Raw genomic sequence first — 57,671 nt, 5'->3', positions numbered from 1 at the left:
CAATCCTTCACGCATGATGGTGTGGTCGTCGGCAATCACAATACGTATCATAGGCGGGCAATCTGGTGGCGTGTAATCTGCTCTGTCCGTCACCGGACAATCAAATGTTGAGAAACGAGAAACGTTGTCATTTTAACCGAAGCTGCCGCACTGTGCCTTTTCTTGCGATGTGCCGGTGCGACGGCCCCCGTGGCCATGTGACCCCTTATTTTGTCGGGGGTTCCTTGATCAGCCTGTGCACCAGCACGGGCAATTTCGAGTGCGACAGCACCTTGTTGGTGACGCTGCCCAGCAGCAACTGACCCCAGCCGCTGCGGCCATGCGAACCCATGAAAATCAGGTCGCATTGCTGCAATTGCGCCACTTCCACGATTTTCAGGGCGGGGCTGTCGGAAAAGGCCGTTAATCCCGTCGCTTGCAAGCCCCGCTTGGCAGCCGCGTCGAGCACGGGTTGCCAGTGGTCGGCGCCCGCCTTGCGCATGGCGACGCGGTATTCCTCTTCGCTGGGATAGCTCGGCGGAATGATTTCGATGTACACCGGGTACTGGTACTCGGGCGCCACGTACACGGCAAGGATGTCGGCGTGCATTTGTTCGGCAAAGGCAACGCCGGCACAGGCCGTCAAGTTGGAGACGGTGGAGCCGTCCGTGGCGATCAGAATTTTCTTATACATGGCAGGTCCTTTGGCAGTGACTCAGCGCGCGCAACGCCTCTCATTGTAGACGTGGCGGCAGCATTGTATTCATGTAAAGACTTGATAATTATCAATACTACTGCACCTTCAGTATAGACAACATTGGCAGAAAGATCGTGTTTAGCTGCGGCAGGGTCTGCCTGGCGCCGTTGCGCAGGCGCTTGAGAGCAGGATTTCTTGTGTCGCGCGTGGTCTTGCACGCACGCCAATGGTAGTATTTCAAAATACAACAGCAGGAACACTTATTTCCTGGCGGAAAAGCTCTTGCGGACCCGCTTTGCACCAGGAAGCGCGTTTTGAGATTTACCAACAGGGCGGCGCCCTGCTACACTCGCACCATCGCAGCGGTATTGCCTCAAATCATCTTAATCGAGAAATTGTGGGTATCAGTCTGTAAAACGCACAGTTCAGGCGGAATTTTGACAAATTATGGAGAAGCAGGGATATGACCAACGCCGCTGATGATTTCGATGCATTATTCGATGAAGTATCCGCGCAAAGCGCGGCCGCAGCCACGCCGGCGCCTGCCGCCGCGCCCGCTCCCGCCGTGATCGCGGATGACGATTTTGATGCGCTGTTCGACTCCGTGTCGGCCAGCGCCGCCGTACCGGCAGCCGCAGCGGCGCCGGTGGCTGCCGCGCCAGCCGCAGCGGAAGCGGCCCCCGTGGCCGGCGCCGACGCGCCTGGCGAAACAGCCGACCCGGTCGACCAGTCCGACAAGCCGATGTTCGAGCGCCTGGGCGGCATCGTGCGCCTGCTGCACGATTCGCTGCGCGAACTGGGCTACGACAAGGCGTTGACGGAAGCGTCGTCGCAGATCGTCGACGCCCAGGACCGCCTGGAATATGTCGCCACCCTGACGGAACAGGCCGCCAACAAGGTCTTGAACACGCTCGACGAAGGCATGCCGGCGCAGGACGTGCTGTCGAAGAAAGCCAAGGACATGGACGGCCGCTGGACGGCGCTGTTCGACGGCAAGCTGAGCCTGGAAGAATTCAAGGCCCTGGCCGGCGATTCGCGCCAGTTCGCGCAAGCCGTTGCCGAAGCGACGGAAGCGGAAAAAGCCCGCTTGCTGGAAATCATGATGGCCCAGGACTTCCAGGACATCACGGGCCAGCTGATCAAAAAAGTGGTCAACATCACCAAGACGGTGGAAAACGAGCTGGCTCAGCTGCTGCGCGACAACGCGCCGGCCGAGGTGCGCGAAAAACTGGCGCAAAAGCCGGTGCCGCTGATGCAGGGCCCGTCCGTGCCGTCGGTGGCGCTGGACCAGGATAATGTAGACGACCTTCTTGCGGATTTGGGATTCTAATGGACGATATGCTCAAGGATTTCGTCGTTGAGGCGATGGATCTTGCGGTTAATGTTGAAGAGCACTTATTGCGCCTCGAGCGTGATCCTGACAACAAGGAAACACTGAATGCCGTGTTTCGTTCCTTCCACACCATCAAGGGTGGCGCCGGTTTCATGGGCCTGCCTGCGCTGGTGGCGGCCTGCCACCTGACGGAAAATCTGTTCGACGCCTTGCGAACGGGCGCCGCGCCCGTGACGCCGATCGCCATCGAGGCGGCGCTGCAAGCGTCCGGTTTCGTGGCCGACCAGCTGACGGAGCTGGCAAATGGCGCCGCGCCGGAAAGCTTGCCGGCCATGCCGGAAGAGCTGGAACACATCCTGACGAACGCCATCGAAGGCAAGGGCATGGACGCGCCTGCGCCTGCCGCCGCCGTGGTGGCGGAAGCGGCCGCGCCTGTTGCCGAGGTCGCTGAAGTGCTTGCGGCCGCGCCTGCCGCTGTCGCGGCCACTGCCAGCGCCGATGGCCTGGACTGGGAAGGCATGTATAACGCCGTCGTGCCCGAGTCCAGCCGCGTCGCTGCCGCACCGGTGTCCGCCGTCGCCGCTGCGCCTGCCGTCGTGGCCGCCGCGCCTGCCGCTGTTGCCGCCGCCAAACCGGCCGCCAAGGCCTGGGATGGCGCCGAACGCCGCGAAGAGCGTCCGGAAGTGCGCCATGCTGCGCCCGTCAAGGAAGACAGCATCCGCGTCGACGCCGTCAAGCTCGACGCCTTGCTGGAAGTGGCCGGCGAATCCGTGCAGGCCGCCAACCAGGCTGCCGTGCTGCTCGAGCGCTTGCTGCAATTCAAATTCGAAGGCCAGGCCGCTACCTTGATGGCGACCCTGGCGGAAACCCTGGAACGCGCTTCGCGTTACTCGACGGAACTGCAGCGGGCCACCCTGGCCACGCGCATGCAGCCCGTCGGCCGCCTGTTCCAGAAATTCCCGCGCCTGGTGCGCGAACTGGCCAAGGATCTGGGCAAGGATGTCGAACTGACCATCGAAGGCGCGGAGACGGAAGTCGACCGCGTGGTGGTCGACAGCCTGTACGATCCGCTCGTGCACATGCTGCGCAACTCGCTCGACCATGGCGTCGAATCGCCGGAAGCGCGCCTGGCTGCCGGCAAGCCCGCCAAATCGTATATTTCACTGAAGGCATGGCAGGAAGCCAACAGTGTCATGATCGTGCTGCAGGATGACGGCAAGGGCATGGACCCGGCCTTCCTGCGCAGCAAGGCCCAGCAAAAGGGCTTGATCAGCGAAAACGCGCAGTTGAGCAACGACGAATGCTTCCAGCTGGTGTTCCTGCCGGGCTTCTCGACCAAGGAAGTCGCGTCCAGCGTCTCCGGGCGCGGCGTCGGCATGGACGTGGTGAAAACGGCCGTGGAGAAAAACCGCGGCGCCATCCACATCGAATCGGCGCTGGGCAAGGGCACCAAATTTGCCATCCGCCTGCCGATCGAACTGTCGATCGTGCCGACCATGCTCGTGTCGACCTCGGGCGCCGCGCTGGCGCTGCCGATGGCCGTGGTGCAGCGCGTCGTCGAATTGCCGGAAACCTTCATGGAAGTGGGCGGCGCGCCCGTGCTGAAAGACCAGGGCCGTCCATTGCCCGTGCGGTCGCTGGCCGGTTCGCTGGGCTACGAATCGTGCAGCGAGCGCGTCGGCATTGTTGTCGCTGCGCCACAGCCGTACATTCTCGCCGTGGAAGCCGTCGATGGCACGGCCGACCTCGTGATCAAGCCGATGACGGCCATCACCGTGGAAGGCATCACGGGCACGGCCCGCTCGGCCGAGGGCGAGCTGGTGCTAGTCGTGGGCCTATCTTTCCTGATGGATGGTTGCAGGGGAAGTGTGCGCATGGCTGCCTAACAACACAGGCCAGTTCACATCCAGCCCGCTGCAGACCTCTGCAGCGGGCTTTTTTTTCGGCTTTTTTCGATTTTTATTCGCCCCGCCGGCATTTTGGCGGATTTTCGTATCAGCAATTTTTTCGCCATATCCGCAAAGCGCGCCAAATTTTGTATCGCCCATCCCACGCTGGGGCGGCTTTTGGTTCTGCATTGCACAATATATGGCATAATCATTGCCGATCCCTCCGATCAGTAGACAGATCACTTAAACACAGGCTGTGGCAACGCTGCATAAATCATGATGAAGACGCTTTACGACAAACTTTGGGAATCCCACGTTGTTCGGGCCGAAGATGATGGCACGACAATTCTGTACATCGACCGGCACCTGCTGCACGAAGTCACCAGCCCGCAAGCCTTCGATGGCCTCAGCGTGGCGGGCCGCCAGCCGTGGCGCATTTCCGCCAACCTGGCCGTGGCCGACCATAACGTGCCCACCACCAGCCGGGTCGACGGCATTGCCGACCCGGTCTCGCGCCTGCAGGTGGAAACCCTGGACAAGAACGCCCGGCACTATGGCTTGACCTACTTCAACATGAACGACAAGCGTCAGGGTATCGTGCATGTGATCGGCCCCGAGCAGGGCGCGACCCTGCCCGGCATGACGGTCGTCTGCGGCGATTCGCACACGTCCACGCACGGCGCGTTCGGCGCGCTGGCGCACGGCATCGGCACGTCCGAAGTGGAACATGTGCTGGCCACGCAAACCTTGCTGCAAAAGAAATCCAAATCCATGCTGGTGCAGGTCGACGGCGCCTTGCCTGCCGGCGTGACGGCGAAAGATATCGTGCTGGCCATCATCGGCAAGATCGGCACGGCCGGCGGCACGGGCTACTGCATCGAGTTCGGCGGCTCGGCCATCCGCGCCCTGTCGATGGAAGGCCGCATGACGGTGTGCAACATGGCCATCGAGGCGGGCGCGCGCGCCGGCATTATCGGCGTGGACGACACCACCATCAATTACGTCAAGGGCCGCCCGTTTTCGCCGGCCGGTCCCCACTGGGAACGCGCCGTGGCCTATTGGCGCACCCTGCATTCGGACCCGGGCGCCCGCTTCGACCTCGTCGTCACCCTGAACGCGCAAGACATCGTGCCGCAAGTGACCTGGGGCACGTCGCCCGAGATGGTGATCGGCGTCAATGGCCGCGTGCCGGACCCCGATTTGGAAAAAGACAGCGTCAAGCGCGATGCGATGGAAAAGGCGCTCGTCTACATGGCCTTGAAACCGAACACGGCCATCGAAGACATCCGCATCGACAAGGTCTTCATCGGTTCCTGCACCAATTCGCGCATCGAGGATTTGCGCGCGGCAGCGGCCGTGGTGCGCGGCAAGTACCGCGCCTCGAACGTCTCGCTGGCGCTGGTGGTGCCCGGTTCCGGCCTGGTCAAGGATCAGGCCGAGCGCGAGGGACTCGACCGCATCTTCAAGGATGCCGGTTTCGAGTGGCGCGAGCCGGGCTGCTCCATGTGTCTGGCCATGAATGCGGACCGCCTGGAGCCGGGCGAACGTTGCGCGTCTACGTCGAACCGCAACTTCGAAGGCCGGCAAGGGCAGGGCGGGCGTACCCACCTGGTGTCGCCCGCGATGGCGGCCGCGGCAGGTATCGCCGGCCACTTTGTCGACGTGCGGGGCTTGCGATGAATTAGGGGAACTGCGTGGTAACGCAGCCAAATTCCGGGGTCAGACCCGCCGGGTCTGACCCCAGCTTTCAGCTGCTGGTTTACACTAGCGCCATTCATTTCCCTGAAACAAACGAGATCATCATGAAAAAACTCTTCGCCCTCCTCATCGCCACCGTCATCCTGTCTGGCTGCAACACCGTTTCCGGCATCGGCCGCGATGTGCAGAAAGTCGGCCAGGTTGTCACTGGCGCCGGCGGAAAATAAACCGCGACGTGCCGGCGCCCTGCGCCGCGCGTCTTACCGAGTAGAAACAGCATGGATAAATTTACGATTTACGAAGGCCTGGTCGCCCCGCTGGACCGTGCCAACGTCGACACCGACGCGATTATCCCGAAGCAATTCCTGAAATCGATCCACCGCAGCGGCTTCGGCCCCAACCTGTTCGACGAATGGCGCTACCTCGACCATGGCGAACCGGGCCAGGACAATAGCCGCCGCCCGCTGAACCCGGAGTTCGTGCTCAACGAGCCGCGCTACCAGGGTGCCTCGATCTTGCTCACGCGCAAGAATTTCGGCTGCGGTTCCTCGCGCGAACACGCGCCGTGGGCCCTCGATCAATATGGTTTCCGCGCCATTATCGCGCCCTCGTTCGCCGACATTTTCTTCAATAATTGCTACAAGAACGGCTTGCTGCCCATCGTGCTGTCGGAAAGCCAGGTCGAGCACCTGTTCAATGAAGTCAAGGCTTTCCCCGGCTTCAAGCTGGTGGTGGACCTGGAGCAGCAATGCGTGCGCACCAGCAATGGTTCCGTGTCCTACCCGTTCGAGATCGACGCCTTCCGCAAATATTGCCTGATGAATGGGCTCGACGATATCGGCCTGACCCTGCGCCACGCGGACGATATCCGCGCCTTCGAAGAGCGTCATTTGAACAATCAGCCTTGGCTCGCCAACGTCATCTAATCGATAAAATATGAAAATTGCAATCTTACCCGGCGACGGCATCGGTCCTGAAATCGTCGCGCAAGCCGTCAAGGTCTTGAATGTGCTGGGCGAATCGTTCGAGCTGGAAAGCGCGCCCGTGGGCGGCGCCGGCTATGCGGCCCATGGCCACCCCTTGCCGGAAGGCACGCTGGCGCTGGCCAAGGCGGCCGATGCCGTGCTGTTCGGCGCCGTGGGCGACTACCAGTACGACAATCTGGAGCGCCAGTTCCGTCCCGAGCAGGCGATTTTGGGCTTGCGCAAGAACCTGGGCCTGTTCGCCAACCTGCGTCCGGCCATTCTGTATCCGGAACTGGCGGGCGCCTCGACCCTGAAACCGGAAGTGGTGTCCGGCCTGGACATTTTGATCATCCGCGAATTGACGGGCGACATTTATTTCGGCCAGCCCCGCGGCGTGCGCGAGTGCCCGGACGGTCCGTTCAAGGGCCAGCGCGAAGGATTCGACACGATGCGCTATGCGGAAGGCGAAATCCGCCGCATCGCCCACGTGGCCTTCCAGGCCGCGCAAAAGCGCGACAAGCGCCTCACCAGCGTGGACAAGGCGAACGTGCTGGAAACGTTCCAGTTCTGGAAAGACATCGTCATCGACGTGCACAAGGAATACCCGGATGTTGCGCTCGATCATATGTATGTCGATAACGCGGCCATGCAGCTGGTGCGGGCGCCGAAGAAATTCGACGTCATGGTGACCGGCAACATGTTCGGCGACATCTTGTCGGACGCGGCCGCCATGCTGACGGGTTCGATCGGCATGCTGCCGTCGGCCTCGCTGGACGCCAACAACAAGGGCCTGTACGAGCCATCGCACGGTTCGGCGCCCGATATCGCGGGCAAGGGCATCGCCAATCCGCTGGCGACGATCTTGTCGGCCGCCATGATGTTGCGTTATTCGCTGAATCGTGAAGAGCAGGCAAACCGCATCGAAACGGCCGTGAAGCAGGTGCTGGCGCAGGGCTTGCGCACGGCCGATATCCATGAAGCGGGCACGACTTTGGTCGGTACCGAGGCCATGGGCGATGCAGTTGTAAAAGCACTGGGATAAAATAGTCTAATGACGGCAGTCGCCGTCTCATCTTGAGGAATGGTAATGAAATTAGTTGGCTTGGTAGGTTGGCGCGGTATGGTCGGTTCGGTCCTGATGCAGCGCATGCAGGAAGAGGGCGATTTCGCCCACATCGAACCGGTGTTTTTCACCACCTCGAACACGGGCGGCGCGGCGCCGGCCATGGCGAAGAATGAAACCATCCTCAAGGATGCCAACAACATCGCCGAACTGTCCAAGTGCGACATCATCATTTCCTGCCAGGGCGGCGACTACACGAGCGCCGTCTTCCCGCAGCTGCGCGCAGCGGGCTGGAATGGCTACTGGATCGATGCGGCCTCGACCTTGCGCATGGAAAAAGACGCCGTCATCGTGCTCGACCCCGTCAACCTGCACGTCATCAAGGATGCGCTGGGCAAGGGCGTCAAGAACTACATCGGCGGCAATTGCACCGTGTCGTGCATGATGATGGGCCTGGGCGGCCTGTTCCAGCACGACCTGATCGACTGGATGACGTCGATGACGTACCAGGCGGCATCGGGCGGCGGCGCGCAGCACATGCGCGAACTGCTGACGCAATTCGGCACCATCAACGGTTCCGTCAAGGCGCTGCTGGACAACCCCGCTTCCGCCATCCTGGAAATCGACCGCCAGGTGCTGGCCACCCAGCACGGCTATTCCCCGGATGAAATCAAGCAATTCGGCGCGCCGCTGGCCGGCAACCTGATCCCGTGGATCGACAAGGACCTGGGCAACGGCCAGTCGAAGGAAGAGTGGAAGGCCGGTGCGGAAACCAACAAGATCCTGGGCCGCGGCATCGATTTCGGCACGAAGGAAATCCCGGTCGACGGCCTGTGCGTGCGCATCGGCGCCATGCGCTGCCATTCGCAAGCCTTGACCATCAAGCTGAAGAAAGACGTGCCGCTCGATGAAATCAACGACATCATCGCCAGCAACAACCAATGGGTGAAATTCGTGCCGAACACGCGCGAAGCGTCCGTGCGCGACCTGTCGCCGGCCGCCGTCACGGGCAGCCTGACGATTCCCGTCGGCCGCGTGCGCAAGATGAGCATGGGCGGCGAATACCTGTCCGCGTTCACCGTGGGCGACCAATTGCTGTGGGGCGCGGCCGAGCCGCTGCGCCGCATGCTGCGTATTTTGTTGGACGCATAACGGCAATTAATTGCTGATCCAGATCAAGCCGGGGCTGTTTTCCCGGCTTTTTTTTCGTCCTGAGCCCGTCAAGGCTCAACCATGCGGAGCTTGCATAGCTCTGGGCATGATGATATGTTGATACCTCTGGAAAAGTAACAGTTTTCCCATGTCAACTAAGATGCCGCCAACTATGCCTGTACACACTCGTCCCCGGGTCGCCTCCCTTGCCATTAAAACACTCAGCAGCGCTGTCGCCTGTGCGGTGTTATTGTCACCGGCGGTATCCGCAGCCGAGCTGGGCAAGATCACGGTGCTGTCCGCCGCCGGCCAGCCGCTGCGCGCCGAGGTCGAATTATCGGCCGTCAAGCCAGGCGAGGCTTCGAGCCTGCTGGCCAAGCTGGCGCCGCCTGATGCCTATCGCCAGGCCAACGTGGAATTCAATCCCGCCCTGAACGCCTTGACGTTTGCCGTGGAAAACCGCAACGGCAAGTCCTTCATCCGCATCAGCTCGGCGCAACCGGTGGCCGAACCCATGGTCGACCTGCTGCTGGAGCTGAGCAGCAAGAGCGGCCGCCAGGTGCGCGAATATGCGTTCGTGCTCGACACGCCCGAAGCGCGCCAGACGCGCGGCGCGCAAGTGACGGCGCCAGTCGAGCCTGGCAAGGCCAAGCCGGCCGCTGCCGCCGCCGATGCTGCGCCACCAGCCGCGAAAAAGGCGGCAGGCGAATACAAGGTCAAGGCGGGCGACACCCTGAGCCGCATCGCCAGCGAACTGAAGCCATCGGGCGTGTCGCTCGACATGATGCTCGTCGCCCTGTACCGCGCCAATCCCGACGCCTTCAAGGGCGAGAACATGAACCGCATGCAGGCCGGGCGCATCCTGGCCGTGCCGGGTGCGGACACCGTGCGCGCCACCGGCGCGGCTGAAGCGAAGGGCATCGTGACGGCGCACGCCATCGATTTCGACGCCTACCGCAACAAGCTGGCAGGCCAGGTGTCGCAAAGCAAGCCGGCCAAGGCCGCGCAAGCGACGCAAAGCACGGCCGGCAAGATCGGCCCGACCAAGGTGCAGGAAAAACCGACGGCCGTGAGCGAGTCGCAAGACAAGCTGAAACTGTCGAAGGCGGAGCCGGCAGCCAAGTCGGCCGGCAAGAGCGCCGTTGCCAGCGAAGAAGACAAGATCGCCAAGGCGAAGCAGGTCGATGAAGCGGCCGCCCGCGTCAAGGAACTGGAAAAGAACGTCAGCGACCTGGAAAAGTTGATGGCGGTCAAGAGCAAGGCCATGGCCGACAAGAGCGCCCCGGCGCCCGCCAAGCCGGCCGAGGCCGCTGCCAGCGCATCGGCCAGCGCCGTCGCCAGTGCACCTGCCGAAGCCCAGCCGCCCGTGCCGAAGGCGAAACCGGTGCCGCTGGTGAAAAAGCCATCGCCGCTGGAACCGACCTTCGCCGACAAGATCAGCGACCACCTGGGCGCCATCGGCATCGGCCTGGCCGCGCTGCTGGCCGCCGTGGCCGCGCTGGTGATCGCGCGCCGCCGCAAGGAGACGCCGCCGCCCGCCGAAGATATCGCCCCCGTGTTCGAGCCGGAAGCGCCAGTGGCGCCGCCGGCCGGCCTGGCGCCGGAAGATCAGCAATCCGAAGCGAGCAATCACCTGTTCGGCACGGGCGCCGCCGCTGCCGGCGTGGCCGCCGCAGCGGGCGCCAGCATGCTCGACGCGAATGAAACGGACCCGGTCGCCGAAGCGGACGTGTATATCGCCTACGGCCGCGATGGCCAGGCGGAAGATATCCTCAAGGAAGCCTTGCGCATCCACCCCGAGCGCCATGCCGCCCGCTTGAAGTTGCTGGAAATCTATTCGGCCCGCAACGACGTGCGCGCGTTTGAAGACCAGGCCAGCGAGCTGTACAGCCTGACGCGCGGCCAGGGCGAAGAGTGGCCGCAGGCGGCCGCGCTGGGCCTGGCGCTCGACCCTGCCAATCCCCTGTATGGCGATACGGAAGACGACGCCGTCGTCAGTCTGAGCAAGGCTGCCGGCGACGACTTGCATGGCCAGAGCATGGATTTGCCTGACGATTTGTCTACTCCTGCGCCGCTGGCCGACCTGGTGCCGGCCGAACCGGTGTCTTCCGTGGCGGCCCGCGATGCGCGCGATCCGCTCGATTTCGACCTCGACAGCCTCGACTTCGAGCCCGTTTCCACCAGCGACCCGATCGTCATGCCGGGGCCGGACAGCAAGCCTGTTTCTGCCGCGCAGGATGCGCACGATGTGCACTATGACGCCAGCATGGATTTCGGCCTGGACCTGGAGCCGCCAGCCGGTCCCGTGAATGGCGTGGGTGCCGGCTTGACGCCGTTGCCTGATCCGTTGAAGGATGTCGACCTGGCCCATTTCGACCTCGACGAGCCTGTCGCGCCCGCTGCCGCGCCGGTGGCGGCGGCCGAGCCTTCCATCGACAGCCTGTTTGACGATGCGCAAACGCCCGCCACCTTGCCGGAAGCCATACCGCCGGCGCAGGAATTCGACCTGTCCGGCATCGACCTGGACCTCAACGATGGCAAGACGGCCAGCGTGGGCGTGGACGACCCGCTGTCGGCCATCCACATGGAAATGGATACCAAGCTGGACCTGGCGATCGCTTACCAGGAAATCGGCGACAAGGAAGGCGCGCGCGAGCTGATCGATGAAGTCATCAAGGGCGGCAGCGAAGAGCAGGTGAAGAAAGCGAATACCATGAGAGCTTTGCTGAGCTAAGCACCTGATACGACGTCCATGGCTGCGTTGCACGGTCTCGCCGTACTATTCGTACTGTCTTCGACCGCGCGCCTTGCCCTGAACGCCGTCTCAGGCGCTTGTGTGGCCGGAAGGCGGGGCCGCCTTTGCGCCGGTATAATGCTTCGATGCAAAATATTACGACAGCAACGCCATTGAAGCGTATCGTCCTCGGCCTGCAATACGACGGCACGGCCTGGCACGGATACCAGAAGCAGGAAGACGGGCAGACGGTGCAGGACCAGCTGGAAAACGCGCTGGAACAGTTTGCCCGCGTACGCCTGGCCACCACCTGTGCCGGCCGCACGGATACGGGCGTGCATGCGCTCGAGCAAGTCGTGCATTTCGATACGGAATTGAACCGCGATGTGCACTCGTGGGTGCGCGGCGTCAACGCCTTCCTGCCGAAATCCATCGCCGTGCGCTGGGCCAAGGAACTCGAAGGCGATCCGACGGTCAATGACTTCTTCCACGCCCGTTTCAGCGCGCGCGCACGCACCTATCATTATGTGTTGTACAACAACGCTACCCGTTCGCCGCTGGTGGAAGGCCGTGCCGGTTTCTTTTTCCGTCCGCTGGACGTGGAACTGATGCGCCAGGCCGTGCAGCCGCTGCTGGGCTGGCACGATTTCACGGCCTTCCGTGCCGCGCAATGCCAGGCCAAGTCGCCTGTCAAGCTGATGCATGACATCCGCATCGAGCGGCGCGGCGATTGCGTGATTTTTACGATTACGGCCAATGCCTTCCTGCACCACATGGTGCGCAACCTGGTCGGTTCGCTCGTCTACATCGGCACGGGACGCGAAAAACCGGACTGGCTCGGGCACTTGCTTGAAAGCCGTGACCGTCATGCGGCTGCGCCCACGTTCATGCCGGACGGCTTGTACCTGGCGCAGATCGATTACGATCCGAAATGGGCCTTGCCGCAAGACAGCAGCAGCGCCTTGCCCTGGTTTTGATCTGCATCAATAAAGGATAGCCATGCCTCGCACACGCATCAAGATCTGCGGCCTGACCCGCGCCGAAGACATCCAGGCCGTCGTGGCGGCGGGCGCCGACGCCATCGGCTTCGTGTTTTATCCGAAAAGCCCCCGTTACGTCACGCCGCAGCAGGCGGCCAGCCTGATCGCCGCCATGCCGCCCTACGTGACGACGGTCGGCCTGTTCGTCAATGCCACGCTGGAAGAAGTGCAGGCAACAAAGGCCGTGGCGCCATTGTCTCTGCTGCAATTTCATGGCGACGAGACGCCCGAACACAGCGCCGCGCTGGCTGGCGCCGTGAATACGCCGTTTACGCAAGTGTTCCGCGTCAAACCCGACACCTCCTTTGAAGATTTGCTAGAATACGAACAGCGCTATCGCGCCGCCAGTCCCTTGTTTTCGAGTCTCTTGCTCGATACCTATGTGGATGCCTACGGTGGCGCAGGAAAGGTATTTGATTGGTCCCTCATTCCAAAAGAACTCGCGCCTCGGGTCGTTTTAAGTGGTGGCTTGAGCGTACAAAACGCGACTGACGCAGTGGTGCGCGTGCGCCCTTACGCCGTCGACATCAGCAGTGGTGTCGAAGCGTCCAAGGGCATCAAGGACGCATCCCGTGTCCGCGCGTTTATCGCCGCGGTGCAGGATGCCGATGCCATCATTGCCAGAGGAAACAACCATGAATGACCACACCACCGCGCCCGGCGCAGCCGCCGCATTGTTCCACGCCACCGATTACCCGTTTCCCGACCTGCGCGGCCACTTCGGCCCGTACGGCGGTTCCTTCGTTGCCGAAACGCTCACGCATGCGCTGGCCGAGCTGAAGGAAGCCTACGCCCGCTACAGCGTCGATCCGGAATTCCTCGAAGAATTCCGCTACGAGCTCAAGCATTTCGTCGGCCGTCCGTCGCCGATCTACCACGCCAAGCGCTGGTCTGAGCTGGCGGGCGGCGCGCAAATCTATTTCAAGCGCGAAGACTTGAACCACACGGGCGCGCACAAGATCAATAACGTCATCGGCCAGGCCCTGCTGGCCAAGCGCATGGGCAAGCCGCGCATCATCGCCGAGACGGGCGCGGGCCAGCATGGCGTGGCCACGGCCACCATCTGCGCCCGCTTCGGCCTCGAATGCGTGGTCTACATGGGCAGCGAAGACGTCAAGCGCCAGGCGCAGAACGTGTACCGCATGAAATTGCTGGGCGCCACCGTCGTGCCCGTCGAATCCGGCTCCAAGACCCTCAAGGATGCGCTGAACGAAGCCATGCGCGACTGGGTCACGAATATCGAAAACACCTTTTATATCATCGGCACCGTGGCCGGCCCCCATCCGTATCCGATGATGGTGCGCGACTTCCAGTCCGTGATCGGCGAGGAATGCCTGGTGCAGATGCCGGAAATGACGGGCCGCCAGCCCGACTACGTGCTGGCCTGCATCGGCGGCGGTTCAAACGCCATGGGCATCTTTTACCCGTATATCGACCAGAAAGACGTGAAACTGATCGGCGTGGAAGCGGCCGGCGAAGGCCTGGACACGGGCAAGCACTCGGCCTCGCTGACGGCCGGTTTCCCGGGCGTGCTGCACGGCAACCGCACCTATCTGTTGCAGGATGAAAACGGCCAGATCATCGAGACGCATTCCGTCTCGGCCGGCCTCGACTATCCCGGCGTAGGCCCGGAACATGCGTGGCTGAAAGACTCGGGCCGCGCGCAGTATGTGTCGATCACGGATGAGGAAGCGCTGCAGGCGTTCCACGATTGCTGCCATATCGAAGGCATCATCCCGGCCCTGGAATCGTCGCATGCGCTGGCCTACGCGGCCAAACTGGCGGCCACCTTGCCGAAAGATAAAATTGTATTGGCCAACCTGTCGGGCCGCGGCGACAAGGACATGCATACCGTGGCGGAACGCATGGGACTCAATTTCAGTTAAACAGCTGAAAGATCCCGCGCAGGTCGGATGAGCGCACAGCGCGCCATCCGACATCTCTCACCGATAATACGAAAGCTCGCCATGTCCCGTATCTCCGCCACTTTTGCCAACTTAAAATCCAACAACAAGACCGCCCTGGTCACCTTCATCACCGCCGGCGACCCCGGCCCCGACGCCACCGTGCCCCTGATGCACGCGCTCGTCGAGGGCGGCGCCGATGTGCTGGAACTGGGCGTGCCGTTTTCCGACCCCATGGCCGAAGGCCCCGTCATCCAGCGCGCCTGCGAGCGGGCCTTGAAATTCAACGTCGGCATCCACGACGTGTTCGGCTATGTGCGCCAGTTCCGCGAAACCAACCAGACGACGCCCGTGGTGCTGATGGGCTATGCGAATCCCATCGAGCGCATCGGCAGCGCCGCATTTATTGATGCAGCGCAAGCGGCCGGCGCCGATGGCGCCATCGTCGTCGACTATCCGCCGGAAGAATGCGAGGAATTCGCGGCCGCCATGCGTGCAGCGGGCCTGGACCTGATCTTCCTGCTGGCGCCCACCTCGACTGAAGAGCGCATCGCGCAAGTGGCCAAGGTTGGCGGCGGCTTCAGCTATTATGTGTCGCTGAAAGGCGTCACGGGCGCCGGCAACATTGATACGGAACAGGTGGCAGAGCGCCTCGCGGCCATCCGCCAGCATGTAAAATTGCCTATCGGCGTGGGCTTCGGCATCCGCGATGGGGCCACGGCCAAGGCCGTTGCCAAGGTGGCCGATGCCGTCGTGATCGGCAGCCGCATCATCCAGGAGATTGAAAATGCCCCGGAAGGCGGCGCCGTCGACGCCGTGCGCAGCTTTACGGCAGGCATCCGCGCCGCACTGGACGCCTGAGCAAGCTTGCCGTTTACGCAATATGCGTTGGCGGCAAAGTTCGACAGCCCGGCGATAAACGGCTACACTTCGGCCACTGATTTGCCTGTTATTGTGCAATAGATAAAATTTTTGGTGGCGCCCTGCGGGGCGTCGCCGTTTACCGTCTGCCGGGGGCGTCCACCGACGCTACCCCTACAAGGGCCCAAGGAGAAAATATGAGTTGGTTGGAAAAACTGCTGCCACCGCGCATACAGCGTTCTGATGCTGCCGCGCGCAAGACCATGCCGGAAGGCCTGTGGGTCAAATGCCCGTCGTGCGAAGCCGTGCTGTACCGTACGGACCTGGAATCGAATTTGCACGTGTGCCCGAAATGCGATCACCATATGCGCATCCGCGCGCGTGAACGCCTCGACAGCCTGCTCGACGCGGGCGGCCGCTATGAAATCGGTCAGGAAATCCTGCCTGTCGATACCTTGAAGTTCAAGGACAGCAAGAAATACCCGGACCGCCTGAAATCCGCCATGGAAGCGACGGGCGAGACGGATGCGATGGTCGTCATGGGCGGCGCCATCATGAGCCTGCCGGTTGTCGTGGCGTGCTTCGAATTCGAATTCATGGGCGGCTCCATGGGCTCCGTCGTGGGCGAGCGCTTCGTGCGCGGCGCGCAAATCGCGCTGGAACAGAAAGTGCCGTTCATTTGCATCACCGCCACCGGTGGCGCGCGCATGCAGGAAGGCTTGCTGTCCCTGATGCAGATGGCGAAAACCACGGCCATGCTGACCAAGCTGTCGGAAAAGAAATTGCCATTCATCAGCGTGCTGACCGACCCGACCATGGGCGGCGTGTCCGCCTCGTTCGCCTTCATGGGCGACGTGGTCATTGCTGAACCGAAAGCGCTGATCGGCTTTGCCGGCCCCCGCGTGATTGAAAACACCGTGCGCGAAAAACTGCCGGAAGGCTTCCAGCGCGCCGAGTTCCTCGTCACCAAGGGTGCCGTCGACATGATCGTCGACCGCCGCAAGATGCGCGAAGAAATCGCCCGCCTGCTGGCCTTGTTGCAAAACCAGGCCGTCGAAGTCTTGGCGTAACGCCAACGTAACAGGCCGGGCGGCGTCCGCAGGACACGCCCGGTTGCCACGCCACACCATCTCCGCGCCTCGCGCACTGTCTCCTCATCAAGAAGTCTCCCATGCACAAGCTCCCCACCACCTTGCCGGACTGGCTCGCCATGCTGGAAACCCGCCATTCGGAAACCCAGATCAACATGGGCCTGGACCGCGTGCAAGCCGTCAAGGCGCGCATGCAGCTGGCGTTTACTTGCCCCGTGATCATGGTGGCGGGCACGAATGGCAAGGGTTCCACCTGTGCCATGCTGGAATCCGTGCTGTTGCGTGCCGGCTACAAAGTGGGGCTGTACATCAAGCCGCACTTTCTCGATTTTAACGAGCGCGCCCGCGTGCTGGGCGAGATGGCCAGCGACGAACAGATCGTCGCCAGCTTCAATGCCGTCGAAGCCGTGCGGGGCGACACGCCGCTGACGTATTTCGAATTCACCACCCTGGCCATCCTGCACCTGCTGTCGCAGGCCAAGCTGGACGTGGCCATCCTGGAAGTGGGCCTGGGCGGGCGCCTCGACGCCGTCAACGTGATCGATGCGGACGTGGCCATCGTCACCAGCGTCGATATCGACCACACGGATTACCTGGGCGATACGCGCGAAGCGATCGGCTTTGAAAAGGCGGGCATCTTCCGTCCGGGCAAGGCAGCCATCTGCAGCGACCCCGTGCCGCCGCAGTCGCTGATCGACCATGCCGAGGCCATCGGCGCCGACCTGTGGCTGATGGGCCGCGATTTCAACTATTCGGGCGACAAGCAGCAGTGGAACTACGGCGGGCGCGAGCAGCGCCGCAATTCGCTGGCCTACCCGAGCTTGCGCGGCGCCAACCAGATCCTCAATGCGACGGCCGTGCTGGCCGCGCTGGAAGTGCTGAAGCTGAAACTGCCCGTGGGCGCGCAGGAAGTGCGCACGGGCCTCGTGACGGTGGAGCTGCCGGGCCGCTTCCAGGTCTTGCCTGGCCGCCCCAGCGTGATCCTCGACGTGGCGCACAACCCCCACGCGGCGTCGGCGCTGAACCAGAACCTGGGCAATATGGGTTTCCACCCGTACACCTATGCCGTGTTCGGTTCCATGCACGACAAGGATATCGATGGCGTGCTGGCCGCCATGAGCGAGCACGTCGACCACTGGTGCCTGACGGGCCTGCCTTCGCCGCGCGCGGCCACGGCCTCCGAACTGGCCGCCAAGGTGCAGATCATGCTCGAAGATAAGCCCGACAGCAGCGAACATACTGTGTCTATTTTCGATGATCCGGCACAAGCTTTTGCAAATGCAATGAGCCGGGCCGGTGAGAATGATAGAATTGTGGTCTTTGGTTCTTTCCTCACCGTCGCCGGCGTGATGAAGGCCCGAAAATCCTCACTTCACTGAAACGCACTCGACTGAAAATCACGCATGGGCTTGTTCTCGAAACTGTTTAAAAACAAGCAAGAATCCTCTGGCGAAGACAGCGGCTTTTATGTCCCTGGCGAAGCACAGTCGCCGACCCGCAAACGCGCCGCCAACACCTCCGGTGGCGGCGGATCGCGCCGTGGCGGCAAGGAAGCGCCGGATCCGGTCTTGCCTGAAAAAAAGCGCGCACGCCGCCGCCTGGTCGGGGCCATTGCCCTAGCCCTGGGCGTGGCTGTCGGCTTGCCGATGCTGCTCGACTCCGAGCCGAAGGCGCCGTTCAACGATATCGCCATCGATATTCCGTCGAAGGAAAAGGCCGTAGCGCCTGCACCGGCGCCCGTGCCGGCCGTTCCGGTCCGGGCCGCATCGAATGGCCTGGACCAGTCCGAGGAGATCGTCGACGCGCCGCTGCCGCCTGCGGCCAAGCCGACGCCTGCACCGGCACCCGTGCTGGCCGCCGTCCAGCCTGCGCCGGTCAAGCCAGCCTACGTGGAACCGAAACCCGAGCCCAAGCCGGTCAAGGTGGAGCCAAAACCGGAACCGAAGCACGAAACCAAGCCGGAACCCAAGGCCGAGCCGAAACACGAGTCCAAGCCTGAGCCCAAGCATGAAGTAAAACCGGAAGCCAAGCCCGAGCCGAAGCCTGCCAAGCCGGCGCAATCGGCCGACGATGCCGCGCGCGCGCTGGCCATCCTGGAAGGCAAGCCGCAGGACAAGCCGCAAGAGAAGGTGCAGGACAAGGCGCACGACGCCGGCAGCGGCAAGTTCGTGGTGCAGGTGGCGGCGCTGGCGACGCAGGACAAGGTTGACGAATTGCAGGACAAGCTGCGCGAAGCGGGCATCAAGTCGTACACGCAGAAAGTCTCCAGCCCGGCGGGCGAACGCATCCGCGTGCGCGTGGGACCGTTCGGCAGCCGCGAAGACGCCGAAAAGACCCGCGCCAAGCTGCAAAAGCTGGGCCTGGGCGGCAGCCTGGTACCGGCGTGATGTTGCAAGGCTGAACGGGCGTGACGATCTTCGATTACCTGGTGCTGTTCGTGCTGGTGACGTCCGTGCTGATCAGCATGATGCGCGGCCTGGTCAAGGAAATACTGTCATTGGTCAGCTGGATCGTGGCTTTTGTCATTGCCAATGCCTATGGCGCCACGTTGGCGAAATTCCTGCCGGAAGCCGTGCCGGGCGAAGCCATCCGATTGTTGCTGGCCTTCGTGGTGCTGTTCATCGGTGTGCGCATTTTGATGGGATTGCTGTCCATGACGGTCGACGCGCTGGTCAAGGTGACGGGCCTGAGCCTGGCCGACCGCACTCTGGGCAGCCTGTTCGGCGTGGCGCGGGGCCTTGTGATCGTGCTGACCGCCGTCATCTTGTGTGGCATGACGTCCATACCGCAGCAGCCATTCTGGAAAAACGCGCAGCTCAGCCCGCTCGCGGAACAGGGCGCGCGCGCCATCAAGCCTTATCTGCCTGCCGCTTACGCGCAGCATGTGAAATTTTGAATTTTTTTTAAAATCAGTAGCACAGTTTAGGAGCACACCATGTGTGGCATCGTCGGCGTCGTTTCCCATCAACCTGTCAATCAATTGCTCTATGATGCATTGTTGCTCCTGCAACATCGCGGTCAGGACGCGGCAGGGATTGCGACCAATCACAGCAGTATGTTTTCCATGCACAAGGCCAATGGCCTCGTGCGTGACGTCTTCCGTACGCGCAACATGCGTTCGCTGCAAGGCACGACGGGCATCGGCCATTGCCGCTACCCGACGGCCGGTTCGTCGAGCGAAGAGGAAGCACAACCGTTCTATGTGAATGCGCCGTTCGGCATCACCTTGGCGCACAATGGCAACCTGACCAACTGGGAACAGTTGAAGCTGGAAATGTTCAAGAACGACCGCCGCCACATCAATACCGATTCCGATTCGGAAGTGCTGCTCAACGTGCTGGCGCATGAAATCCAGGAAGCGACGACGGGCCTGAACCTGGACCCGGAAGCCATCTTCAAGGCTGTCACCGTGCTGAACCGCCGCGTCAAGGGTGGCTACGCTGCCGTGGCGCAAATCGCCGGCGTGGGCTTGCTGGCCTTCCGCGACCCGCACGGCATCCGTCCGCTGTGCCTGGGCATCAATGAAACGGAGCAAGGTCCCGAATACCTGATCGCTTCCGAATCCGTGGCCCTGGAAGGCATGGGCTTCCGCTTCGTGCGCGATATCGGTCCCGGCGAAGCCGTCTTCATCGATGCTGACAAGCAATTGCACAGCGCCCAGTGTGCCGACAATGCCAGCCTGAACCCGTGCGTATTCGAGTTCGTCTACCTGGCCCGTCCCGATTCCGTCATCGACGGCGCCTCCGTGTACGCCACGCGCCTGAAAATGGGCGAGTACCTGGCCGAAAAGATCCGCGCTGAATTGCCTGGCGTACATATCGACGTGGTCATGCCGATTCCCGATTCCTCGCGTCCGGCCGCCATCCAGCTGGCCATGGCGCTGAACATCGAGTACCGCGAAGGCTTCATCAAGAACCGCTACATCGGCCGCACCTTCATCATGCCGGGCCAGGCGGCGCGCAAGAAATCCGTGCGCCAGAAGCTCAACGCGATCCCGTCCGAATTCAAGGATAAAGTGGTGCTGCTGGTCGACGATTCCATCGTGCGCGGCACCACCAGCCGTGAAATCGTGCAGATGGCGCGCGAAGCGGGCGCGACGAAGGTCATCTTCGCTTCGGCCGCACCACCGGTGATCTACCCGAACGTGTACGGCATCGACATGCCGACGCGCGACGAACTGATCGCCTACGGCCGCACGACGGAAGAAGTGTGCCGCGAAATCACGGCCGACTACCTGGTGTACCAGGATATCGGCGCGCTGAAACAGGCCATCGCCGACGTCAACCCGGCCCTGACCAACTTCGAGGCTTCGTGCTTCGATGGCGTGTACGTGACGGGCGACGTGTCGCAGGAATACCTGGACCGCCTGGAATATGCGCGCCACCATCCGAAGGCGGCAGCGCCCGAAGATACGCCGCGTTCCCAGCTGAACCTGAACCTGGCGACAACAGAAGCATAAGTAAGCTGCCCGGCCGATGCCGGGCATTTTTTTCTCTGCGATCATGAACGATAAAAAAAACTACGGCTTTACCACCACCATCCTGCATAACGACCGCCGCAAGGGCATCGAACATGGCTCCCTGCACAAGCCCGTGCACACCTCCGTTGCCTTTGGTTACGCCGATGCGCGCCAGCTCGCTTCCGTGTTCCAGGGCAAGGAGCCGGGTTTCCGCTATGGCCGCCAGGGCAACCCGACCGTTTCCGCGCTGGAAGACAAGGTCAACAAGATGGAAGACGGCGTGGCGACCCTGTGCTTCGCCACCGGCATGGGCACCATCGGTGCCGTGGTGCAATCCTTGCTGCGCGCGGGCGACCATGTCGTGTCGTCGGCCTTTTTGTTTGGCAACACCAACAGCCTGTGGCAAACGGTGACGGGGCAGGGCATCGGCGTGTCGTTCGTCGACGCCACCGACGTGGCCAATGTGGCGGCCGCCATCACGCCGGCCACGCGGATTGTTTTCGTGGAAACTATTGCCAATCCGCGCACGCAGATCGCCGACCTGAAGAAGATCGGTGACTTGTGCCGCGAGAAGGGCATCCTGTACATCGTCGACAATACGATGACGACGCCATACCTGTTCCGTCCGAAAGCCGTGGGCGCGGGCCTGGTGGTCAATGCCTTGACGAAATCCATCGGCGGCCACGGCAATGCGCTGGGCGGCAGCTTGACGGATACGGGCGTGTTCGACTGGACGCAGTATCCGAACATCTTCGAGAATTACAAGAAGGCGGCGCCCGCACAGTGGGGCATCGCGCAAATCCGCGCCAAGGCCTTGCGCGATTTCGGCGCCTCTTTGGGGCCGGAAGCGGCGCACCATATCGCCGTCGGGGCGGAAACCATGGCCTTGCGCATGGACCGCACCTGTTCGAACGCCCTGGCGCTGGCGACCATGCTGGCCGCCGATCCGAGAGTGGCGGCCGTGCATTACCCGGGCCTGGCGTCGCACCCGCAGCATGCGCTGGCGACGGACTTGTTCCGCAGCTATGGCTCGCTGTTCAGCTTTGAATTGAAAGATGGCATCGACTGCTTCGATTTCCTCAATCGTCTCAATCTTGCCATTCCCGCCAGTAACCTTGGCGACACGCGCACCCTCGTCATTCCCGTCGCCCACACGATTTTCTACGAGATGGGTGCCGAGCGGCGCGCCAGCATGGGCATCGCCGAGTCGCTGATCCGTGTGTCGGTGGGTATCGAGGATGAGGTGGATCTGCTGGAAGACTTCAAGCACGCATTGGAAGAAGAATAAGGTTTCACTTTTTTGAGAAAAAGATTACATTTAAGTGTAATTAAAGCATATGTGTCTTTTTCTCAATCGGAGAGTGGGAATGAAAAAAATTGTATTTAGTGTTTTTTTATTGTTTTCTTGCGCTGTCTATGCTGATGACCTGACGGATGCGAATAAATTCCTGCAATCCAAGGCTTACCCACAAGCCTTGGATTTGTACAAGAAACTGGCTCAGGCCGGGAATGCCGAGGCTCAATTTCATTTGGGCGAGATGTATTTGTATGGTGAAGGAGTGGCTGTCGATGCCGCGCAAGCCGGACAATGGTTTGGGCAGGCCTCCAAGGCGGGCAACAAGAATGCCGAAGCCGCGCTTGCCCTTATGGCTAACCGTGTCGCGCGAAAAGGTGACATTGATTACTATGTCAACTCATATGCCGGCGAGGATGTTGCCTTGAGTAAGGTCAAGTGCGTTACCCCGGTGATCCCTGCATTCTCCCAAACCAAGCGTCAAATCAGAGATGTGGCCGATAGTGTCGATGCCTGGATGGCGTGCTATAACAGCTTTGTCAGTAATTTGAATGCTTCTTTGCCGCCTGGCAAAGCCATTCCTTCTGATATTGAATCGTTGATGAATGAGCAGGAATTTGAAAAGGCCAAGCTGCGCATGGATGCAGCCTATGCGAGGGTGAGTGCCGAAGGGCGTGAGCTGGCAAAAAATATCTTGGCGCAGCGCGATGAGTGGCACTCCAAAACAGAGGCGTATCTCTTGGCGGAGAATAAAAAAATTCAGACAGAAAATGAAATGAGTGAATTGAATCGCTCACGTACCGCGAACACGCCGCAATGGGTGACCAGTCCTTTGCCAAGCAAATAAGGCAGTCTTGCCGATGTGCTCAATAGGATGGGAGTTAAGCGCTCGCAGGTATGATGCAAGCGCTTTCCCTCTTAATGCCAACTGCGCATGAGTCCGACGGCCAAACCTTCCAATGCAAACTCATCTTCCGGCGACACGGTAATCACCTTGAAGTCGGGGTTTTCCGGCAGCAATTCGATGACGGACCCCGTCTTCTTGTAGCGCTTGACGGTGACTTCGTCGCCGATGCGGGCCACGACGATCTGGCCATTCTTGGCGCTGTCGACTTTCTTGACGGCCAATAAATCGCCATCCATGATGCCGGCGTCGCGCATGGACCAGCCGCGCACCTTCAGCAGGAAGTCAGGCTTGGCCGAAAACAGGGCGGGGTCGACGTTGTAGCTCGCTTCCAGGTTTTCCTGCGCCAGGATGGGCGAACCGGCCGCTACCCGGCCGATCAGGGGCAGCGACATCAGCAGCGCTGCCGGCACCTTCGATGGCAGCGCTTCGGCGGCGGCGCCGATCAGGCGGATGCCGCGCGAGGTGCCCGGTGAAATCTCGATCGCGCCCTTGCGGGCCAGGGCCTGCAAATGCTCTTCGGCCGCATTGGCCGATTTGAAACCCAGTTCATTGGCGATTTCGGCACGGGTGGGAGGAAAGCCCGTGTTTTCAATCGCGTCCTTGATCAGGTTCAGGATTTGTTCTTGTCGTGCTGTCAGCTTGATCATGAGCGGTGGGTGCATACTAAAATGCTGTCTATATGAACAGTCTGTATTTTTGTACAGTATCGTTCACTATGCAAGGGGATTTCCGTGTTTTGGGCGAATTTCGCAAGAAATACTTGTCCACGGACGGAAAGCACGGCGGCGCGCGGGCTTTTCGGGCCCATGTGGAAGGAATGATTGAAACGTTTGCAAAAGGCGGTTATAATCTTCGGCTGACCTTCCCACACCCGTCTTGACGCCGGGGTGGGCGATTATCAATCCGACCTGAAGGAGTTTGCATGCGTCATTATGAAATAGTCTTTATCGTCCATCCGGACCAAAGCGAGCAAGTGCCCGCGATGATCGAACGCTACAAAGCCAGCGTAACCACCCGCGGCGGTTCGGTTCACCGCGTGGAAGATTGGGGCCGCCGTCAAATGGCTTACTCGATCCAAAAGCTGCCTAAAGCACACTACATCTGCCTGAACATCGAATGCGACAACGAGACCCTGGTCGAGTTGGAAACAGCATTCAAATTCAATGATGCCGTGTTGCGTCACCTGACCGTTAAAATGAAGAAAGCTGAAACAGCTCCTTCGCCGATGATGAAATCGGTACAACGCGAAGACGCGGCCAAAAGCCACCGCACCGAAGCACCAGCAGCCGCTCCAGCCGCAGCAGCAGCTTAATTCTTGACCAGGATCGTGCGCTGAACCAGCTACAAGTAACCGCCATCATTGCCGAGCGCGAAATATTGCGCTATACCCCGGCAGGGCTGCCGATTGTGAATGCAGTATTGCAACACAGTTCGCAGCAGATGGAAGCAGGAATTGCCCGTTTGACCGAGTTTGATGTTGCCGCGCTAGCCGCTGGCGAAATCTCAGGCCGGTTCAGCCAGGCAAGCTTGGGCGGGGTGTATCAGTTCACGGGTTTCCTGGCCAGGAAGAGCCGCAACAGCAAGAGTTTGGTGTTTCACATCATTGATTTTAGTGCAGTCAATTCTGACTAGCGCATTTTAGATACAGGAGCCTGACATGGCATTCGGTAAAAAGTTCGACAAAAATAAGCTCAAGCTTAAAGAAAAACGCAAACAGCAAAACCCGTTGTTCAAACGCAAGAAGTTCTGCCGCTTCACCGCAGCTCACGTTGAGCAAGTCGACTACAAAGACGTCGACACGCTGAAAGACTTCGTCCAAGAAAACGGCAAGATCATGCCAGCACGCCTGACCGGTACCAAAGCGCACTACCAGCGCCAAGTTGACACCGCAATCAAGCGCGCTCGCTTCCTCGCGCTGCTGCCATACACCGATCTGCACCACGCTTAATCGGTCAGATATTCCTGGAGAAGAACTATGCAAATCATTCTGTTAGAAAAAGTTGTTAACGTCGGTAACCTCGGCGAAGTCGTCAAAGTCAAAGACGGTTACGCACGTAACTTCCTGATCCCGCAACGCCTGGCACGTCGTGCTACGGCAACCGCTGTGGCTGAATTCGAAGTCAAGCGCGCCGAACTGGAAAAAGCTGCTGCCGCTAAACTGGCCGCATCGCAAGCCCAGGGCGAAAAACTGAGCGGCCTGACCGTTCAAGTTGCTCAAAAAGCTGGTGTTGATGGCCGTCTGTTCGGTTCCGTCACCAACTTCGACATCGCTGAAGCGCTGACCAAGCAAGGTTTTGCTGTTGAAAAAGCACAAATCCGCATGCCTACCGGTCCGCTGAAGATCGTTGGCGAGCACAACGTTTCGGTTGCTCTGCATACCGACGTGGTTGTGGAAGTTGTTATCGCTGTCGTTCCAGACGCGAACGCGTAATCGTCTGCGGGCCTGGCCCGCAAGCGTTGCCGCACTATGAAAAGCCGGGTTCGCCCGGCTTTTTTGTGGCCTTTTTTTCGCTCAATTTCAGCCCTTTATTTTTGCCAGCACGCCGAAGCGGGTATAATTCGCGCCATGAACGCCCCCTCTGATCCGCAACTGGATTCCCTCCGTATTCCGCCGCATTCGATCGAAGCAGAACAATCCGTTATCGGTGGTCTGCTGCGCGACAATGCCGCATATGACCGCATCGCCGACTTCATGCATGCGGAGGATTTCTATCGCTATGACCATCGCATCATCTTCGAGCAAATCGTCAAGATGGTTAACGCTTCCAAGCCAGCCGATGTCATTACTGTTTTTGAAACCCTGACCCAGCTCGGCAAGGCCGATGATGTGGGCGGACTCGCTTACCTGAACGCCATGGCGCAAAACACGCCATCGGCCGCGAACATCCGGCGCTACGCCGAGATCGTGCGCGACCGCGGCGTGCTGCGTAAACTCATTACCGTCGCCGACGATATCTCCGGCACGGCCTTCAGCCCGCAGGGCAAGGAAGTCAAGCAGATGCTTGATGAGGCCGAATCGAAGATTTTCGCCATCGCCGAAGAGGGCGCGCGCGGCGCCCAGGGCTGGACCGCCATCCAGCCCCTGCTGACGCAGGTAGTCGAGCGCATCGACGAACTGTACAGCCGCGACAACCAGAGTGAAATCACGGGCGTGCCCACCGGTTTCATCGACCTCGACCGCATGACCTCGGGTCTGCAGCCGGGCGACCTGGTGATCGTGGCGGGCCGTCCTTCGATGGGCAAGACGGCGTTTTCCGTCAACATCGGCGAAAACGTGGCCATCGACAGCGGCCTGCCCGTGGCCGTGTTCTCGATGGAGATGGGCGGCGCCCAGCTGGCCATGCGTATGCTGGGCTCCGTCGGACAGCTCGACCAGCACCGCCTGCGCACGGGCCGCCTGAACGACGAAGACTGGCCGCGCCTGACGAATGCGATCCAGAAGATGAACGACGCGCAGTTGTACATCGATGAAACGCCAGCCTTGAATTCCATCGAGTTGCGCGCCCGCTCGCGCCGTTTGTCGCGTCAGTGCGGCAAGCTGGGCCTGATCATCGTCGATTACTTGCAGCTGATGTCGGCCAATACGCCGGGCGACAACCGGGCCACGGAGATTTCCGAGATTTCACGGGGCTTGAAAGGCCTGGCGAAAGAACTCGGTTGCCCCGTGATTGCGCTGTCCCAGCTGAACCGCTCGCTGGAGCAACGCCCGAACAAACGTCCTGTCATGTCCGACTTGCGCGAATCGGGCGCTATTGAGCAGGATGCCGACGTGATCCTGTTCATTTACCGCGACGAGGTGTATAACCCCGACTCGCCGGACAAGGGAACGGCCGAAATCATCATCGGTAAACAACGTAACGGTCCAATCGGCAGCATCCGCCTCACCTTCATGGGGCAGTACACCAAATTTGGCAATTACAGTGGTGGCCTGGCGCTTTACCAAGGCGACTAACACAGCAGCACTGATATTCCATTGGCCGCCCCTTCATCAAAAGGGGCGGCTTTCTGTAGTAAATAACACGACTCAATGCTTAACGGAGAATGACATGTTTGGACGCTTGATGCCCACTGAGGGCAAGTTTTTTGAATTGTTTAACCAGCACGCGGAATTGTGCGTCAAGGGCGCCAAAGAGATGCTCGGCCTGATGACCAATTTCGATGACCTGGAAAACCGCGTGCATGCGATCGAAAGCATCGAGAAACAGGCGGACAAAGTCACCTACGCCACCGTGGAAATGCTGCACAAGACCTTCATCACGCCGATCGACCGCGATGACATTCATCAGCTGATCACGCGCCAGGACGACATCCTCGACCTGCTGGAAGATGCGGCGCAAACCGTCTCGCTGTACGACCTGAAGGCCGTCACGCCGGAAGCCAAGCGCCTGGCCGAACTGGTACTGGCCTGTACCGAAAAAGTGCGCGACGCCGTCGCCATGCTGCACAACATGGACAACTCGCGCAAGATCGTCGCCATCTGCGAAGAGATCGACCGCCTGGAATCGGACGCCGACCACGTGATGCGCGCCGCCATGTCCAAGCTGTTCCGCGACGAACCGGACGTGCGCAACCTGATCAAGCTGAAAGCGATCTACGAAATTCTGGAAACCGTGACCGACCGTTGCGAAGATGTGTCCAATATTATCGAAGGCATCATCGTCGAAAACGCGTAAGCGTTGGGCCTGTCCTGAACCAGAATCAGAAAAGAAACTACAATGACCATACAAATCAGCATCTACGTGCTAGGCCTGTTGATCGTCCTCGCACTGCTGTTTGACTTCATGAACGGCTTCCACGATGCCGCCAACGCGATCGCCACGGTGGTCTCGACGGGCGTATTGAAACCGCAGACCGCGGTTGCCATGGCCGCCACGTTCAACTTCGTCGCCATCTTCGTGTTCCACCAGCTGACCGTGGCCGCCACGGTGGGAAAGGGAACCATCGACCCGGCGGTGATCGACCAGTACGTGATCTTCGGCGCGCTGATGGGCGCCATCTTCTGGAATTTGTTTACCTGGTACTACGGGATTCCTTCGTCGTCTTCGCACGCGCTGATCGGCGGCCTGGTGGGCGCCGCCGTCGCCAAGTCCGGCACGGGCGCGCTGGTCGCGGCCGGCCTGTGGAAAACGGTGGCCTTCATCGTGATCGCACCGGTGCTGGGCTTTGTGTTCGGTTCCATCATGATGCTGCTCGTGTCGTGGATATTCGTGCGTTCGACGCCGCGCAAGGTCGACAAGTGGTTCCGCCGCCTGCAACTGGTATCGGCGGCCGCCTACAGCCTGGGCCACGGCGGCAACGATGCGCAAAAAACCATCGGCATCATCTGGATGCTGCTGATCGCCGCCGGTTACTCGAGCGCGGCCGATGCCATGCCGCCGATGTGGGTCATCATCTCGTGCTACACGGCCATCAGCTTCGGCACCCTGTTCGGTGGCTGGCGCATCGTCAAGACCATGGGTCAGAAGATCACCAAGTTGAAACCGGTCGGCGGCTTCTGCGCCGAAACGGGCGGCGCGATCACCCTGTTCGTCTCGACGGCGCTGGGCATTCCCGTGTCGACCACGCACACCATCACGGGCGCCATCGTCGGCGTCGGCTCGTCGCAAAAAATGTCGGCCGTACGCTGGGGCGTGGCGGGCAATATCGTCTGGGCCTGGATCTTCACGATTCCCGCGTCGGCCTTCGTCGCAGCAGTCGCGTGGTGGATTGGCCACCACATCATGTAATGGATAGCCAACGCCAGTAAAAAGGGAGCCTCGCGGCTCCCTTTTTTTATGCGCCGGCCAGTTCCACCGTCAGCCCTTCGTAGGCAAGGAACACTTGCAGGCCATTGAGGCGGCTGCTGTAGCGCCCCATCACGTCGGCAAACACGGCTTCGAGCTGCTCGTCGCTGCGCGTCGGTTCGTGGTGGGTGCAGTACAGGCGCCGCGCGCCGCAGCGCAGGGCGAGGTCGAAGGCGGCGTCGAAGGTGCCGTGGCCCCAGCCCTGCTTGCCCGGGTATTCCTCGCGCGTGTACGAGCAATCCATGATCAGCGCATCGACGCCGGCGACCAGCGCGTCGATGCCGGCCTGGCGCTGCGCATTGCGCGCCGCGCAGGCCATGTGCTCGGCATGGCCGGGCGGATGCAGGTTGTAGAACGGTTCATGGTCGCCGCTGAAAAACAGCGCGACGCCGCCGCAGTCGATGCGGTAGCCGAGATTGACGACAGGGTGGTTCATTTCCGCGCCGCGCACGCGCGCGCCCCCCACCTCGACGGCTTCGCCGGGCGCCAGGGTGCGGTACTCGATGCTGGCCGCCATGGCCGCTTCGCTGACAGGAAAATAGCTGCCTTGCAGCTGCACCGCCATCACGTGCTCGATGCCGCGTCCGCTGATGGCGTCAAAGGCGCCATGCAGACGCATGCGGTTGCCGGCCACGAACAGGGGCGAAAACATGGGCAGGCCGTGGATGTGGTCCCAGTGGCTGTGCGTGATGAAGACGTGCGCGTCGACGGGCTCGCCCGGCGGCAGTTGCTGCGCCAGCGAGAAGATGCCGCTGCCCGCATCGAGGATGATCAGGCTATCGTTGTCGGTGCGTACTTCGATGCACGTGGTGTTGCCGCCATAGCGCGCCGTGCGCGGGCCGGGGGAGGGGATGGAGCCGCGCACGCCCCTGAACGTGAATTTCATTCAGTACCTTGTTACGGTGTAATTATTGTTGATTCTATTCTAATTAATGAGATTGGCGGCAACATTTATGTGTGTTGCAATACGGCAAGTTATTTCATTTTGTTGCAACTAAGTAATGTACAGTGCGCAGGGTGGCCGTTACACTGGCGCTTGCCGACTTCCCCTTTTTTGCTTGCCCATTACCGGATTGCCACCAACATGCCTCAGTTGCACCCTGAGAAAATCGCCCACAGACTGGAGCAATTGACCGAACTCAGTGTCGCGCTTGGCCATGGCCTGGGCGGCGAAGGGCACGATATCGGCGCGCTGTTGCAGCGCATCGTGCTGCTGGCAAAAAGCATGAGCGGCGCCGATGGCGCCACCCTGTACCGGCCCATGGCCGGGGGGCGCCAGCTGGCGTTCGACATCAGCGTCAACGACAGCCTGGGCATCGCGCAGGGCGCCGACATGGGCTTGCCTGGCGTGCCCCTGTTTGACGCTGCCGGCCAGCCGAACCTGGCGTCGGTGGCCGCGTATGCGGCGAACCTGCGCCGCAGCGTGAACATCGCCGACGTGTATCGCGACGAGGGCTTCAATTTTTCCGGCATGCGCGACTTCGACCGCCACCACGGCTACCACACGCAATCGATCCTGACGGTGCCCATGAGCGACCACGAGGGCGACCTGATCGGCGTGCTGCAGCTGGTCAATGCCAAGGATGGCGAGACGGGCCAGGTACGCGCCTTTTCCTCCACCGACCAGCGCTTCATCGAGGCGCTGGCCGCGCAGGCGGGCGTGGCGCTGACGAATCAGCTGCTCATTTCGCAGCTGGAAGAGCTGCTCGAGTCGCTCGTTACGCTGATCAATATCGGCATCGATGAAAAATCGCCGTACACGGGCCGCCACTGCCAGTTCGTGCCCGAGCTGACGATGCTGCTGGCGGACGCCGCGCACGCCACGCAAACGGGGCCGCTGGCTGATTTCCGGCTCAGCGACAACGAGCGCAAGCAGCTGTGGCTGGCCGGCTTGCTGCACGACTGCGGCAAGATCACCACGCCCGTGCACGTGGTCGACAAGGCCACCAAGCTGGAAACCATTTTTGATCGCATCGCGCTGATCGACACGCGCTACGAAGTGCTGCTGCGCGACGCCGAGATCGCGGCCTTGCGCCAGCAGGCGGCGCAGCCGCAGCAAAAGGACGCCATCGCCCGCGCGCTGGCACAGGAGCAGGCGGCGCTGCGCGAAGAGCGCGACTTCATCCGCACGGTCAACGTCGGCGGCGAGAGCATGGCGCAGGCCGACCAGGAGCGCGTGCGGCAGATCGCCAGGCGCCGCTGGCGCGCGGCCGACGGCGAACTGCGCGATTTCCTCGACGCCGACGAGACGGAAAACCTGACCATCCGCGCCGGCACCCTGACGGCGGCCGAGCGGGCCATCGTCAACAACCATATCAGCGTGTCGATCCGCATGCTCGAAGCGCTGCCGTGGCCCAAGCACCTGCAGAAGGTGCCGGAATACGCTGGCGGCCACCACGAGCGCATGGATGGCAAGGGCTATCCGCGCGGGCTGACGAAAGAGCAGATGTCGGTGCCGGCGCGGCTGATGGCGATTGCCGACATTTTCGAGGCGCTGACGGCGCGCGACCGGCCCTATAAAAAGGGCAAGCCGCTGTCCGAATCGCTGCGCATCCTCGGCAACTTCAGCCTGAACGGGCATATCGACCCGGAGCTGTTCGACGTTTTCATCCGCAGCAAAGTCTATCTGACCTTCGCTGAAAAGCACATGCATCCGAGCCAGATCGATGCCGTCGACGAGGCGGCCATTCCGGGCTATACCCCTTGAAGCTGTCGCTGGCCTTGCGCAAGCATGGGGCGCGGTCGCTGCTGGGCATATTGCTGACCTTGGCGGCGGCCGTCCTGTGCCTGGCCGGCAACGACACTGTCGCGCGGTTTGATTCCATGCTGGGCGACTGGCGCATGCGTCTTGATGCGCCGCAGCTCGACCGCCGCATCGTCATCGTCGACATCGACGAGCAAAGCCTGGCCCGGGTGGGCCGTTTCCCCTGGAGCCGCGACATCCAGGCGCGCCTGGTGCGCCAGCTCACCGGCCATTACGGCGTGGCCGCGCTGGGCTTCGATATCTCGTTTCCCGAAGCGGACACCAGTTCCGGCTATGCCGTGCTGCAAGGCCTGGCGCGGGGCGAACTGGCGGGCGTGGCCGGCTTGCCGGCGCAGCTGGAAAAACTGCGCCCGGCCATGGATTACGATGGCCTGTTCGCCGAGGCCATGCGCGGCCAGCCCGTGGTGCTGGGCTACAGCGTCTCGGAACAGCAAAGGAAGGGCGTGCTGCCCAAGCCGGCTTTTACCGTCGCCGATTTGAACGGGCGCAGCGTCACGGCCTACGTGGCGCGCGGCTACGAAGCCAATATCGCGCCCCTGCAGGCGGCCGCGCAGGGCGCCGGCATCTTCACGGCGCTGACCGATGCCGATGGCGTGGTGCGCTCCTCGACCCTGTTGCAGCGCATCGGCGACGGCTATTATCCGTCGCTGTCGCTGGCCACGGTGGCCGCCTACCTGCAGGCGCGCGCCATCGCTCCCCGTTTCACGGGCACGGCCGATACCCTGTCGGCGCGCGAACTGGCCAGCGGCGGACTCGAACACATCATGCTGTTTACGCCGCGCGGCGCGCTGGCGATCCCCGTGGGCGAAGCCTTGACCACCACGGTGCAGTACCGCGGCGCGGGCGGCCCCGATGGCGGCGCCTTCCGCTATGTGTCGGCGTCCGACGTGCTGGCCGGCACGGTGCCGTCCGCGCTGCTCAAGGGCGCCCTCGTGCTGGTGGGGACCACGGCGCCCGGCTTGAACGATATCCGCGCCACGCCCGTGAATGCCGAGTATCCGGGGGTGGAAGTGCACGCCAACCTGATCAAGTCCATGCTCGACGGGCGCTTCAAGGCGCGGCCCGACTATGCGCTGGCATTCGAACTGGTGCAGATCGTGCTGTTTGGCCTGCTGCTGGCGGGCGCCTTGGCCGTGCTGCCGCCGGCCGGCGTGATGCTGGCGACCGTGGGCGCGCTGGCGGCCGTCATCGCCATCAATCTGTACCTGTACGCCGTGCACGACCTGGTGCTGGGCGGCGCCGTGCTGCTGTTGCTGATCGTCGCGCTGTTCATGGCCAACCTGGCGTGGGGCTATTTTTTCGAGGTGCGCAAGGGACGCGCGCTGGTGGCCCGTTTCGGCGAATATGTGGCGCCCGAACTGGTGGCCGAGATGGCCGACGATCCGCAGCGCTACACCATGGAGGGGGAGAACCGCGAACTGACGGTGCTGTTTGCCGACGTGCGCGGTTTCACGGCCATTTCCGAGCAGCTGGCGCCGGCCGCGCTGCGCGAATACATCAACGAATACCTGACGGCCATGTCGGAAGATATCCGCGACAGCCATGGCGGCACCCTCGATAAATACATCGGCGACGCCGTGATGGCGTTCTGGGGCGCGCCCGTCGCCTTTGCCGATCACGCCAGCCGGGCCGTGGCCAGCGCCCTGCTGATGCAGGGCAGCGCGGCGCGGCTGAACCAGCAGTTTTGCGCGCGCGGCTGGCCGGCGCTGCGCATCGGCATCGGCCTCAATACGGGGCCCATGCATGTGGGCGACATGGGTTCGCGCATCCGCCGCGCCTATACCGTCATGGGCGACAGCGTCAACCTGGCCGCGCGCCTGGAAGGCGCCAGCAAGCTGTATGGCGTGGGCATCGTGGTGGGCGAGGCCACGCGCGCGGCCGCCGCCGCATTCCTGTACCGCGAGCTGGATCGGGTCAGAGTGCAGGGCAAGCAGGAAGCGGTGGCCATCTTCGAGCCGCGCGGCGTGCTGGCTGATGCTACGGCCGCGGAACTGGCGCAGCTGGAACGCTGGCACGCGGTGCTGGCCCTGTTGCGCGCGCGCGACTGGGCGGCGGCTGGCGCGCAGCTGGCCCGCTTGCAGGCGGACTTTCCCGATGACGGCTTGTACCGGCTGTACGCGGCGCGCCTGGAACGCTATCGCAGCCTGCCGCCGCCAGCCGACTGGGATGGCGTGACAGAATTGCACAGTAAATAAGGCGGCCAGCGCACCGGAAAATGCCCGTTATTGCAGCATTTTTATCACTGTGCGCGCACTGTTTGTTGCGTTGCGATAAAAAACGGGGAGAAATGTTAGAAATTTCTGACTGGAAACAAAAAGCCGTCTAAAATTTGTCTTCAATCCATTGCCGGACACGCTGGCGCCTGCGGGCCGCGCGCTTGTCCGGTTACACAAGAAATCCTTCACATGACATATCGTTTGGTGCACCTGCTTGCGGGTTCCGCGCTGCTGTTCGCCGTCGGCGCCGCCGGCGCTGCCGTTTCCATGGATGACGCTGCTCCTGCCCTGCAGGAAGATGGCGTGCCGCGTTTCGAGATCCGCCGCTTCGACGTCCAGGGCAATACCCTGCTCACGTCGGCGCAGGTGCAAGCCTTGCTGGCGCCCTTTACGGGAGTGCAGCGCGATTTTTCCGACATCGCGCGCGCCGTCGAGGCGCTGGAGGCGGCTTACCGCGAGCGCGGTTACAGCGCCGTGCAGGTGCAACTGCCGGAACAGGAACTGGAACGGGGCGTGGTGCGCCTGAGCGTGCTGCAAACGCCGCTGGGCAAGCTCGCCATCAGCGGCAACACCCATGTCGACGAGGCCAACGTGCGGCGCGCCTTGCCGTCCCTGCGCGAAGGCGAGACGCCGAACTTGCCGGCCTTGTCGCAAAGCCTGAAGCTGGCCAACGAAAATCCGGCGCGCAAGATCGAAGTGCGCCTGCAGGCCGACGAGCCGGCGGGCGCCATCGACGCCATCGTCACGGTGGCCGATGAGCAGCCCTGGAAAGCCATGCTCAACGTGGACAATACGGGCAATGCGCAAACGGGCAAGACGCACGTGGGCGTGGTGTTGCAGCATGCCAACCTGTTCGGCCGCGACCATGTGGCCAGCCTGCAATACACGAGCAGCCTGGAAAAGCCGGACAAGGTGGGCGTGTATGGCGCCGGCTACCACTTGCCGCTGTACGCGCTGGGCGACTCGATGGACTTTTTCGCCAGCTATTCGAACGTCGATTCGGGCAGCGTCTCGGCCGGCATCTTCGACCTGGCCGTCAGCGGCCAGGGCAGCATGGCCGGCATCCGCTATAACCAGAACTTCGCCCGCAGCGGCGATTTCGAACCCAAGCTCGTGTACGGCATCGATTACAAGGCGTATCGCAACAGCGTGCAACTGTTCGGCATGGAGCTGGGCGCCGACGTCACCGTGCACCCGCTCAGCGTCAGCTACATCGGCAACTGGACCTTGCCCACGGGCGAGACCAGCGTGGCCGTCACGTTCGCGCATAACATTCCTGGCGGCAAGCATGGCGCGCAAGCCGATTTCGACCGCGTGCGTGCGCATGCGAAGGCCGCCTACAACACGGTGCGCCTGAGCGCCAGCTCGGGACGCGTGCTGGCCGGCGACTGGCAATGGCGCGCGCTCGTCAATGCGCAAGTCACGCCGGACGCGCTGGTGCCGGGCGAGCAGTTCGGTGCCGGCGGCGCCGCGTCCGTGCGCGGCTTTGCCGAGCGCGAGGTATCGAATGACTCGGGCGCCAGCCTGAACCTGGAGCTGTACACGCCGAACTGGTGCGGCCAGACCCTCGGTTATCAATGCCGCGCGCTGGCCTTCTATGACACGGCCTGGCTGCGCCGCAACCATGCGCTGCCCGGCGAAAGCGCTTCGCAAGGCATAGCCAGCGGCGGACTCGGCCTGCGTTTGCTGCTGAGCCGCTACGCCAATCTGCAACTCGATTACGCCCATGTCGTCAATGGCGGCGACACGGGACAGCGGGGCGCCAACCGCCTGCATTTCCGCCTCGCCTTGGCCTACTAGTATCAGGATGAACACCATGCAAAACCACGCCCAGCACGCCTCCGTTTTCATCCTGACGCCATCATTTGCTCCACCTTGTGCGCTACCCCTGCGCCGCACGGCGCTGGCGCTGCTGCTGGCCGGCTGCTTCGGCGCGGCGCAGGCCAACCCCGCCTTGCCGCAGGTGGTCCATGGACAGGCGACGTTCAACCAGCAGGGCAATGTGTTCTCGATCACGAACACGCCCAACACCATCATCAACTGGCAGAGTTTTTCCATCCATGCCGGTGAAATCACGCGCTTCATCCAGCAAAACGGCAATAGCGCCGTACTCAACCGCATCACGGGACAAGACCCCAGCAAGATCCTGGGCGCGCTCGAATCGAACGGCAAGGTGTTCCTGATCAATCCGAACGGCATCGTCTTCGGTCAGGGCGCGAAAGTGGATGTGAATGGACTGGTGGCGTCCAGCCTGGGCATGACGAACGAGGATTTCCTGGCCGGCAAGCGCCAGTTCACTGCGGGCGGCGTGGCCGGTGCCGTCGGCAATGCGGGCACCATCAACGCGGGCAAGGGCGGACAAGTGTTGCTGATCGCGCCGAACGTGGAAAACACGGGCCTCATCACGGCGCCGAACGGCGAAGTGATCCTGGCGGCCGGGCGCAGCGTGCAGCTGGCCGACCCCGGCAATCCGCAATTGCGCGTGCTGGTGTCGGCGCCCGCCGACCAGGCCCTGAACCTGGGCCAGATCATCGCCCAGGGCGGCAGCATCGGCATGGCCGGCGCGCTGGTCAGCCAGCGCGGCGTGCTTATCGCGAACAGCGCCGTCGTCGGCGACAACGGCAGGATCGTGCTCAAGGCCAGCGGCAAGGTGCTGCTCGAAGGGGGCAGCGTCACCAGCGCCACGGGCGCGGCAGGTAAAGGCGGCGACATCCAGGTGCTGGGCGAGCAGGTGGGCTTGCTGGGCAATGCGGCGATCGACGCCAGCGGCGCCACGGGCGGCGGCACGGTCTTGCTGGGCGGCGATTACCAGGGCAAGAACGCGGCCGTGCAGAATGCGCGGCAAGTGCTCGTCGGCAAGGACGCCAGCGTCAAGGCCGATGCCATCGACAGCGGCAACGGCGGCAAGGTCATCGCCTGGGGCAATGAATCGGCGCAGGTGCACGGCAGCATTTCCGCGCGCGGCGGCGCGCAAGGCGGCGACGGCGGCTTCGTGGAAACCTCGGGCCATTCCCTGGCCGTGGGCGGCATCCGCGTCGATACGAGCGCACGCCGCGGCAAACGCGGTACCTGGCTGCTCGACCCCTACGATATCGATGTGGTGCAGGGCGGCGGCGGCAGCCTCGGTGACGTGGACGAGTTTGCCGAAGGTCCGCCCTCCAGCAGCACCAGCATCGGCGCCGACGTGATTTCCAATGCCAACAGCAACGTGACCTTGCAGGCCCAGCACCGCATTAATTTCAGCAGCGCCGTCAATATGCTCCATCCCGGCATCGGCCTGAGCGCCACGGCGGGCGAGACGATCAATGTGTATGCGGCCATCAGCACCAACGGCGGCAATGTGACCTTGTCGGCCAACGACGCCAGCAGCGGCGCCGCGTATGGTTCCAGCGCGAATATCCACCTGAACGCGCCGATCACGACGAACGGCGGCAGCGTGTCGCTGTCCGGCGCCAGCGTGGCGGGCAGCGGCGTGGTCAGCGTCGGCAACGGCAACCTGTCCCTGCGCGCCAATTTCGCGGGCGGCGAAATCAACCTGACGGGCGGCGGCGCGCGTCTGGCCGGCAGCGGCATCGGCGGCCAGACGGTGACCTTGCAAGCCGACAGCATCAGCATCGGCGGCACCCTGGATTTCGGCGGCACCGGCGGGCGCGCCAGCGTGGCGATCAAGCCCCTGAGCAGCTCGCGCCTCATCGACCTGGGCAGCAAGTCCGGCGGCGCCCTGGGCCTGGACGCGGCCGAGCTGGCCGGCATCTCGGCATCCTCGCTGACCATCGGCGACGGCAGCAACACGGGCGGCATGCGCATCTCGAATGCGATCAATCTGGCGGGCGACCTGCGCCTCAATTCAGCTTCCCCCATCACGGCCACGGGCGCCGTCACGGTCGGCGGCCTGTTTGCCCTCGACGGCGGCGCGTGGATGCAAAATGCGCCCGGTCTGGCCGCTTTCTCCGCCAGCCGCTTCGCCATCGCGCCGGGCGCCAGCTTCCTGCGCGTGAGCGGCGGCGACGGCAGCACGGCCGCGCCTTACCAGATCGTCGATATCTACGGCTTGCAAGGCATCGGCAGCCTGGGGCTGGGCAACAACTATCGGTTGATGGGCAATATCGACGCCAGCGGCACGACCAGCTGGAACCAGGGCGCCGGTTTTGCGCCCATCGCCGGCGGCGATGGCGCAGGGTATGCGGGCATGTTCGACGGCGGCGGTTTTGCCATCAACGGTCTGTACATCAATGCCCTGAACCCGACCGTCAGCTCCGGCGTGGGCCTGTTCGGCAAGGTGCAGGGGGGGACGGTACGCAACCTGGCCCTGCAAAATGGCAGCGTGGCGGGGGTGAATAATGTCGGCGCGCTGGTTGGCTTGAATCTCGGCGGGACGCTGGACAGCGTGCGCAGCAGCGCCGCGGTCAGCGGCGCCAGTGCCGTCGGCGGCCTGGTCGGCAGCAACGGCGGCACGCTGCGCAATGCCAGCGCCAGCGGCAGCGTCGCGGGCATCAATGCGGCCAATGGCGGCAGCATCGGCGGGCTGGTGGGGGCAAACCTGGCCGGCGCCAGTATCGATGCCGCCTACGCCACGGGCGACGTGACGGGAGCGCGCGACAAGGTCGGCGGCCTGGTGGGGAACAATGACGGCGCCATTTCGCAATCCTACGCCACGGGCGCCGCCCGCGGCGCGGCCAATATCGGTGGCCTGGCGGGACGCAATGGCGGCAGCATCAGCGACGCCTACGCCACCGGTGCCGTCGGCGTGTCGGCCGATGGCGACCAGGCGGTGCCCCGCGCAAACCTGGGCGGGCTGATCGGCTGGAGCGTGGCGGGCAGCAGCGCCAGCCACGTCTACAGCAGCGGCGCCGTGGCCGGCAGCGGCTTTGCGGGCGGCACGGTGGGCGGCCTGGTGGGCCGCGCCGATGTGGGCGCGGGCATCGCGTTCGGTTTCTGGAACTATGAGACGGCCGGCATCCTGATGGACCAGGGCGGCGCCAGTGGCCGCACCACGGTGCAGATGCAGCAGCAGGGCAGCTTCAACGATTTCAATTTCAGCAGCGTCTGGCGCATCTACGATGGCTATACGACGCCGATGCTGAAGGCGCTCCTGAAACCGCTGCAAGTGAATGTCACGGACAATGCCAGCGGCAAGGTCTACGATGGCCAGCTGGCCGCCTTCCTGGGCACGATAGGTTACGTGGGACTGCTCGACGGCGACGCGGGCGTGAATGGCAGCCTCGGCTATGGGAGCAATGCACGCAATGTGGGCACCTACGGCCTGACGGGGCTGTGGTCGACCAAATACGACATCACCCTGGGCGGCACGACCACCTATGCGATCACGCCGCGCATCCTGACGGTCGGCATCGGCGGCAATGGCAAGGTATATGACGGCAACCTGAGCTATGACGGTGCCACCTTCGTGCTGGGCAATGTGGTAACGGGCGACAATATCAGCATCAGCGGCAGCGCCGCCTTCCTCGACAAGAATGCGGGCGGCAGCAAGGCCGTGCACGCCAGCGGCCTGACCCTGGACGGCAATGAGCTGGGCAACTACAGCCTGGCCGCGACGACGGCGGACGGCACGGCGGCCATCACGGCGCGCATCCTGAATTATGGCGTCTCGGGCGCGCAAAGCCGCGTCTACGACGGCACGCTGCAAGCGGCACTGAATGGCTATTTCGAAGGCCTGGTGGCGGGCGACCAGGTCGGCATGGCCGGCTTGCTGGGCAGCTTCCGCGACAAGAATGCCGGTACAGGCAAGGTGGTCGATTACCAGGTGGCGACGGGCCACCTGACGGGCGCCGATGCGGGCAACTATGTGCTCAATGGAAATGCGGGCAGCACCACGGCCGACATCGGCGCGCGCGCGCTGAACCTGTCCGGCGTGGCAGGTAACAAGGTCTACGATGGCACGACGGGCGCCAGTTTGGTCCTGGGCGATGACCGTCTCGCCGGCGACAGTTTGACGGCCTCGGCAGTGGCCAACTTTGCGGACAAGAACGTGGGCGCGGCCAAGGCGGTGGAGCTGAGTGGCGCGGCGCTGACGGGCGCCGATGCGGGCAATTATTTTATCGTCTTGCCGACAGGCTTGCTGGCCAGCATTACGCCCGCCAGCCTGACCCTGGCCAGCCTGAGCGCGGCCGGCAAGGTGTATGACGGCACCACGAATGCGGCCGTCAGCGCATCGGCGAACGGCGTGCTGGGCCAGGATGTGGTCAGCGTGGTGGGCGGCAGCGGCAGCTTTGCCGACAAGAACGCGGGTGCGGGCAAGCTGGTGACAGCCAGCGGCTTCCGCCTGGCGGGCGCCGATGCGGGCAATTACACACTGGAAACGACGGGCGGCACGGCGCAGGCAACGATTGCGCAAAAACAATTGTCAATCTGGGTCGGCAGCGGCAGCGGCTTGTGGAGCGACGCGGCCAACTGGGATGGCGGCGTGGTGCCGGAAGGCGCGAACGTGCTGGCTGTCGACTTCAGCAACAGCAAGGGCATCGTCACCTACAGCGCGGCGGCCGGCAGCACCATCCTGAAAAACCTGCATTCGGCGACGGGCTTGCTGTTGACGGGCGGCAGCCTGACGCTCGGTGAAAGCGCGCTGGACTTCTCCGTGCTGGGCGGCCTGGCCGGCCTGGAAATCAACGGCGGCAGCTTGCTGCTGAACGGCAGCCTGTCTGCGGACCGTTATGCGCAAGACGGCGGTGTGCTGAGCGGCAACGGTAACTTGCTCGTCGCCAACAGTTTTAATCAGACGGCCGGCGCCATCCGGCTGGCGGGCCAGCTGGCCATCACGCAAGCGGCGGGCGATATGCGCTTCGCCAGCCTGGCGGCCAACGAGGTGAAACTGAGCGCCCTGAACGGCGCTATCGGTCAGGATGGTGCCTTGCTTGCCGGCAGCCTGGCTGCGCAGGCGCGCGATGGCATCGTGCTGAACCATGCGGGCAACCAGGTGGGCAGTTTTGCCGCCAGCAATAGCGCAGGGGGCGGCATTGCGCTGAACAATACCTCGGCGCCGGGCACCCTGGTCCTGGGAACCTTGGTAACGGGCGCGGGCAACATTGCCATCGATAACACGGGCGGCGTCATGGCCGGCAACATCAATGCGAATGGCGGCAACGTCAGCGTGACGGCGCACAGCCCCGTCACCGTCAACGGCAAGATCGAGGGCAAGGACATTGCGCTCAATGCCAGCACGGATGTGTTGCTGGGCAATGGTGCGCAGCTGGCAGCGGCGCGCGACATCAGCCTGGCGGCTGGCGGCGACATTCGTATCGAGGGCAATGCCCAAGTCCTCGGCGGCGGCAATTTCAGCGCCAGCGCGGGGGGCAATGTGCGCTTTGCGGACACGGCAAGCTTCGCCTTGCCGGCTGCGGCCAGCATGAGCGTGCTGGCGAAAGCGGGCAGCATCACGGGCGACTCGGGCGTGCGCATCAACCGCCAGCGCGCCAACGTCAGCTTGCTGGCGCCGAATGGCACGGTGAACATGGCGGATGCCATCTTCCTGCCTGCCACGACCGTCGACAAGCCCGCCATCGATGCCAGCGCCAGCGCCGCCATCGATGAAGCCTTGCGTATCATCAAGCAGGCCGACCGTGCCAACGCCCCGCTCGCTTCTGCGTCGCCAGCCAAGGATGATGACAAGAAGAAAGACAGCAAGGATGTTGCCGATGCCACAGATAAACCCACAGGATACAAATACGATGATGCCGCAAAAAAAATGTACTGCAATTAAGGCCTTGCTGTGGCTGGCCCTGATGTGCGTGGGCGCGCACGCCTGGGCGGGACAGGTGGCGGGCACGGTGATGCAGTTGAGTGGTCCCTTGATGGCGAAGAAGGCGGATGGCAAGGTGAAAATCCTGGCCATCAAGTCCGAAGTCGAGCAGGGGGACACCTTGCTGACGGAAAAGGAAACCTATGCCTTGATCAAGCTGATCGACAATAGCGAAATCACTTTGAAACCGAATACCAGTTTCGTCATCGAGCAATTCAGCTACACGGCCGAGCAGCCTGACGGCGACCACGCCATCTTCAGCCTGCTCAAGGGCGGCTTACGTTCCGTCACAGGCTTGCTGGGCAAGCGTAACAAGGAGCGTTTCGAGATGAAGACGCCGGCCGCCACCATCGGCATCCGCGGCACGACGTTTGTTTCCACCTATGTGCCAGCCTCGGCGCAGGCGGTGCCAACGGTGCCGACACCAGGCGGGGCGGCGAGGGCGCCGGGCCTGTATGTGCAGGTGCTCGATGGTTTGATTCATGTGACCAATCCTGCCGGGACGCAGAATTTTGCCGCCGGCCAGTTCGGTTTTACGCCCAGCTTCAAGCAGCCGCCCGTGATGCTGCCTGTCAATCCCGGCATCCCGTTCACGCCGCCGCCGGTCTTTTCATCGTCGTCATCGGGCCCGGGCAGCGCGGCAGGCGGCAGCAAGCCGGCCGCCATCGATTGCGTCGTGCGCTAAGCGTCGTCAAACAAGCCCGGCACACCGTGCAAATAGGGCTTGACCTTCCCATCATGGGATAGCAGATCCTGTCCGTATTCGTTACTCTTTCGTACAGGATCTGCCATGAACCAGGCCGCAATCGCTCCCGCCAATTCCAGTTCTCCTCCTCCCTCCGCCGCGCACGCGCAGGCGCTGGCCATCGAAGGCATGAGCTGCGCCTCGTGCGTGGGCCGCGTGGAAAAGGCCCTGGCCGCCGTGCCCGGCGTGACCCAGGCCAGCGTCAACCTGGCCACCGAAGTGGCCAAGGTCACGTCCGACACGCCGATTCCCCTGGTCACCTTGCAGGCGGCCGTGGAAAAGGCTGGCTACAGCGTGGCGCAGCGCGAAATCGACCTGAACGTCGCCGGCATGACGTGCGCCTCTTGCGTGGGCAGGGTGGAAAAAGCCTTGCTGAAGGTGCCGGGCGTGCTGGCCGCCAGCGTCAACCTGGCCACGGAAAGCGCGCGCATCAAGGTGACGGGCGAGGCTGATGCGGCCACCCTGATCGCCGCCATCGACAAGGCCGGCTATGAAGCCACCGTGCCCGCCGCCAGCCAGGCCAGCGCGCCCCTTGCCGCGCCGAACCGTGACGGCTTGAAAGTGGCGTTCGCGGCCGTGCTGGCTTTCCCCCTGATGCTGCCCATGCTGCTCGAATGGGCCGGCATCCATCTGATGCTGCCCGGCGCTCTGCAATTTGCGCTGGCGACACCTGTGCAATTCTATTTTGGCGCGCGCTTCTACAGGGCGGGCTGGAAGGCTGCCCGCGCCGGCAGCGGCAACATGGACTTGCTGGTGGCGCTGGGCACGAGCGCCGCGTATGGCTTATCCGTCTACCAGTGGCTGACGGCGGGCGAGATGCTGCCGCACCTGTATTTCGAAGCGTCGGCCGTCGTCATCACCCTGGTGCTGCTGGGCAAATGGCTGGAAAGCCGCGCCAAGCGCCAGACAGCCTCTGCCATCCGTGCGCTGCAAGTCTTGCGTCCGGAATCGGCCCGCGTGCGCCGCGACGGCGTGGAAATCGACTTGCCCGTGGAACAAGTCAAAGTGGGCGACCTGGTGGTCATCCGTCCCGGCGAGCGGGTAGCCGTCGATGGCGTGGTGGTGGAAGGCGCCAGCCAGATCAACGAATCCCTGATCACGGGCGAAAGCTTGCCGGTCGATAAGCATCCGGGCGACAAGGTCACGGGCGGCGCCATCAATGCGGATGGCTTGTTGCTGGTGCGCACGCAAGCCGTGGGCGGCGAGACGACTTTGTCGCGCATCATCCGCCTGGTGGAAGATGCGCAGGCGGCCAAGGCGCCGATCCAGCACCTGGTGGACAAGGTCAGCGCCATCTTTGTTCCCGTGGTGCTGGTGCTGGCGCTGCTGACCATGCTGGGCTGGTGGTTCGCCACGGGCGAGCTGGAAAACGCCATCATCAATGCCGTGGCCGTGCTGGTGATCGCCTGCCCGTGCGCGCTGGGCCTGGCCACGCCGACGGCCATCATGGCCGGCACGGGCGTCGCTGCCCGTTACGGCATCCTGATCAAGGATGCGGAAGCGCTGGAAGTGGCGCACGCCGTCAATACCGTCGTGTTCGACAAGACGGGCACCCTGACGGTGGGTAAACCTGCGCTGGCGGCCCTGCATGCGCATGGCATCGACGATGCCCGGCTGCTGCAACTGGCGGCCAGCATCCAGCGCGGCAGCGAGCACAGCCTGGCGACGGCCGTGCTGGATGCGGCAGCCGCGCGCCACCTCGAACCCTTGCCAGCCACGGGCCTGTCGGCCTTGCCGGGGCGCGGCCTGGCGGCCCACGTCGATGGCCTGGAGTTGAAACTGGGCAGCACGCGCCTGATGCAGGAGTTGCATGTAGACATGACGCCGCTGGCGGAACAGGCCTTGTCCCTGGAAGCCACGGGCAACACAATCTCGTGGCTGGCGTCGGGAACGGAACTGCTGGGCCTGTTCGCCTTCAGCGACCAGGTCAAGCCGAACGCGCAGGCGGCCATTGCCCATCTACACAGCCTGGGCATCCGCACGGTGATGTTGACGGGAGATAACCAGGGCAGCGCGGACGCCGTCGGCAAGCTGCTGGGTATCGACACGGTGGCGGCAAAAATGCTGCCGGCCGATAAAACCGCTAAAATTGTCGCGCTGAAAGGCGAAGGGGCGAAGGTGGCCATGGTGGGTGACGGCATCAACGATGCGCCCGCGCTGGCGGCCGCCGACGTGGGCATCGCCATGTCGACAGGCACGGACGTGGCCATGCATGCGGCCGGCATCACCCTCATGCGCGGCGATCCGGCCCTGGTGGCGGACGCCATCGATATCTCGCGCCGCACCTACAGCAAGATACGGCAAAATCTGTTCTGGGCCTTCATTTATAACCTGATCGGCATTCCGCTGGCCGCCTTCGGCTTGCTCAACCCCATGGTGGCGGGCGCGGCGATGGCCTTCAGTTCCGTCAGCGTGATCAGCAATGCCCTGTTGCTGCGCCGCTGGAAAGCCCGCAGTCATACAGGTAGCGTGCATACCAAGGAGCAATAAGGATGAATATCGGCCAGGCGGCAAGCGAGACGGGCGTATCGGCAAAAATGATACGCTATTACGAAAGCATTACCTTACTAAAACCGAGCGCGCGCAGCGACGCCGGTTACCGCATCTACACGCCGAATGATTTGCACGCCTTGCGCTTTATCAAACGCGCGCGGGGCCTGGGTTTTTCGCTGGAACAGATCCGCGAACTGCTGTCGCTGTGGCAAAACGACCAGCGCGCCAGCGCGGACGTGAAAGGCATCGCCCTGGCCCACGTGGCCGACTTGAATCAGCGCATCGCCGAACTGACGGAAATGCGCGATACCCTGGCCCACCTGGCGCAATCGTGCCATGGCGACGACAAGCCCGATTGCCCCATCCTGCAAAGCCTGGGACTGGCTGGCGATCCGGACGCGAAACCATGTTGCCATTGATGTAAATCAACGGAGGTGTGTATGGTCTATGAACTGTACTACTGGCCCACGATACAGGGACGCGGAGAATTCATCCGCCTGGCGCTGGAAGAGGCGGGCGCCGAGTACCGCGACATCGCCCGCTTGCCCGAACACAAGGGGCAGGGCGTGCCCGCGATGCTGGCCTGCCTCGATGGCGACAGCACGCCCCAGGCCGCCTACGCGCCGCCCGTGCTGCGCGACGGCGACATGCTGATCGGCCAGACGAGCAATATCCTGCTGTACCTGGGCCGGCGCCTGGGCCAGGCGCCGCGCGCGGAAAGCGGCCGTTTGTGGCTGAACCAGTTGCAACTGACGATGGCCGACTGGCTGACGGAAGTGCACGACACGCACCATCCGCTGTCGATGAATCAATATTACGAAGAGCAACAGCAGGCGGCCATGCTGCGCAGTGCGGATTTCCGCGCAACACGCTTGCCGAAATTCCTATCCTACTTCACGCAAGTGTTGTTGAGCCGCCGCGGCCCGTATCTGCTGGGTACAAAGCTCACGTATGGCGACCTGTCGCTGTTCCAGATGCTGGCCGGTTTGCACTATGCGTTTCCGCAAGCCATGGCGCGCCTGGCGCCCGAATATCCTGCCTTGTCTGACCTGCATGACGCCGTGGCGGCGCGGCCGAATATTGCCCGTTACCTGAAGTCGAAGCGCAGGATCCCGTTCAATGAAGAAGGCATCTTCCGCCATTACCCTGAACTGGACGGGTAAACAAAAACAGCCGGCGCATTGGCCGGCTGTCGTGTCCTTGCTGTTTATTGCGCGCTGGTAACGGGATAGCCCGCCTCCACGATGGCCGCGCTGATGGCGCCCAGTTCGGCCGGTGACTCCACCGTGACGCGCTTGCTGGCCAGGTCGATCTGCACCTGGGCTTGCGGATCGACGCCTTGCACCGCTTTCGTGACCGAGCCGACGCAATGGCCGCAGCTCATGTTTTCAACTTGTAACTGATACATGGCAAGCACTCCTTGAATGATTAAGTGCTGCCACTGTAAGCCTTCCCCCGATGGTAAGGTCAAGGGGAAAGCTGGCATGTGGATCAATTCAGCAGGAAATCGACGGCTTGCATGGGCGGCGGCACGTTCTCATCCTGCACGGATTCGCGCAGGCTGATTTCAATGCTGCGGCACATGGCCGACAGCGGCAGGTCGTTGGCGTCTTCGCCGAACGGTTCCTCGATCTCGTCGCCCAGCGCATCGAGGCCAAAGAAGGTGTAGGCGACGATGGCGACGACGAACGGCGTCATGAAACCGAGCGAATCGACGAGGCCGAAGGGCAGCAGGAAACAGTACAGGTAGGCCGTGCGGTGCAGCAGCAGCGAGTAGGAGAAGGGAATCGGCGTGCTGCGGATGCGTTCGCACGAAGCGCCCGCGCCCACCATGGCCGAGACCGTGTTGTCGATCTGCGTGGCAAGGATGCTGTCGATGCGGCCTTGCCGGACGCAATCGGCCAGGTCGTGACCCATCTGCAGCATCAGGTAGTCGGACGGGTTCGTGGCCCTGCAGGCCGCTTCCCATTCGGCCGGGCGCAGCAGCGGCTGTAAGTCGGCCGGTCCGCGCGTGTCGCGCAGCTGGTGGCGCAGCGCGTGGCAAAAGGCGATGGTGCGGTAAATCATGCGCACGCGCACGTCCTCCAGGCCCAGCCTGGCGTGGGCCGGGATGTCGCCGCGTATCATGGTCTGGCACTGGCGCGAGAAATTTCGGCTGCGCAACACCAGTTCGCCCCACAGCTTGCGCGCTTCCCAGTAGCGGTCGTAGGCGGCCGTGTTACGAAAGCCCAGGAAGATGGCCAGCGGCAAGCCGATCAGGGTAAACGGGATGGTGGTAAGGATGACCTTGTGGTCGAACAAGGTGCCGTGGCACCACGTGACGAGGGTGGCGATCAGGGTATTGACGATGAGCGTGGTGCGGATGCGCGGCAGGACGGAGCCGCGCACCACCAGGAACAGCCGCAGCGCCGAAGGACGCTCGCGCACGATCATGATGGGCTCCCTGTCGGGTGCTGGGCTGGCGGTGAAAGCCGTGCCCTGTTCTTGTTATTGAAAAACCATTGTGTGGAATGGCAGAGTGGCAAATGCCGGGAACAAAAAGCCCGCAGTGTGTGCGGGCTGAGCTGGGTGTGCATGGGACGCAGTGTAGGGGAGACGGCATGAGTATAGGCCGCCGTCCCGCTTCCCGCCAATTCACAGTGATAATGGATATTATTCATTTCATGAATGAATATTTCATTTGTAAGTTAATGTGTGAATTTCAATTGCCCGCATGCCGCCCTTGCCGCAGCTTCTTGCGGTGTTCCTCTTGCTGTCGTTTCAATGCGGCACTGGCTGCATAGTCGTTGCGGAACCACTTCGGGTTCTTGCTGCGGCCTGGCCATGTGCAATCGGCCAGGTTGGCGATATCGGCGCAGTCGCAGGCACAGTCGCCGCAATCGGGGACCTGGAGATCGCAATACCCTGCCTGCGCCCGATGGCGCGCACTGCGGCCCCTGGCGTGCTGGGGCTGGGTCTGGGACTGGGCCTGGTGCAGGCGGTGGTGTGCGCTGCAGCTGTGCAAGCGGCGCCGCAGCAGGGACAGTCCCGGCCGCAAGCCATGGCGGGCGATGACCTTGCGGCCATACACGGAACAGCTGTCGCGTCCCGTGAGCACGCGGTAGGCGCAGGAAAACCCTTTATGGGGCGACAGATAGCGCTGGTAGGCACCGATCGCCCACAGGGCCAGCTGCGTGCCGCAGGTGTCGAATGAGAAAATGCGCTCTCCTTGGCCGGTCGCGTTTATTGGATGGAATGGTGGTGCGAGCATACGACAGGTCTGCAAAAAAGAATAGCGCCAGCCCACTACATCCCTATGCTTTTCCAGCCATGCCAGGCAAACGCCGCCAGCCACGCCAGCAAGATCGCCAGACCCGGCAGCAACAGCCATTTTGCCGCCGTCTCTTCCCACGCCACAAAAGGTCGCCCACCTCGGGCGATGGCCAGCAGCGCCTGTCCCCCGTTCAAGCCGGCAAACGGCAGCAGGTTGAAGGCGCACAGTTTCAACGAGAACAGGGCGAACACCAGCGCAAAGCCGTGCGTGCGAGCAAAGGTTTCCCCTTCACCCAGCAATTCCTGCGCCGTTGACAACGGCGCCAGCGCGCCATGGACGATTTGTCCGAAGGCCGCGACAAAGCGCTCCCAGCCTTGCGGCCCCATGAGCCAGAGCGCCACGGCCAGCAGCACCGCCACGCCGCTCAGGGGCAGCAGCACCTGTTTCCACAGCGGCTGGAAGTTGTAGGCATCGCGGCAGGGATCGTCGTCGTACAGCGTTTCCTCGCGCGTATCTTTCAGCACCACGTTGCCGGCCAGGGGCAGCAGCCTGACGTGCACCTTCCCCAAGGTCAGCAAGGCGGGTCCCATGCCGTAGCTGATGCTGCGCACGGTAATACCCAAGGCGTGAGCGCACAGGGCCATGATGGAAATGTGGAGGAACATGAAAAGGATGAAGCAGAGCAGCAACTGCAGGGCGGGATGCATCGGGTGAGGTGTCCTGGTGGAATGGAGCGGTATTAGAACATGTCGCAGGGAAAAGTCGCGCACATGAAAAAAGCCCCGCCTGCATCGCTGCAGTCGGGGCTTTCGAATGACCGGGCAGCTTGCGCCGCCCGCTGGAACTTACAGCACTTCGCTGGCGTGGTCGGCCAGGCGCGAACGCTCGCCGCGCGCCAGGGTGACGTGACCGCTGTGGGTCCAGCCCTTGAAGCGGTCGACCACGTAGGTCAGGCCGCTCGAGCCTTCCGTCAGGTACGGCGTGTCGATCTGCGCGATGTTGCCCAGGCACAGGATCTTCGTGCCGGGACCGGCGCGCGTGACGAGGGTCTTGACTTGTTTCGGCGTCAAGTTTTGCGCTTCATCAATGATGAGGAACTTGTTGACGAAGGTGCGGCCGCGCATGAAGTTGAGCGACTTGATCTTGATGCGCGAGCGGATCAGGTCTTGCGTAGCCGCACGGCCCCATTCGCCGCCATCGGAGTCGGACTTGTTCAGCACTTCCAGGTTGTCGTCGAAGGCGCCCATCCATGGCGACATCTTTTCCTCTTCCGTGCCTGGCAGGAAACCGATGTCTTCGCCCACCGGCACCGTCACACGGGTCACGATGATTTCATTGTAGAGCTTGGTTTCCAGCACCTGCGCCAGGCCGGCGGCCAGGGCCAGCAGGGTCTTGCCGGTGCCGGCCTGGCCCAGCAGGGTGACGAAGTCGCATTCCGGATTCATCAGCAAGTTCAGCGCGAAATTCTGCTCGCGGTTGCGCGCCGTCACGCCCCACACATTGTTCTTCGTGTGGCTGAAGTCGCGCAGGGTTTGCAGCACGGCCGTCTTGCCGTTGATCTGTTTCACCTGGCCATAGAACGGCGTTTCGCCGTTTTTCGGTTCCAGGTAGATGAACTGGTTGACCAGCAACGATGGAATGAACGGGCCCGTCACGCGGTAGAAGGTGGAGCTGTAGCCGTTCTTGCTTTCCTGCCACGATTCCATGTCCTTGCCGTGCTTGTTCCAGAAGTCGTCCGGCAATTGCACGATGCCCGAGTACAGCAAGTCCGTGTCTTCCAGCACATGGTCGTTGAAGTAATCTTCGGCTGGCAAGCCCAGGGCGCGCGCCTTGATGCGCATGTTGATGTCCTTCGACACCAGCACGACGGGGCGGCCATCCTGTTCCGACTCGAGCGAGCGCACGACGGCCAGGATCTGGTTGTCGGCCTTGCCTACTGGCAAGCCAGCCGGCAAGTCGGCGCTTTGCAGGCGCGTCTGGAAGAACAGGCGGCCCTTGGCATCCTTGTTGCCCAGCTTGGACAGCAGGATGCCGTGCTCGATGGCGTCGTCATCCGTGTTGCTGATCAGGGCGTCCAGGGTGCGGGAGACCTGGCGCGCATTGCGCGCCACTTCCGTCATGCCCTTTTTATGGTTGTCCAGCTCTTCCAGGGTCATCATCGGCAGGTACACATCGTGTTCCTCGAAGCGGAACAGCGACGATGGATCGTGCATCAGCACGTTCGTGTCGAGCACGAACAGCTTGCTGATGCCGCGCTGGTCGGCGGCGCGGCTGGCGGACGACTTGAGCTGGACTTCGACCGCCTTGTGCTTGGCCGGATGTGGCTGCTCGACTTGCTTGACGGATTTCAGCGGCGTGACCTTGCCCTTGGCTGCCGGCTTGGTTTTCGCGGCAGGAGCAGGGGCTGCGGCCACTGGCGCCGGTGCGGGCGCCTGTACCGGCTTGGCGACCATCAGGGCCGCCACTTGCTTGATCTTCGTGGCCGCATTGCGGACCGGCTTGGCAACTTCGGCGATCGCCGCTTCAATGATCGGTGCAGCCACTTTCTTGGCTGCCGGGGTTTTGGTGGCCGGGCGCGCTGCGCCTGCGGTTGGGTAATCTTGGGTGGCCAGGATGGTGGCTGGCTTGCTCGGTAATTTTGGCAGTGGCATCAGGATCTCAATCAAAAAATTTCTGGAATGAATCGCCCATGGGCAGCCAGCTTCTGGCGGCACTTCTCATGGGGTGGATGCGGGGGAACAACAATGCTACAGGACGAGTAACTGCCGGAAGGCCGGCAGCATGGCCGGTCATGGACGCCATCGGCGGGCTGCAGGCCCGCCTGGCGGAGTGGATGGAGGCGCTTCGTTGACTCAAAATGGCGATAGGTACCGTGAACTGAACTGCGGTTGAACTAAGCTCGCTGGAAGCCGGCAACGCGCATTGGATCAAAATGGACGATCAATTCAGATGCGCTACGAATTCCAGCACTTCTTCCACGTGAGTTGCGACCTTCACGCCTCTCCATTCTTTCACCAATCGGCCCTGGGCGTCAATCACAAACGTACTGCGCTCGACGCCACGGACCGTCTTGCCGTACATCTGTTTCATCTTCATGACGTTAAACAGCAGGCAAACGGCTTCGTCCGGGTCGGAAATGAGCTCGAATGGCAGCTCCAGCTTGGTTTTGAAGCTTTCGTGCGAGCGCAGGGAATCGCGGCTGATGCCGTAGATTTCCACGCCGGCGGCGACGAATTGCGAATACGCATCGCGAAAGGCGATGTTTTCCGTGGTGCAACCAGGGGTGTTGTCCTTCGGATAGAAAAACAGCACCGTGGCCTTGGCCGGGCGGCCCAGCAACTGAAAGGTCTTGCCGCTGGTCATCGCGGCGCTAAAGTCGGGTATGCTAACGAGGGATTGGCTATCAGCCACAGGTTCTCTCCTGAACGGTGATCATCAGCGCTGTTTTTAATCTGGCAACGCATCCAGGTGCAACAATACAGCATTCAGGCCGCTTTGCCCTGCACAATCAGGCGTCCCGAACGGCCTGGCAACTCATCCCAGGTGACGGGACAAACGGGCAAGTCCGTATTTTTTATCTTTTCATAATAATCGCCCATCGAGGCGAACTGGTAGCCCTGGGCTTTCCAGCCAGCCAGCAGTTGTTCGAAAATGGGGGCGAGTTTCTGTCCTTCAAGTTCCGCATGCAAGGTATATACGTGATCGCGCGGATTGTCGGCCGTCAGTGACAGGATATGCGCCGCAACATTGCCGGTGGTGATCAGCTTACCGTCGATTTCGCAGCCCAGCAATTCATCCAGGGTGGGCAGGGTGGTGGGCAATTGCACGCATTGCAAGATCGTGTTGCCGTTGCGCACGCGGTGCGGGCCATTGCTTGGATGCAGCATGGCGCCGCGCGCGTCGAGCATGGCGCGGCCATCGGAGGCAAAGCGGTAGCCGGCCGTGTCGTGTTCGACAAAGGCGCTCACATTCATTTGCCAGCCGGCCGCGCCGTGCGTGTGCGGCTTTGTTCCAAACACTTGTTCGTAGCGGTTGGCGGCCTTGCGCATCATGTTGATGGTCCAGGCGGCGCTGCGCTTGGCCACGTTGTCTTGCCACAGGGTGTGATCCCAGGTGTGGATGCCGCACTCGAAACCGGCATCGCGCACGGCGCGCAATTGCGCCGCGCATTGCTTGCCGATATCGGGTCCCGGCAGCAAAGTGCCGTACATCAATGTTTTCAAGCCGTAGTGCTCGACCACCGAGGTGCGCGATACCTTGCTGAAAAAGCCGGGCTTCAAGGCGCGCCGCAGGGCCCAGCCCGTGTGGTCGGGGCCCAGCGAGAACAGAAAGGTGGCCTTGGCCTGGTGCGCGGCCAGCATGCGCACCAGATTGCCCATGCCTTCACGGGTGCCGCGATAGGTATCGACGTCGATTTTCAGGGTCAGGAACGGCTTGCTCAACATTAATCCATCAGTGCTTTGGCTTGGGCTACCTGGCTGCGGTAGGCGTCGAAAATGTTGCGCAGGGAATCGGCCATGGTGGTGGTCGGCGCCCAGCCCAGCTCTTCGCAGGTATTCGTGATTTTCGGCACGCGGTTTTGCACGTCCTGGTAGCCGGCGCCGTAGTAGGCACCCGAGGTCGTTTCCACGATTTTCACGTGTTTCGCGCCTTCGGCGTATTCCGGGTATTCGGCGGCCAGGGTCAGCATCATGCCGGCCAGGTCGCGGATCGAATAGTTATTGGTCGGATTGCCAATGTTGTAGATCTTGCCGCTGGCGATGCCGTTCTTGTTGGCGATGATGCGGATCAGCGCATCGATGCCGTCGTCGATGTAGGTGAACGCGCGTTTCTGCGCGCCGCCATCGACCAGCGAGATGTTCTCGCCGCGCACGATGTGGCCGAAGAATTGCGTCACCACGCGCGAGGAACCTTCTTTTGGCGTGTGGATCGAGTCCAGGCCGGCGCCGATCCAGTTGAACGGACGGAACAGGGTGAAGTTCAAGCCTTCCATGCCGTAGCCCCAGATCACGCGGTCCATCAGCTGCTTGGCGTTCGAATAGATCCAGCGCGGCTTGTTGATCGGGCCGCAGATCAGTTCCGAGTTTTCCGGGTCGAATTCCTCGTCATGGCACATGCCATACACTTCCGAGGTCGACGGGAAGACCAGGTGCTTGCCGTACTTGGCGGCCGAGCGCACGATCGGCAGGTTGGCTTCGAAGTCCAGTTCGAAGACGCGCAGCGGCTGCTTGACGTAGGTCGAAGGCGTGGCGATGGCGACCAGGGGCAGGATGACGTCGCATTTCTTGACGTGGTATTCGACCCATTCCTTGTTGATCGTGATGTCGCCTTCGAAGAAGTGCATGCGCGACTTGTAGTTGTCATCTTCCAGCAATTCCGTGATGCGGTCCGTGTTCATGTCCATGCCGTAGACATGCCAGTCGGTGGTTTCCAGGATGCGCTTGGACAGGTGGTGGCCGATGAAGCCGTTGACGCCTAAGATGAGGACTTTTTTCATGTGAGATTCTCTTGAGTTAAATCAGTGTGTGCTGACGCGGGTGGTCAGACTTGCTTGCAATTGTTGAGCCGAAATCGGCTCCCCGGCAGCCCTCAGCGCGGAAATGGCCAGCATGCGGCCGTCTCCGCAGACGCCAAAGATGCAATTATCCACTACCGCCAAGCCCGGTGGCAAACTTCCTGCGGAAAGCTTGCTCAAACGGGCTTTTTCGATAATGTAAATGACATCATTGACTTCGGTGAAGGCGCCGGGATAGGGGGGCGCGACGGCACGGTGCAGGTTGTAAACCTGCTGCGCGGGTAACTTCCAGTCTATCCTGCCATCTTCGGGCTTGCGGCCGCCAAAGTAGCCGCCCTGGCGCAAATCGTTGAGCTGGCGCGGCGCCGTGCCGTCCAGCAAGGCCGGCAGCACGTTCCATAGGGTTTGTTCCGCCGCCACGGTGACCTTGCCGAAGACTTCGAAGGCCGTATCGTCGGGCAGGATGGGCACGGCCGTTTGCGCGACGATGGCGCCGGCATCGGGCTTGACCGTCATTTCATGCAGGGTGGCACCCGTTTGCGGGGCGCCATGCAGCACGGCCCAGTTGACGGGCGCGCGGCCGCGGAACGCCGGCAGCAGCGAGCCGTGCATATTGTAGGCGGGCGCGACTTCCAAGATGCTAGCCGGCAACATGTGGCGGTAGTAAAAACTGAACAGCATGTCCGGTGTTGCCGCCTGCACCTGCGCCAGCAACTCGGGCGCGCGGGCGTCCGATGGCGTGATGTACGGGATGCCTTCCGCCTGGCACAGGCTGGCGACGGATTCGAACCACAGGTTTTCCGTGGGGCTGTCTTCGTGCGTGACGACGAGGGCGATGTCGACGCCGCCGGCCAGCAGCACCTTGATGCAGCGCACGCCCACATTGTGGTAGCCGAAGACGACGGCGCGCGGGGCGCCCATCAGCGGCCCACCTGGCGCTTTTCCAGGCGCACGTACGATGGCGCCTCGGCTTCCGCCTGTGTCATGCCGTCCTGCAAGATGGTTTGCACCACGTAGCGGGGACGGGCGCGCACTTGCTGGAAGATGCGTCCCACGTATTCGCCCACCAGGCCGATGCCGAACAGGATCACGCCCATGAAGAAGAAGGCGATGGCGAACAGGGTGAACACGCCTTCGGCTTCCGCGCCCAGCAGGAAGCGGCGTACCAGCAGGAAGACCACCAGCAATGCCGAGCCCAGCGACAGCGCCATGCCCAGCATGGAAAAGATTTGCAGCGGAATCAGCGAAAAGCCCGTGACCAGGTCGAAATTGAGGCGGATCAGGCTGTACAGCGAGTATTTCGATTCGCCGGCCGCCCGTTCCTCGTGTTCGACGATGATTTCCGTCGGCTTGCGGGCAAAGGTGTAGGCCAGTGCCGGCACGAAGGTATTGACTTCGGCGCATTGGTTGACGAGGTCGATCACGTTGCGGCCATACGCGCGCAGCATGTTGCCCTGGTCGGTGATCTTGATATTCGTGATTTTTTCGCGCAGGCGGTTCATCATCTTCGAGGCCAGCGTGCGCCAGGCGGAATCTTGCCGCTTGCGCCGGATCGAGCCCACGTAATCGTAGCCTTCGCGCATCTTCGCCACCAGGTTGCCGATTTCCTCGGGCGGATTCTGCAGGTCGGCGTCGAGCGTGATCATGATCTGTCCGCGCGATGCCTCGAAGCCGGCCAGGATGGCCATGTGCTGGCCATAATTGCCGTTGAACAAGATTACGCGCGTGACGTCCGGGCGCTGGCGGAACTGTTCCGCCAGGATGGGTACCGAATTGTCGCGGCTGCCATCGTTGATGAAGATGATCTCGTAGCTCGTCTGGAGGGCGTCGAGGGCCGGATACAGGCGGGCGAACAGGCTGGCCAGGCCATCTTGCTCGTTGTAGATCGGAATGATAATGGACAGTTCAGGTTTCATCGGCGCGCTGCTCATTTGATGAGAATGGATTTGACGGTGGCGACGGCGCGTTCCACGTCCTGTGTCGTCATGGCGTAGAACATCGGCAAGGTCACGGTCAGGCGGCCGATCTTTTCCGAGACGGGGAACATGCCATCGGTAAAGCCGCGTTCGCGGTACATGGTAAACAGGTGGATCGGTGCGTAATGATAGCCCGTTCCCACGTTTTGCTGCGCCATTTGCTGCATGAAGGCGGCGCGCGTGCCGGGGCCATTGTCGGGCAGGATGATCTGGAACAAATGCCAGTTGCTGTTTTCAAAGTCCTGCACGGGCAGCTGGGCGCCGCTCAGCGCTTCGAAGTCGCTGCCGAACTGCGCGAAATAGTGGCGTGCCAGCGCGCGGCGGTGGGCCGTGATGGCCTCGATATTGGCGAACTGGCCCAGGCCGATGGCGGCCATGATGTCGCTCATGTTGTACTTGCCGCCCAGCACATCGACGTCGATGCCGTCGACGCCGCTGCGCGTCACGCCCTGCAGCCGGTATTTCTCGGCCAGTTTCGCTTCTTCCAGGTTGTTGAGGACGAGGCAGCCGCCTTCGCCCGTGGTGATGTTCTTGTTGGCCTGGAAGCTGAACGAGACGAAGTCGCCAAACGCGCCGATGCGCTTGCCTTTCCAGGTGGAACCGAACGCTTGCGCCGCGTCTTCCACGACCCTTAAATTGTACTTTTCAGCAATCGCGTACAGGCGGTCCATGTCGACGGGCAGGCCGGACAGGTAGACGGGGATGATGGCCTTGGTACGCGGGGTGATGACCGCTTCCAGTTTGTCGAGGTCGATATTCCGGGTGACGGGATCGATGTCGGCGAACACGGGCGTGGCGCCCACTTCGATGATGACGTTGGCCGTCGCGACCCACGACACGGGCGTGGTGATGACTTCGTCGCCGGGGCCTATGCCAGCGATGCGCAGCGCGATTTCCATGGTGCACGTGCCCGAATTGAAGGTGCGCACGGGGCGCCCGCCAAAATACTCGGATAGCTGGGCTTCGAAGGCCTGCACTTTCGGGCCGCTGGTGATCCAGCCCGAGCGCAGCACTTCGCCGACGGCGGCGATGGTCGCTTCATCGATGGTGGGTTTGGAAAAGGGCAAAAAGGGCAGGGTAGAGGTCATGGGGCGCAGTTCTTGGATCTGTATTGTGTCAGGGTATCGGTATCGCCGAGGCTGCCAGTGCCGTCAAAAGGCGCCGGCAGGCATGGCTATTTTATATCGTCAGTATGGCGGCGCAGCCTTTCAGCGGTGAAAAATCCTGCTGATGCAGGGGCGGGGCAAGCTGGCCGGGGGCGCGATCCGTGCAGCCTCGCGCCCCAGTTAAATATTTACTTGTTGGCAACGACCATGCGGCGTGCATCTTCGGCAATCACACGCATGGGCACGCCACGACCCTGCAATTCCTTGTAACGGTACAGGCTGATAATCGCCATGTCGTGCACGCCGGCATTGGCATCGTTCGTCCATTGCGTGATGAAAGGCTCGATGTTCGGGATGGATAGTTCGGGCTGCTGTTTCAGGCCAAACGTAAACTCATCCCAGTAATCGACGAGGATCACGGGCCGCTGCAGGTAATACGTCAGCGACTGTTCGTAGATGCCGACCGAATAGAGCTTGGTATCGGCCGTCAGTTCGGCCTGGATCTGCGGCAGCATGTCGGTGCCTGCGCGGTTCTGGCCATACAGCTCGGAGCCGGCCAGGATGCAGTGCGTGGCCAGGAAACCGGCGCCGGCGATGGTCAGCACCGTCATGTCGCGGCGCAACTGGCGCGCATGCAGCAAGGCCAGGGCGCCGCCGGCCAGGGCGAAGAAGCCGGCCGCCATCAGCCATGGCTGGTAGCCCTTCAGTGCGACCAGGGCTTCCGCGTCGCGTGCGCTGGCCTTGCTGAAGGCGATCGGTCCGCCGATCAGGATGGCCGCGCCCAGCACGCACAGCAGGCCGGCGGCGAACAGGCGCTGGCGGCGCGAGGCCGATTCCAGGTACAGCGCCACCAGCAGGGCCAGCGCCGGGAAGATGGGCACGATATAGCCAGGCAGCTTCGAAGTCGAATAGCTGAAGAAGAAGAAAATGAAGACGGCCCAGACGAGCAGCATCAAGCGGGGCTGGAAGGCGCCTTCCTGGCGCTTGAAGGCGGCGGC

Annotated in this window: 50 protein-coding genes (2 of these 50 only partly in view); 34 read left to right on the top strand and 16 right to left on the bottom strand. The window is 62.4% G+C overall.

All coding sequences use genetic code 11. The annotated features are described in order from the left end of the window. Together OX460_RS10135 and OX460_RS10130 are read right to left on the bottom strand one after the other, a co-directional pair. Positions 1-51, bottom strand: partial view of a response regulator transcription factor gene (locus OX460_RS10135; RefSeq protein ID WP_034783426.1) — the start only. It extends 594 nt beyond the left edge of the window; only the first 51 of its 645 coding nucleotides appear in the window; its start codon is at positions 49-51; its stop codon lies beyond the left edge, outside the window. Positions 52-205: 154 nt separating this feature from the next. Then, positions 206-673 (bottom strand): universal stress protein, encoded by a 468-nt coding sequence (locus OX460_RS10130; RefSeq protein WP_099666987.1) that lies wholly within the window; start codon positions 671-673, stop codon positions 206-208. A gap of 466 nt (positions 674-1,139) precedes the next feature. Between OX460_RS10130 and OX460_RS10125 the strand changes: the two genes are divergently transcribed. The 19 genes from OX460_RS10125 (at position 1,140) to OX460_RS10035 (ending at position 23,006) form a co-directional block, all read left to right on the top strand. After that, the gene (locus OX460_RS10125) at positions 1,140-2,006 is read left to right on the top strand and encodes a protein phosphatase CheZ (RefSeq protein WP_289898568.1); all 867 of its coding nucleotides are present in this window, start codon (positions 1,140-1,142) and stop codon (positions 2,004-2,006) included. Further along, positions 2,006-3,895: a chemotaxis protein CheA gene (locus OX460_RS10120; RefSeq protein ID WP_289898567.1), complete on the top strand. Its 1,890-nt coding sequence runs from the start codon at positions 2,006-2,008 to the stop codon at positions 3,893-3,895. The genes OX460_RS10125 and OX460_RS10120 overlap by 1 nt, the downstream gene beginning before the upstream one ends. Positions 3,896-4,174: 279 nt before the next feature. Continuing rightward, positions 4,175-5,578 carry a 3-isopropylmalate dehydratase large subunit gene (leuC, locus tag OX460_RS10115; protein WP_289898566.1) on the top strand — a complete coding sequence of 468 codons (1,404 nt, stop codon included), beginning with the start codon at positions 4,175-4,177 and terminating at the stop codon, positions 5,576-5,578. Positions 5,579-5,700: 122 nt separating this feature from the next. Then, positions 5,701-5,823 carry an entericidin A/B family lipoprotein gene (locus OX460_RS10110; RefSeq protein ID WP_010400408.1) on the top strand — a complete coding sequence of 41 codons (123 nt, stop codon included), beginning with the start codon at positions 5,701-5,703 and terminating at the stop codon, positions 5,821-5,823. 51 nt (positions 5,824-5,874) lie between these two features. Further along, the gene (gene leuD / locus OX460_RS10105) at positions 5,875-6,522 is read left to right on the top strand and encodes a 3-isopropylmalate dehydratase small subunit (RefSeq protein WP_251350427.1); all 648 of its coding nucleotides are present in this window, start codon (positions 5,875-5,877) and stop codon (positions 6,520-6,522) included. Positions 6,523-6,532: 10 nt separating this feature from the next. Continuing rightward, complete coding sequence (gene leuB, locus OX460_RS10100) at positions 6,533-7,603, top strand: 3-isopropylmalate dehydrogenase (protein ID WP_099666992.1); 1,071 nt, start codon at positions 6,533-6,535, stop codon at positions 7,601-7,603. A gap of 45 nt (positions 7,604-7,648) precedes the next feature. Continuing rightward, on the top strand, positions 7,649-8,776 hold the full coding sequence (gene asd / locus OX460_RS10095; protein WP_071653756.1) for an aspartate-semialdehyde dehydrogenase: 1,128 nt from the start codon (positions 7,649-7,651) through the stop codon (positions 8,774-8,776). A 244-nt stretch (positions 8,777-9,020) separates the two neighbouring features. After that, positions 9,021-11,510 carry a FimV/HubP family polar landmark protein gene (locus OX460_RS10090; RefSeq protein ID WP_289898565.1) on the top strand — a complete coding sequence of 830 codons (2,490 nt, stop codon included), beginning with the start codon at positions 9,021-9,023 and terminating at the stop codon, positions 11,508-11,510. 173 nt (positions 11,511-11,683) lie between these two features. Then, positions 11,684-12,487 (top strand): tRNA pseudouridine(38-40) synthase TruA, encoded by an 804-nt coding sequence (gene truA, locus OX460_RS10085; protein ID WP_099666995.1) that lies wholly within the window; start codon positions 11,684-11,686, stop codon positions 12,485-12,487. A 22-nt stretch (positions 12,488-12,509) separates the two neighbouring features. Beyond that, positions 12,510-13,193, top strand: a complete 684-nt coding sequence (locus OX460_RS10080; protein WP_099666996.1) for a phosphoribosylanthranilate isomerase — start codon at positions 12,510-12,512, stop codon at positions 13,191-13,193. Continuing rightward, a complete protein-coding gene (gene trpB, locus OX460_RS10075; protein ID WP_289898564.1) occupies positions 13,186-14,436 on the top strand; it encodes a tryptophan synthase subunit beta in 1,251 nt (416 codons plus the stop codon). The genes OX460_RS10080 and trpB overlap by 8 nt, the downstream gene beginning before the upstream one ends. Before the next feature lie 81 nt (positions 14,437-14,517). Further along, complete coding sequence (gene trpA, locus OX460_RS10070) at positions 14,518-15,315, top strand: tryptophan synthase subunit alpha (protein WP_251350432.1); 798 nt, start codon at positions 14,518-14,520, stop codon at positions 15,313-15,315. Positions 15,316-15,512: 197 nt separating this feature from the next. After that, on the top strand, positions 15,513-16,385 hold the full coding sequence (accD, locus tag OX460_RS10065) for an acetyl-CoA carboxylase, carboxyltransferase subunit beta (protein ID WP_010400390.1): 873 nt from the start codon (positions 15,513-15,515) through the stop codon (positions 16,383-16,385). A 101-nt stretch (positions 16,386-16,486) separates the two neighbouring features. Further along, positions 16,487-17,785, top strand: coding sequence for a bifunctional tetrahydrofolate synthase/dihydrofolate synthase (gene folC / locus OX460_RS10060; RefSeq protein ID WP_289898563.1), 1,299 nt, complete (start codon positions 16,487-16,489; stop codon positions 17,783-17,785). A gap of 24 nt (positions 17,786-17,809) precedes the next feature. Next, complete coding sequence (locus tag OX460_RS10055; protein WP_289898562.1) at positions 17,810-18,793, top strand: SPOR domain-containing protein; 984 nt, start codon at positions 17,810-17,812, stop codon at positions 18,791-18,793. A 20-nt stretch (positions 18,794-18,813) separates the two neighbouring features. Continuing rightward, positions 18,814-19,302: a CvpA family protein gene (locus tag OX460_RS10050; RefSeq protein ID WP_077407525.1), complete on the top strand. Its 489-nt coding sequence runs from the start codon at positions 18,814-18,816 to the stop codon at positions 19,300-19,302. 39 nt (positions 19,303-19,341) lie between these two features. Next, positions 19,342-20,865: an amidophosphoribosyltransferase gene (gene purF / locus OX460_RS10045; RefSeq protein WP_034783451.1), complete on the top strand. Its 1,524-nt coding sequence runs from the start codon at positions 19,342-19,344 to the stop codon at positions 20,863-20,865. Positions 20,866-20,908: 43 nt separating this feature from the next. Next, positions 20,909-22,153 (top strand): cystathionine gamma-synthase family protein, encoded by a 1,245-nt coding sequence (locus OX460_RS10040; protein ID WP_289898561.1) that lies wholly within the window; start codon positions 20,909-20,911, stop codon positions 22,151-22,153. A gap of 79 nt (positions 22,154-22,232) precedes the next feature. Continuing rightward, entirely contained in the window at positions 22,233-23,006 is a 774-nt protein-coding gene (locus tag OX460_RS10035; RefSeq protein WP_251350437.1) for a tetratricopeptide repeat protein, read from the top strand. Between the two features lie 71 nt (positions 23,007-23,077). On the opposite strand, the gene lexA is transcribed toward OX460_RS10035, so the two are convergent. Next, complete coding sequence (gene lexA / locus OX460_RS10030; RefSeq protein WP_034783454.1) at positions 23,078-23,713, bottom strand: transcriptional repressor LexA; 636 nt, start codon at positions 23,711-23,713, stop codon at positions 23,078-23,080. A gap of 275 nt (positions 23,714-23,988) precedes the next feature. On the opposite strand from lexA, the gene rpsF reads away from it, so the two are divergent. The 7 genes from rpsF to OX460_RS09995 all read left to right on the top strand — a co-directional run bounded on the left by rpsF (position 23,989) and on the right by OX460_RS09995 (position 28,792). Next, positions 23,989-24,378: a 30S ribosomal protein S6 gene (gene rpsF, locus OX460_RS10025; RefSeq protein WP_034750499.1), complete on the top strand. Its 390-nt coding sequence runs from the start codon at positions 23,989-23,991 to the stop codon at positions 24,376-24,378. A 20-nt stretch (positions 24,379-24,398) separates the two neighbouring features. Continuing rightward, positions 24,399-24,698 (top strand): primosomal replication protein N, encoded by a 300-nt coding sequence (gene priB, locus OX460_RS10020; protein WP_034783455.1) that lies wholly within the window; start codon positions 24,399-24,401, stop codon positions 24,696-24,698. 25 nt (positions 24,699-24,723) lie between these two features. After that, on the top strand, positions 24,724-25,014 hold the full coding sequence (gene rpsR, locus OX460_RS10015) for a 30S ribosomal protein S18 (protein ID WP_010400024.1): 291 nt from the start codon (positions 24,724-24,726) through the stop codon (positions 25,012-25,014). A gap of 27 nt (positions 25,015-25,041) precedes the next feature. Then, entirely contained in the window at positions 25,042-25,497 is a 456-nt protein-coding gene (rplI, locus tag OX460_RS10010) for a 50S ribosomal protein L9 (protein WP_034783456.1), read from the top strand. Between the two features lie 135 nt (positions 25,498-25,632). Beyond that, positions 25,633-27,018 (top strand): replicative DNA helicase, encoded by a 1,386-nt coding sequence (locus tag OX460_RS10005; protein WP_034750488.1) that lies wholly within the window; start codon positions 25,633-25,635, stop codon positions 27,016-27,018. A 94-nt stretch (positions 27,019-27,112) separates the two neighbouring features. Continuing rightward, positions 27,113-27,739: a DUF47 domain-containing protein gene (locus OX460_RS10000; protein WP_010400015.1), complete on the top strand. Its 627-nt coding sequence runs from the start codon at positions 27,113-27,115 to the stop codon at positions 27,737-27,739. 42 nt (positions 27,740-27,781) lie between these two features. Beyond that, positions 27,782-28,792 carry an inorganic phosphate transporter gene (locus OX460_RS09995; RefSeq protein WP_034783457.1) on the top strand — a complete coding sequence of 337 codons (1,011 nt, stop codon included), beginning with the start codon at positions 27,782-27,784 and terminating at the stop codon, positions 28,790-28,792. Between the two features lie 46 nt (positions 28,793-28,838). Here the strand turns inward: OX460_RS09995 and OX460_RS09990 are convergent, their stop codons facing one another. Then, positions 28,839-29,735, bottom strand: coding sequence for an MBL fold metallo-hydrolase (locus OX460_RS09990; RefSeq protein WP_099667003.1), 897 nt, complete (start codon positions 29,733-29,735; stop codon positions 28,839-28,841). A 198-nt stretch (positions 29,736-29,933) separates the two neighbouring features. Between OX460_RS09990 and OX460_RS09985 the strand changes: the two genes are divergently transcribed. From OX460_RS09985 to OX460_RS09950, 8 genes are all read left to right on the top strand, one after another. Next, a complete protein-coding gene (locus OX460_RS09985) occupies positions 29,934-31,556 on the top strand; it encodes an HD family phosphohydrolase (protein WP_289898560.1) in 1,623 nt (540 codons plus the stop codon). Then, positions 31,553-33,808, top strand: a complete 2,256-nt coding sequence (locus OX460_RS09980) for an adenylate/guanylate cyclase domain-containing protein (protein WP_289898559.1) — start codon at positions 31,553-31,555, stop codon at positions 33,806-33,808. Before OX460_RS09985 ends, OX460_RS09980 begins: the two co-directional genes overlap by 4 nt. Positions 33,809-34,018: 210 nt before the next feature. Beyond that, complete coding sequence (locus OX460_RS09975; RefSeq protein ID WP_289898558.1) at positions 34,019-35,629, top strand: ShlB/FhaC/HecB family hemolysin secretion/activation protein; 1,611 nt, start codon at positions 34,019-34,021, stop codon at positions 35,627-35,629. 16 nt (positions 35,630-35,645) lie between these two features. Continuing rightward, positions 35,646-41,546, top strand: a complete 5,901-nt coding sequence (locus OX460_RS09970; RefSeq protein ID WP_289898557.1) for a YDG domain-containing protein — start codon at positions 35,646-35,648, stop codon at positions 41,544-41,546. Then, positions 41,515-42,270 (top strand): FecR family protein, encoded by a 756-nt coding sequence (locus OX460_RS09965; protein WP_289898556.1) that lies wholly within the window; start codon positions 41,515-41,517, stop codon positions 42,268-42,270. Before OX460_RS09970 ends, OX460_RS09965 begins: the two co-directional genes overlap by 32 nt. Before the next feature lie 105 nt (positions 42,271-42,375). Next, positions 42,376-44,820 carry a heavy metal translocating P-type ATPase gene (locus OX460_RS09960; protein WP_289898555.1) on the top strand — a complete coding sequence of 815 codons (2,445 nt, stop codon included), beginning with the start codon at positions 42,376-42,378 and terminating at the stop codon, positions 44,818-44,820. 2 nt (positions 44,821-44,822) lie between these two features. Continuing rightward, positions 44,823-45,242: a Cu(I)-responsive transcriptional regulator gene (gene cueR / locus OX460_RS09955; RefSeq protein ID WP_289898554.1), complete on the top strand. Its 420-nt coding sequence runs from the start codon at positions 44,823-44,825 to the stop codon at positions 45,240-45,242. Positions 45,243-45,263: 21 nt separating this feature from the next. Beyond that, the gene (locus OX460_RS09950) at positions 45,264-45,986 is read left to right on the top strand and encodes a glutathione S-transferase (protein WP_289898553.1); all 723 of its coding nucleotides are present in this window, start codon (positions 45,264-45,266) and stop codon (positions 45,984-45,986) included. A gap of 44 nt (positions 45,987-46,030) precedes the next feature. Here OX460_RS09950 and OX460_RS09945 read toward each other — a convergent pair whose 3' ends face one another. The 12 genes from OX460_RS09945 to OX460_RS09890 all read right to left on the bottom strand — a co-directional run. After that, complete coding sequence (locus OX460_RS09945) at positions 46,031-46,231, bottom strand: heavy-metal-associated domain-containing protein (protein WP_077407505.1); 201 nt, start codon at positions 46,229-46,231, stop codon at positions 46,031-46,033. 83 nt (positions 46,232-46,314) lie between these two features. Further along, positions 46,315-47,256 (bottom strand): bestrophin family protein, encoded by a 942-nt coding sequence (locus OX460_RS09940; protein ID WP_289898552.1) that lies wholly within the window; start codon positions 47,254-47,256, stop codon positions 46,315-46,317. A gap of 268 nt (positions 47,257-47,524) precedes the next feature. Then, a complete protein-coding gene (yidD, locus tag OX460_RS09935; protein ID WP_289898551.1) occupies positions 47,525-48,073 on the bottom strand; it encodes a membrane protein insertion efficiency factor YidD in 549 nt (182 codons plus the stop codon). Positions 48,074-48,108: 35 nt separating this feature from the next. After that, positions 48,109-48,783: a site-2 protease family protein gene (locus OX460_RS09930; protein WP_289898550.1), complete on the bottom strand. Its 675-nt coding sequence runs from the start codon at positions 48,781-48,783 to the stop codon at positions 48,109-48,111. 138 nt (positions 48,784-48,921) lie between these two features. After that, positions 48,922-50,727 carry a PhoH family protein gene (locus OX460_RS09925; protein WP_099667012.1) on the bottom strand — a complete coding sequence of 602 codons (1,806 nt, stop codon included), beginning with the start codon at positions 50,725-50,727 and terminating at the stop codon, positions 48,922-48,924. Positions 50,728-51,016: 289 nt separating this feature from the next. Beyond that, positions 51,017-51,487, bottom strand: a complete 471-nt coding sequence (locus OX460_RS09920) for a peroxiredoxin (protein WP_092606418.1) — start codon at positions 51,485-51,487, stop codon at positions 51,017-51,019. 74 nt (positions 51,488-51,561) lie between these two features. Continuing rightward, complete coding sequence (locus OX460_RS09915) at positions 51,562-52,521, bottom strand: polysaccharide deacetylase family protein (protein WP_289898549.1); 960 nt, start codon at positions 52,519-52,521, stop codon at positions 51,562-51,564. After that, positions 52,521-53,573, bottom strand: a complete 1,053-nt coding sequence (locus OX460_RS09910; RefSeq protein WP_070290550.1) for a bifunctional UDP-4-keto-pentose/UDP-xylose synthase — start codon at positions 53,571-53,573, stop codon at positions 52,521-52,523. The genes OX460_RS09915 and OX460_RS09910 overlap by 1 nt, the downstream gene beginning before the upstream one ends. Positions 53,574-53,594: 21 nt before the next feature. Continuing rightward, a complete protein-coding gene (locus OX460_RS09905) occupies positions 53,595-54,512 on the bottom strand; it encodes a formyltransferase (protein ID WP_251350448.1) in 918 nt (305 codons plus the stop codon). Next, positions 54,512-55,507 (bottom strand): glycosyltransferase, encoded by a 996-nt coding sequence (locus OX460_RS09900; protein ID WP_251350449.1) that lies wholly within the window; start codon positions 55,505-55,507, stop codon positions 54,512-54,514. Before OX460_RS09900 ends, OX460_RS09905 begins: the two co-directional genes overlap by 1 nt. An 11-nt stretch (positions 55,508-55,518) precedes the next feature. Beyond that, positions 55,519-56,655, bottom strand: a complete 1,137-nt coding sequence (locus OX460_RS09895; protein WP_289898548.1) for a DegT/DnrJ/EryC1/StrS aminotransferase family protein — start codon at positions 56,653-56,655, stop codon at positions 55,519-55,521. 206 nt (positions 56,656-56,861) lie between these two features. Beyond that, positions 56,862-57,671, bottom strand: the final stretch of a protein-coding gene (locus OX460_RS09890) for a glycosyltransferase family 39 protein (protein WP_099667016.1). It continues 864 nt past the right edge of the window; only the last 810 of its 1,674 coding nucleotides appear in the window; its start codon lies off the right edge, out of view; it ends in the stop codon at positions 56,862-56,864.

The organism is Janthinobacterium sp. SUN033, assembly GCF_030397595.1.
Lineage (GTDB): Bacteria > Pseudomonadota > Gammaproteobacteria > Burkholderiales > Burkholderiaceae_D > Janthinobacterium > Janthinobacterium kumbetense.
Note: the sequence above shows the minus strand (reverse complement) of the source record. Positions and strands in the feature narration are given on the sequence as shown.

Coding starts and splice junctions, on each gene's coding strand:
- OX460_RS09945 (WP_077407505.1), bottom strand. CDS start 46,231: ATGTATCAGTTACAAGTTGAAAACATGAGCTGCGGCCATTGCGTCGGC.
- OX460_RS09925 (WP_099667012.1), bottom strand. CDS start 50,727: ATGCCACTGCCAAAATTACCGAGCAAGCCAGCCACCATCCTGGCCACC.
- OX460_RS09930 (WP_289898550.1), bottom strand. CDS start 48,783: ATGCATCCCGCCCTGCAGTTGCTGCTCTGCTTCATCCTTTTCATGTTC.
- OX460_RS10080 (WP_099666996.1), top strand. CDS start 12,510: ATGCCTCGCACACGCATCAAGATCTGCGGCCTGACCCGCGCCGAAGAC.
- OX460_RS10055 (WP_289898562.1), top strand. CDS start 17,810: ATGGGCTTGTTCTCGAAACTGTTTAAAAACAAGCAAGAATCCTCTGGC.
- leuB (WP_099666992.1), top strand. CDS start 6,533: ATGAAAATTGCAATCTTACCCGGCGACGGCATCGGTCCTGAAATCGTC.
- asd (WP_071653756.1), top strand. CDS start 7,649: ATGAAATTAGTTGGCTTGGTAGGTTGGCGCGGTATGGTCGGTTCGGTC.
- rpsR (WP_010400024.1), top strand. CDS start 24,724: ATGGCATTCGGTAAAAAGTTCGACAAAAATAAGCTCAAGCTTAAAGAA.
- yidD (WP_289898551.1), bottom strand. CDS start 48,073: ATGCTCGCACCACCATTCCATCCAATAAACGCGACCGGCCAAGGAGAG.
- OX460_RS10130 (WP_099666987.1), bottom strand. CDS start 673: ATGTATAAGAAAATTCTGATCGCCACGGACGGCTCCACCGTCTCCAAC.
- OX460_RS10035 (WP_251350437.1), top strand. CDS start 22,233: ATGAAAAAAATTGTATTTAGTGTTTTTTTATTGTTTTCTTGCGCTGTC.
- OX460_RS09990 (WP_099667003.1), bottom strand. CDS start 29,735: ATGAAATTCACGTTCAGGGGCGTGCGCGGCTCCATCCCCTCCCCCGGC.
- rpsF (WP_034750499.1), top strand. CDS start 23,989: ATGCGTCATTATGAAATAGTCTTTATCGTCCATCCGGACCAAAGCGAG.
- OX460_RS09975 (WP_289898558.1), top strand. CDS start 34,019: ATGACATATCGTTTGGTGCACCTGCTTGCGGGTTCCGCGCTGCTGTTC.
- rplI (WP_034783456.1), top strand. CDS start 25,042: ATGCAAATCATTCTGTTAGAAAAAGTTGTTAACGTCGGTAACCTCGGC.
- OX460_RS09895 (WP_289898548.1), bottom strand. CDS start 56,655: ATGACCTCTACCCTGCCCTTTTTGCCCTTTTCCAAACCCACCATCGAT.
- OX460_RS09965 (WP_289898556.1), top strand. CDS start 41,515: ATGATGCCGCAAAAAAAATGTACTGCAATTAAGGCCTTGCTGTGGCTG.
- OX460_RS09950 (WP_289898553.1), top strand. CDS start 45,264: ATGGTCTATGAACTGTACTACTGGCCCACGATACAGGGACGCGGAGAA.
- OX460_RS09910 (WP_070290550.1), bottom strand. CDS start 53,573: ATGAAAAAAGTCCTCATCTTAGGCGTCAACGGCTTCATCGGCCACCAC.
- OX460_RS10125 (WP_289898568.1), top strand. CDS start 1,140: ATGACCAACGCCGCTGATGATTTCGATGCATTATTCGATGAAGTATCC.
- purF (WP_034783451.1), top strand. CDS start 19,342: ATGTGTGGCATCGTCGGCGTCGTTTCCCATCAACCTGTCAATCAATTG.
- OX460_RS09940 (WP_289898552.1), bottom strand. CDS start 47,256: ATGATCGTGCGCGAGCGTCCTTCGGCGCTGCGGCTGTTCCTGGTGGTG.
- OX460_RS10110 (WP_010400408.1), top strand. CDS start 5,701: ATGAAAAAACTCTTCGCCCTCCTCATCGCCACCGTCATCCTGTCTGGC.
- OX460_RS10120 (WP_289898567.1), top strand. CDS start 2,006: ATGGACGATATGCTCAAGGATTTCGTCGTTGAGGCGATGGATCTTGCG.
- OX460_RS10000 (WP_010400015.1), top strand. CDS start 27,113: ATGTTTGGACGCTTGATGCCCACTGAGGGCAAGTTTTTTGAATTGTTT.
- OX460_RS09915 (WP_289898549.1), bottom strand. CDS start 52,521: ATGTTGAGCAAGCCGTTCCTGACCCTGAAAATCGACGTCGATACCTAT.
- trpB (WP_289898564.1), top strand. CDS start 13,186: ATGAATGACCACACCACCGCGCCCGGCGCAGCCGCCGCATTGTTCCAC.
- OX460_RS09995 (WP_034783457.1), top strand. CDS start 27,782: ATGACCATACAAATCAGCATCTACGTGCTAGGCCTGTTGATCGTCCTC.
- OX460_RS09960 (WP_289898555.1), top strand. CDS start 42,376: ATGAACCAGGCCGCAATCGCTCCCGCCAATTCCAGTTCTCCTCCTCCC.
- cueR (WP_289898554.1), top strand. CDS start 44,823: ATGAATATCGGCCAGGCGGCAAGCGAGACGGGCGTATCGGCAAAAATG.
- trpA (WP_251350432.1), top strand. CDS start 14,518: ATGTCCCGTATCTCCGCCACTTTTGCCAACTTAAAATCCAACAACAAG.
- accD (WP_010400390.1), top strand. CDS start 15,513: ATGAGTTGGTTGGAAAAACTGCTGCCACCGCGCATACAGCGTTCTGAT.
- folC (WP_289898563.1), top strand. CDS start 16,487: ATGCACAAGCTCCCCACCACCTTGCCGGACTGGCTCGCCATGCTGGAA.
- leuC (WP_289898566.1), top strand. CDS start 4,175: ATGATGAAGACGCTTTACGACAAACTTTGGGAATCCCACGTTGTTCGG.
- lexA (WP_034783454.1), bottom strand. CDS start 23,713: ATGATCAAGCTGACAGCACGACAAGAACAAATCCTGAACCTGATCAAG.
- OX460_RS10005 (WP_034750488.1), top strand. CDS start 25,633: ATGAACGCCCCCTCTGATCCGCAACTGGATTCCCTCCGTATTCCGCCG.
- OX460_RS09900 (WP_251350449.1), bottom strand. CDS start 55,507: ATGAAACCTGAACTGTCCATTATCATTCCGATCTACAACGAGCAAGAT.
- OX460_RS09970 (WP_289898557.1), top strand. CDS start 35,646: ATGCAAAACCACGCCCAGCACGCCTCCGTTTTCATCCTGACGCCATCA.
- OX460_RS09905 (WP_251350448.1), bottom strand. CDS start 54,512: ATGGGCGCCCCGCGCGCCGTCGTCTTCGGCTACCACAATGTGGGCGTG.
- OX460_RS09985 (WP_289898560.1), top strand. CDS start 29,934: ATGCCTCAGTTGCACCCTGAGAAAATCGCCCACAGACTGGAGCAATTG.
- leuD (WP_251350427.1), top strand. CDS start 5,875: ATGGATAAATTTACGATTTACGAAGGCCTGGTCGCCCCGCTGGACCGT.
- OX460_RS10040 (WP_289898561.1), top strand. CDS start 20,909: ATGAACGATAAAAAAAACTACGGCTTTACCACCACCATCCTGCATAAC.